The sequence below is a fragment of the Dyella marensis genome (assembly GCF_049532885.1).
Classification (GTDB): domain Bacteria; phylum Pseudomonadota; class Gammaproteobacteria; order Xanthomonadales; family Rhodanobacteraceae; genus Dyella_D; species Dyella_D marensis.
Genome location: NZ_CP064029.1, coordinates 2,791,221 through 2,848,033, shown reverse-complemented (window position 1 = coordinate 2,848,033; position 56,813 = coordinate 2,791,221). Strand labels below are relative to the sequence as shown.

At 67.3% G+C, this 56,813-nt stretch carries 52 protein-coding genes and 1 riboswitch (1 of these 53 only partly in view); of the genes, 31 read left to right on the top strand and 21 right to left on the bottom strand.

The features are described 5' to 3' along the window. The 12 genes from ISN75_RS12200 to ISN75_RS12145 form a co-directional block, all read left to right on the top strand. On the top strand, positions 1-164 hold the final stretch of the coding sequence (locus ISN75_RS12200) for a hypothetical protein (RefSeq protein WP_167256315.1). Its footprint begins 505 nt before the window's first position; the window shows 164 of its 669 coding nt (coding positions 506-669); the start codon falls outside the window, past its left edge; the stop codon is at positions 162-164. A gap of 26 nt (positions 165-190) precedes the next feature. Further along, positions 191-745, top strand: coding sequence for a GTP-binding protein (locus ISN75_RS12195; RefSeq protein WP_167256313.1), 555 nt, complete (start codon positions 191-193; stop codon positions 743-745). Continuing rightward, positions 742-1,137 (top strand): hypothetical protein, encoded by a 396-nt coding sequence (locus ISN75_RS12190; RefSeq protein WP_167256310.1) that lies wholly within the window; start codon positions 742-744, stop codon positions 1,135-1,137. Before ISN75_RS12195 ends, ISN75_RS12190 begins: the two co-directional genes overlap by 4 nt. Positions 1,138-1,580: 443 nt before the next feature. Then, entirely contained in the window at positions 1,581-4,472 is a 2,892-nt protein-coding gene (locus ISN75_RS12185; protein WP_343819885.1) for an autotransporter outer membrane beta-barrel domain-containing protein, read from the top strand. Between the two features lie 4 nt (positions 4,473-4,476). Then, positions 4,477-4,929: a hypothetical protein gene (locus ISN75_RS12180; RefSeq protein WP_423385063.1), complete on the top strand. Its 453-nt coding sequence runs from the start codon at positions 4,477-4,479 to the stop codon at positions 4,927-4,929. A 185-nt stretch (positions 4,930-5,114) separates the two neighbouring features. Continuing rightward, positions 5,115-5,582, top strand: coding sequence for a type IV pilin protein (locus tag ISN75_RS12175; protein WP_167256304.1), 468 nt, complete (start codon positions 5,115-5,117; stop codon positions 5,580-5,582). Beyond that, positions 5,579-6,160: a GspH/FimT family pseudopilin gene (locus tag ISN75_RS12170; protein ID WP_167256373.1), complete on the top strand. Its 582-nt coding sequence runs from the start codon at positions 5,579-5,581 to the stop codon at positions 6,158-6,160. The genes ISN75_RS12175 and ISN75_RS12170 overlap by 4 nt, the downstream gene beginning before the upstream one ends. 4 nt (positions 6,161-6,164) lie before the next feature. Then, positions 6,165-6,605, top strand: coding sequence for a type IV pilus modification PilV family protein (locus ISN75_RS12165; RefSeq protein WP_423385062.1), 441 nt, complete (start codon positions 6,165-6,167; stop codon positions 6,603-6,605). A gap of 28 nt (positions 6,606-6,633) precedes the next feature. Further along, positions 6,634-7,776, top strand: coding sequence for a PilW family protein (locus ISN75_RS12160; RefSeq protein WP_343819880.1), 1,143 nt, complete (start codon positions 6,634-6,636; stop codon positions 7,774-7,776). 8 nt (positions 7,777-7,784) lie between these two features. Next, complete coding sequence (locus tag ISN75_RS12155; protein ID WP_343819878.1) at positions 7,785-8,375, top strand: hypothetical protein; 591 nt, start codon at positions 7,785-7,787, stop codon at positions 8,373-8,375. Positions 8,376-8,459: 84 nt separating this feature from the next. After that, a complete protein-coding gene (locus ISN75_RS12150; protein ID WP_343819876.1) occupies positions 8,460-12,368 on the top strand; it encodes a pilus assembly protein in 3,909 nt (1,302 codons plus the stop codon). A gap of 394 nt (positions 12,369-12,762) precedes the next feature. Next, positions 12,763-13,494, top strand: coding sequence for a peptidylprolyl isomerase (locus ISN75_RS12145; RefSeq protein WP_343819874.1), 732 nt, complete (start codon positions 12,763-12,765; stop codon positions 13,492-13,494). 39 nt (positions 13,495-13,533) lie between these two features. On the opposite strand, the gene ISN75_RS12140 is transcribed toward ISN75_RS12145, so the two are convergent. From ISN75_RS12140 to ISN75_RS12125, 4 genes are all read right to left on the bottom strand, one after another. Continuing rightward, on the bottom strand, positions 13,534-14,697 hold the full coding sequence (locus ISN75_RS12140) for an ROK family transcriptional regulator (protein WP_343819872.1): 1,164 nt from the start codon (positions 14,695-14,697) through the stop codon (positions 13,534-13,536). A gap of 32 nt (positions 14,698-14,729) precedes the next feature. Continuing rightward, on the bottom strand, positions 14,730-15,944 hold the full coding sequence (locus ISN75_RS12135; RefSeq protein WP_343819870.1) for an MFS transporter: 1,215 nt from the start codon (positions 15,942-15,944) through the stop codon (positions 14,730-14,732). 62 nt (positions 15,945-16,006) lie between these two features. Further along, positions 16,007-17,254, bottom strand: coding sequence for a phosphodiester glycosidase family protein (locus tag ISN75_RS12130; RefSeq protein WP_343819868.1), 1,248 nt, complete (start codon positions 17,252-17,254; stop codon positions 16,007-16,009). Continuing rightward, positions 17,244-19,964 (bottom strand): TonB-dependent receptor, encoded by a 2,721-nt coding sequence (locus tag ISN75_RS12125; protein WP_343819866.1) that lies wholly within the window; start codon positions 19,962-19,964, stop codon positions 17,244-17,246. The genes ISN75_RS12130 and ISN75_RS12125 overlap by 11 nt, the downstream gene beginning before the upstream one ends. Before the next feature lie 302 nt (positions 19,965-20,266). On the opposite strand from ISN75_RS12125, the gene ISN75_RS12120 reads away from it, so the two are divergent. Both ISN75_RS12120 and ISN75_RS12115 read left to right on the top strand, forming a co-directional pair. Next, a complete protein-coding gene (locus ISN75_RS12120) occupies positions 20,267-21,475 on the top strand; it encodes a glycerophosphodiester phosphodiesterase family protein (RefSeq protein ID WP_343819864.1) in 1,209 nt (402 codons plus the stop codon). 85 nt (positions 21,476-21,560) lie between these two features. Next, positions 21,561-22,433, top strand: coding sequence for a foldase protein PrsA (locus ISN75_RS12115; protein ID WP_343819862.1), 873 nt, complete (start codon positions 21,561-21,563; stop codon positions 22,431-22,433). Positions 22,434-22,489: 56 nt separating this feature from the next. Here the strand turns inward: ISN75_RS12115 and ISN75_RS12110 are convergent, their stop codons facing one another. Further along, positions 22,490-22,798 (bottom strand): YciI family protein, encoded by a 309-nt coding sequence (locus ISN75_RS12110; protein WP_343819860.1) that lies wholly within the window; start codon positions 22,796-22,798, stop codon positions 22,490-22,492. A gap of 10 nt (positions 22,799-22,808) precedes the next feature. Then, positions 22,809-23,435, bottom strand: coding sequence for an FMN-dependent NADH-azoreductase (locus ISN75_RS12105; protein ID WP_423385061.1), 627 nt, complete (start codon positions 23,433-23,435; stop codon positions 22,809-22,811). A 123-nt stretch (positions 23,436-23,558) separates the two neighbouring features. On the opposite strand from ISN75_RS12105, the gene ISN75_RS12100 reads away from it, so the two are divergent. Beyond that, the gene (locus ISN75_RS12100) at positions 23,559-24,509 is read left to right on the top strand and encodes a LysR substrate-binding domain-containing protein (protein WP_423385060.1); all 951 of its coding nucleotides are present in this window, start codon (positions 23,559-23,561) and stop codon (positions 24,507-24,509) included. A gap of 75 nt (positions 24,510-24,584) precedes the next feature. Here ISN75_RS12100 and ISN75_RS12095 read toward each other — a convergent pair whose 3' ends face one another. The 4 genes from ISN75_RS12095 to ISN75_RS12080 all read right to left on the bottom strand — a co-directional run bounded on the left by ISN75_RS12095 (position 24,585) and on the right by ISN75_RS12080 (position 29,421). Further along, complete coding sequence (locus ISN75_RS12095) at positions 24,585-25,445, bottom strand: DMT family transporter (protein ID WP_343820314.1); 861 nt, start codon at positions 25,443-25,445, stop codon at positions 24,585-24,587. A gap of 301 nt (positions 25,446-25,746) precedes the next feature. Further along, positions 25,747-28,038 (bottom strand): 5-methyltetrahydropteroyltriglutamate--homocysteine S-methyltransferase, encoded by a 2,292-nt coding sequence (gene metE, locus ISN75_RS12090; RefSeq protein WP_343820312.1) that lies wholly within the window; start codon positions 28,036-28,038, stop codon positions 25,747-25,749. Positions 28,039-28,238: 200 nt separating this feature from the next. Then, positions 28,239-28,472: riboswitch (cobalamin riboswitch) on the bottom strand. Positions 28,473-28,553: 81 nt separating this feature from the next. Further along, complete coding sequence (locus ISN75_RS12085; RefSeq protein ID WP_343820310.1) at positions 28,554-29,057, bottom strand: hypothetical protein; 504 nt, start codon at positions 29,055-29,057, stop codon at positions 28,554-28,556. Further along, entirely contained in the window at positions 29,032-29,421 is a 390-nt protein-coding gene (locus tag ISN75_RS12080; RefSeq protein WP_343820308.1) for a hypothetical protein, read from the bottom strand. The genes ISN75_RS12085 and ISN75_RS12080 overlap by 26 nt, the downstream gene beginning before the upstream one ends. 107 nt (positions 29,422-29,528) lie before the next feature. Here ISN75_RS12080 and ISN75_RS12075 point away from each other — a divergent pair, with 107 nt between their 5' ends. The 3 genes from ISN75_RS12075 (at position 29,529) to ISN75_RS12065 (ending at position 31,714) form a co-directional block, all read left to right on the top strand. After that, positions 29,529-30,104, top strand: coding sequence for a hypothetical protein (locus ISN75_RS12075; protein ID WP_343820306.1), 576 nt, complete (start codon positions 29,529-29,531; stop codon positions 30,102-30,104). Between the two features lie 18 nt (positions 30,105-30,122). Next, the gene (locus tag ISN75_RS12070) at positions 30,123-30,407 is read left to right on the top strand and encodes a hypothetical protein (protein WP_343820305.1); all 285 of its coding nucleotides are present in this window, start codon (positions 30,123-30,125) and stop codon (positions 30,405-30,407) included. Between the two features lie 344 nt (positions 30,408-30,751). After that, a complete protein-coding gene (locus ISN75_RS12065) occupies positions 30,752-31,714 on the top strand; it encodes an ornithine cyclodeaminase family protein (protein ID WP_423385059.1) in 963 nt (320 codons plus the stop codon). A gap of 15 nt (positions 31,715-31,729) precedes the next feature. Here ISN75_RS12065 and ISN75_RS12060 read toward each other — a convergent pair whose 3' ends face one another. The 5 genes from ISN75_RS12060 to ISN75_RS12040 form a co-directional block, all read right to left on the bottom strand. Beyond that, entirely contained in the window at positions 31,730-33,661 is a 1,932-nt protein-coding gene (locus ISN75_RS12060) for an RICIN domain-containing protein (RefSeq protein WP_343820301.1), read from the bottom strand. Between the two features lie 128 nt (positions 33,662-33,789). Beyond that, the gene (locus ISN75_RS12055; protein WP_343820299.1) at positions 33,790-35,796 is read right to left on the bottom strand and encodes an RICIN domain-containing protein; all 2,007 of its coding nucleotides are present in this window, start codon (positions 35,794-35,796) and stop codon (positions 33,790-33,792) included. Between the two features lie 168 nt (positions 35,797-35,964). Next, on the bottom strand, positions 35,965-36,474 hold the full coding sequence (locus ISN75_RS12050) for a cytochrome P460 family protein (protein ID WP_343820297.1): 510 nt from the start codon (positions 36,472-36,474) through the stop codon (positions 35,965-35,967). Positions 36,475-36,500: 26 nt separating this feature from the next. Then, positions 36,501-37,556, bottom strand: coding sequence for an alpha/beta hydrolase (locus ISN75_RS12045; RefSeq protein ID WP_343820294.1), 1,056 nt, complete (start codon positions 37,554-37,556; stop codon positions 36,501-36,503). A gap of 42 nt (positions 37,557-37,598) precedes the next feature. Then, positions 37,599-37,892 (bottom strand): hypothetical protein, encoded by a 294-nt coding sequence (locus tag ISN75_RS12040; protein ID WP_343820292.1) that lies wholly within the window; start codon positions 37,890-37,892, stop codon positions 37,599-37,601. A gap of 315 nt (positions 37,893-38,207) precedes the next feature. Here ISN75_RS12040 and ISN75_RS12035 point away from each other — a divergent pair, with 315 nt between their 5' ends. The 4 genes from ISN75_RS12035 to ISN75_RS12020 all read left to right on the top strand — a co-directional run bounded on the left by ISN75_RS12035 (position 38,208) and on the right by ISN75_RS12020 (position 40,343). Continuing rightward, positions 38,208-38,519, top strand: coding sequence for a type II toxin-antitoxin system RelE/ParE family toxin (locus tag ISN75_RS12035; protein ID WP_343820291.1), 312 nt, complete (start codon positions 38,208-38,210; stop codon positions 38,517-38,519). Next, the gene (locus ISN75_RS12030; RefSeq protein WP_343820289.1) at positions 38,516-38,932 is read left to right on the top strand and encodes an addiction module antidote protein; all 417 of its coding nucleotides are present in this window, start codon (positions 38,516-38,518) and stop codon (positions 38,930-38,932) included. Before ISN75_RS12035 ends, ISN75_RS12030 begins: the two co-directional genes overlap by 4 nt. 68 nt (positions 38,933-39,000) lie before the next feature. Then, a complete protein-coding gene (locus tag ISN75_RS12025; protein ID WP_167256257.1) occupies positions 39,001-39,492 on the top strand; it encodes a carboxymuconolactone decarboxylase family protein in 492 nt (163 codons plus the stop codon). Continuing rightward, positions 39,489-40,343 carry a sigma-70 family RNA polymerase sigma factor gene (locus tag ISN75_RS12020; RefSeq protein ID WP_423385058.1) on the top strand — a complete coding sequence of 285 codons (855 nt, stop codon included), beginning with the start codon at positions 39,489-39,491 and terminating at the stop codon, positions 40,341-40,343. Before ISN75_RS12025 ends, ISN75_RS12020 begins: the two co-directional genes overlap by 4 nt. A gap of 473 nt (positions 40,344-40,816) precedes the next feature. On the opposite strand, the gene ISN75_RS12015 is transcribed toward ISN75_RS12020, so the two are convergent. Together ISN75_RS12015 and ISN75_RS12010 are read right to left on the bottom strand one after the other, a co-directional pair. Beyond that, the gene (locus ISN75_RS12015; RefSeq protein ID WP_343820287.1) at positions 40,817-41,692 is read right to left on the bottom strand and encodes a CPBP family intramembrane glutamic endopeptidase; all 876 of its coding nucleotides are present in this window, start codon (positions 41,690-41,692) and stop codon (positions 40,817-40,819) included. A 90-nt stretch (positions 41,693-41,782) separates the two neighbouring features. Next, positions 41,783-42,757: a GlxA family transcriptional regulator gene (locus ISN75_RS12010; RefSeq protein ID WP_167256253.1), complete on the bottom strand. Its 975-nt coding sequence runs from the start codon at positions 42,755-42,757 to the stop codon at positions 41,783-41,785. A gap of 117 nt (positions 42,758-42,874) precedes the next feature. Between ISN75_RS12010 and ISN75_RS12005 the strand changes: the two genes are divergently transcribed. The 3 genes from ISN75_RS12005 to ISN75_RS11995 are packed head-to-tail and all read left to right on the top strand — an operon-like array spanning position 42,875 to position 46,945. Further along, complete coding sequence (locus ISN75_RS12005; RefSeq protein ID WP_167256251.1) at positions 42,875-43,936, top strand: HlyD family secretion protein; 1,062 nt, start codon at positions 42,875-42,877, stop codon at positions 43,934-43,936. Further along, entirely contained in the window at positions 43,933-45,471 is a 1,539-nt protein-coding gene (locus tag ISN75_RS12000) for a DHA2 family efflux MFS transporter permease subunit (protein WP_343820285.1), read from the top strand. The genes ISN75_RS12005 and ISN75_RS12000 overlap by 4 nt, the downstream gene beginning before the upstream one ends. After that, on the top strand, positions 45,461-46,945 hold the full coding sequence (locus tag ISN75_RS11995; RefSeq protein WP_343820283.1) for an efflux transporter outer membrane subunit: 1,485 nt from the start codon (positions 45,461-45,463) through the stop codon (positions 46,943-46,945). Before ISN75_RS12000 ends, ISN75_RS11995 begins: the two co-directional genes overlap by 11 nt. On the opposite strand, the gene ISN75_RS11990 is transcribed toward ISN75_RS11995, so the two are convergent. Beyond that, positions 46,905-47,531: a LysE family translocator gene (locus ISN75_RS11990; protein ID WP_343820282.1), complete on the bottom strand. Its 627-nt coding sequence runs from the start codon at positions 47,529-47,531 to the stop codon at positions 46,905-46,907. The two genes, ISN75_RS11995 and ISN75_RS11990, sit on opposite strands and share 41 nt — an antisense overlap. A 202-nt stretch (positions 47,532-47,733) precedes the next feature. Between ISN75_RS11990 and ISN75_RS11985 the strand changes: the two genes are divergently transcribed. After that, positions 47,734-48,750, top strand: coding sequence for a patatin-like phospholipase family protein (locus ISN75_RS11985; protein ID WP_343820280.1), 1,017 nt, complete (start codon positions 47,734-47,736; stop codon positions 48,748-48,750). Positions 48,751-48,755: 5 nt separating this feature from the next. Beyond that, complete coding sequence (locus ISN75_RS11980) at positions 48,756-49,424, top strand: Type 1 glutamine amidotransferase-like domain-containing protein (protein ID WP_167256243.1); 669 nt, start codon at positions 48,756-48,758, stop codon at positions 49,422-49,424. Between the two features lie 38 nt (positions 49,425-49,462). Here the strand turns inward: ISN75_RS11980 and ISN75_RS11975 are convergent, their stop codons facing one another. Next, positions 49,463-49,915: a nuclear transport factor 2 family protein gene (locus tag ISN75_RS11975; protein WP_343820279.1), complete on the bottom strand. Its 453-nt coding sequence runs from the start codon at positions 49,913-49,915 to the stop codon at positions 49,463-49,465. An 83-nt stretch (positions 49,916-49,998) separates the two neighbouring features. Between ISN75_RS11975 and ISN75_RS11970 the strand changes: the two genes are divergently transcribed. The 4 genes from ISN75_RS11970 (at position 49,999) to ISN75_RS11955 (ending at position 55,475) form a co-directional block, all read left to right on the top strand. Next, positions 49,999-50,607, top strand: a complete 609-nt coding sequence (locus ISN75_RS11970) for a hypothetical protein (protein ID WP_343820277.1) — start codon at positions 49,999-50,001, stop codon at positions 50,605-50,607. 474 nt (positions 50,608-51,081) lie between these two features. Next, entirely contained in the window at positions 51,082-53,484 is a 2,403-nt protein-coding gene (locus tag ISN75_RS11965) for a hypothetical protein (RefSeq protein ID WP_343820276.1), read from the top strand. A 289-nt stretch (positions 53,485-53,773) separates the two neighbouring features. Next, positions 53,774-54,373 (top strand): hypothetical protein, encoded by a 600-nt coding sequence (locus ISN75_RS11960; protein WP_343820274.1) that lies wholly within the window; start codon positions 53,774-53,776, stop codon positions 54,371-54,373. Positions 54,374-54,794: 421 nt separating this feature from the next. Beyond that, entirely contained in the window at positions 54,795-55,475 is a 681-nt protein-coding gene (locus tag ISN75_RS11955) for a hypothetical protein (RefSeq protein ID WP_167256233.1), read from the top strand. A 9-nt stretch (positions 55,476-55,484) separates the two neighbouring features. Here ISN75_RS11955 and ISN75_RS11950 read toward each other — a convergent pair whose 3' ends face one another. Next, entirely contained in the window at positions 55,485-55,820 is a 336-nt protein-coding gene (locus tag ISN75_RS11950; RefSeq protein WP_343820273.1) for a putative quinol monooxygenase, read from the bottom strand. Beyond that, a complete protein-coding gene (locus tag ISN75_RS11945; protein ID WP_343820271.1) occupies positions 55,817-56,473 on the bottom strand; it encodes a GTP cyclohydrolase II in 657 nt (218 codons plus the stop codon). The genes ISN75_RS11950 and ISN75_RS11945 overlap by 4 nt, the downstream gene beginning before the upstream one ends. Positions 56,474-56,813: the final 340 nt, after the last annotated feature.

Below are 56,813 nucleotides of genomic sequence, written 5' to 3'. Positions count from 1 at the left end.
CGCGCTATGTGGAGCTGTGCATCGAGCGCCTGCGCGCGGCCGGCCTGGTCGAGCGCACGCCGCGCGTGCGCGAGACGGCGCAGGCCGTGCAAGAACAGGGAGAACGCCGGCGCTGGTCGGGGCTGGCCAGCCGCATCCTGCAACGATTCGGATTGGGGAACTAATGGGCGAAGTGCACAAGATCGTTTTCATGGGGGCTCCAGGCTCGGGCAAGACCACCTGCATCCGCGCGCTGAGCGAAATCGATCCGGTCTCCACCGACGTGCCCTGCACGGACGAGCTGCGCGACCTGAAGGAAACCACCACGGTGGCGCTGGACTACGGCGAGCTGCAGCTGGACGACGGCGAATCGCGCGTGCTGCTGTACGGGCTGCCGGGGCAGGAGCGTTTCAGCTACATGTTCGACGTGGTGCGCACCGGCCTGCTCGGCGCCATCGTGCTGGTCGACGCCACCAGCCAGGACGCCGTGCAGGAACTCTCGCGCACGCTGGCCTGCCATCGCGCCGACCTGCGCCGGATGCCTTTCATCGTGGCGCTGAACAAAAGCGAGGAGGCCGCCGACGCGATCGCCGAACGCTGCCGCGACGCCGTGCGCGCGCACGACCTGATGGCGCCGGTGATGGCGGTGGATGCGCGGCGGCGCGAGGACATCGCGCATCTGATCGAGCTGCTGCTGGTGATCCTGGAATTCGGCTTCGGTTTCGACCAGCCTGGCGATCCGGCGCGTGCGGAGGGCAACGCATGAGCATCGACATGCCCAGCCAGCGCCAGTGCCTGGCCGCGCTGGACAGGGCCATGGAGCATTGCCAGGGCATCGTCGCCGGCATGTTCGCGCTGCGCGACGGGCGCTGCTATGCGGAGCGTTCGCGCGCACGCGTGCCGGTGGGCAAGTTCGCTGCGATGAGCAGTTCGCTGATGGCCCTGTCCAACAGCGTGATGGCGGAGCTGGCGGCCGATTCGCCGGGCTATCTGCTGATCGAGGGGCGCACGCACAAGCTGGTGGCGTGCAAGGTGCCGCGCGGGAAGGTGGGCTTGATCGTGGCGGTGCTGGCGCAGAGCGAGGTGAGCCTGGGACTGGTGCTGGGGTATGCCAGGACCTGTGCGCGTGAAGTGTGCGAGGCGGAGCCGACCACGTAGGACGTAGGTTGGGGTGAGCGCCAGCGAACCCCAACGTTGCGGCAACCCGCGGGGTTCGTAGGGGTTCGCTTGCGCTCACCCCAACCTACGGCGGCGGGTTCGCGGATGGCCTCGCCTGACCACGCGCTGGCGTCCTGCGGCTGCTTCACCCGGACCTGCGCCTGCCTACACTGGACTCGCAGGGTTGCATCTCCCGCTTTCGATTGTGCGAACCGCTCCACATAAGGATCGGCACGGGAACCCTGGGGACGGAAGCGTGTTGTCCGCTGCCACGACGTGGCGCGATCCGCTTCTCCGATCGCCATCCACGCATCCGCGTTTCGAACGGCGGCGCCTTCGGCCGCTGCGTCGCTTGCGCGCATGCCGCCGGTGGCGATGCCTGACGCAAGGGGGAAATCCACACCATGTGCAGCTTTCACCAACGAGACGACCGGCGCGCACCCGTGCGCGCCTGGCCGGCGCGCCGCATGCTGAGCGTTGCGCTGCTCTCCGGCCTGGGCTGGTTGCCGCAGGCGCATGCCGCCTGCCAGGCCACAGGCACGTCCACCGTGTGCGACACGGCGGCGCCCAGCCCGTGGACCAGCACCGTGGGCGCCGGTCCTTCCGCGCCGGCCGGTTCCAGCGTGACGGTGAATGCCAATGCGCAGATCGTGGTGGGCGATGCCTCGGCGATCGCCTTGTCCGACCGCGCCAATATCGTGATCAAGTCCGGCGCGCTGGTGCAGAACAGTGCGGTGCGCGCGGTGGGCCTGTACCAGTCCGGCGCCAATACCATCGATTTTCGCAGCGACAGCACGCTGACGGTGGAGCAGGGCGCGACGGTGCTGGCGGCGGGCAGCGAGAACAACGGCGAAGCGGTGAATCCGCAGGGTACCGGCAACCGCATCGTCAACAGCGGCACTATCCGCTCGATGCATGCGGCGGCGCTCTGGTTCCAGGCCAAGTCCGGCGGCAACGTCGTCATCAACAACGAGACCGGCGTGATCCAGGCGCCGGGCAACGTGATCGGCGCCACCGGCAGCAGCACGCTGGATTTCACCAACAAGGGCCAGGTGATCGGCAACCTGGTGTTCGCGCGCGGCGACGATACGCTGCGCCTGTATGGCGGATCTTCCGTGCGCGGCAGCATCGATGGCGGTGGCGGCAGCAACCTGCTGACGCTCAATGGCAGCGGCACCGACACGCTGCCGACCATCGCCAACTTCCAGACCGTGCGCAAGCTGGACGACGGCATGTGGATCCTCGGGCGGCCACTGACCGGCGCGGGCGTCACTTCGGTCGATGTGCAGCAGGGCACGCTGGTACTCAACGCCGACAATTCGGCGTACGCCGGCGCCATGCAGTTGCGCGCGGGCGGCACGCTGGCGGTTGGCGATGCCAGCGCGTCCGGCGCAGCGCTGAAAGGCGACTTGACCGTGCCGGTGGGCGCGGCGCTGGGCGGCTATGGCAGCGTGCTGGGCAATGTCGACAACCAGGGCACGCTCGGCGTGGCCGATGCGCTGGCGCCGTTCGCCGGTGGGGCGCTCGGCAACTTTGCCGTGCGCGGACAGCTGAGCAACGCCGGACTGGTGAATATCGGCGCGGCCCAGGGCGTGGGCCGCACGTTGACTGTCGGCAGCTACGTCGGCCGCAACGGCACCATCGCCATGAACGCCGTGCTCGGCGGCGATGGTTCGGCGGCGGACAAGCTGGTGGTGGACGGCGGCAGCGCGACCGGTTCGACGCTGCTGAAGATCGCCAACCTCGGCGGGCAGGGCGCGGCTACCGTGTCCGACGGCATCCTGGTGGTGCAGGCGATCAACGGCGCGACGACCGATGCCGGCGCGTTCTCGCTGAGCGGCGGATCGCTCAAGGCCGGCGCCTACGAATACTTGCTGGTGAAGGGCGGTGTCACGTCGGGCACGGCGGACGACTGGTATCTGCGCAATACGCAAGCTGCACCTGCACCTGCACCTGCGCCGGCACCCGCACCTGCACCTGCACCTGCACCTTCACCTGCACCCGCACCCGCACCGGCACCTGCGCCTGCACCTGCACCTGCACCTGCGCCTGCGCCGGCACCCGCACCTGCACCTGCGCCTGCACCGGCACCCGCACCTGCACCCGCACCCGCACCCGCACCCGCACCCGCACCGACACCTGCGCCTGCGCCTGCACCGGCACCGGCACCTGCGCCCGCGCCTGCACCTGCACCTGCACCTGCACCTGCGCCGGCACCCGCACCCGCACCCGCACCCGCACCCGCACCGGCACCTGCGCCGGCACCGGCACCGGCACCCGCACCCGCACCCGCACCCGCACCCGCACCCGCACCGGCACCTGCACCTGCACCTGCACCTGCACCTGCACCTGCACCTGCAACACCTTCCCAACCCGTCGTTCTCTATCGCCCCGAAGCCGCGCTGTACGCGGCGGCACCCTCCGTCGCACGCCAGCTCGGCGCCATGCAGCTGGAGAATTTCCATGCGCGCCAGGGCGACCAGGCGCAGCTCGGCGAGCGTGGCGAACTGCCCGCGAGCTGGGGCCGCGTGTGGGGCGGCCATAGCACGATGTCGCAAGGCGGCACGCTCGATCCGCATTACGCCGGCACGCTCAGCGGCGCGCAGGCAGGCCAGGACATCTATGCGGACGAAAGCGCCGAAGGACAGCGCAACCACTACGGCGTGTTCGCCGGCTTCGCGCGTTCCAGCGGCGACGTACGCGGCTTCGCTGCCGGCACGCAGGATCTCGCCGTGGGCCGCCTGCGGCTGGATGCCTACAGCATGGGCGGCTACTGGACGCATCTGGCGCCGCGCGGCTGGTATGCCGACGCGGTGCTGATGGGTACGGCCTACACCTTCGATCCCACTTCGCGCGACGGCGTGCAGGCCACCGCGCACGGCCATGCGGTGACGGCATCGCTGGAAAGCGGCTGGTCGCTCGCGCTCGGCCACGGCCTGCGCATCGAGCCGCAGGCGCAGCTGGTATGGCAGCACCTGGCGCTGGGCCGGCTCGACGACGGCATTTCCAGCGTGTCGTTCCGCGGCGGCCAGGCGGTGACCGGCCGCGCGGGCGTGCGCCTCGCCGGCAACTGGCCGCTGGGCGCGGCGACATGGCAACCGTATGTGCGCGTGCATGTGCTGCGCACCACCGGCGCGGACGACGCGACCTCGTTCGGCGGCATCGCGCCGATCGCCACTTCCACGCGCCAGACCCTGGGGCAGGCCGATGCCGGCATGGCCGTGACGTTTCCTTCAGGGGGCGGTGTGTATGCCTCCGTGAGCTATACCGGGAACCTGGCGGGCGAGCGGCAGCGTGTGGTGGCCGGCCGTATCGGCCTGCGTTGGTCGTGGTGAGGCGATGATGATGGATCCGGAAGAACTTACCGCCGCGCACCTGCCGCCGGCATGGCGGCGCAAGCAGGGCGCACCGGCGCGCGACGAAGCCGGGCACATGGCGATCTATGCGCTGGCCTATCGCCGCCGCGCGCGCGGCGCGGCCATGCAGTCCGCCATCGCGGCGACGCTGCTGTGCCTGCTGGCTTCGCTGCTGATGGCTTGGCCGTGGCTCGCGGTGGCCGGATTCGCCGCCTGCCCGCTGGTGTACACGGCGGGCTGCTGGACGCTGGATGGACGGCTGAGCGCGCGCCTGGGCATATCCCGCGCCGCCCTGTCGGCTTGCATCGAGCACTTCGTGGCCAGTCCCGGCGGCGCCGCGCAGGCGGCGCTGCTGGAGCGCGGCGAAGCACAGATAAGGATCGACCGCGATCGCCACTGGCCGATCGCCAGCCACGAGCAGCCACCACCGCGCTAGCGCCGGGAAGGTCATCCGGGGCCAAATTTTCCGCTCGATTAGCCCGCTCTGCCCTGTGAGCCGCGGGATGCGTCCGCTAGCTTGTGGCGGCGGTGCGTGGACGCGTGTTCAACGGGCCTGGCCGTTGTTTCCGGCCCGGCGCCGGGAGCCGGTGGCGCATCGCCGACGCTGACAGGGGAACCGACATGCAATGCAACTACAGCCGCGAGGGCTCGACGCGCGGCTTCACCCTCATTGAGCTCATGATCACCGTGGCGATCGTCGCGATCATCGCGGCCGTGGCCTTGCCTTCGTATAACGACTACCTGCGGCGCAGCAAGCTCACCGAGGCCTACAACACGCTGGCCACCTATCGCGCCAGCATGGAGCAGTACTACCAGGACAACCGCAGCTATGGCGCCGGCGGCAGCTGCGGCGTGGCGCTGCCCACGGGGCTCAAGTATTTCACCGTGAGCTGCGGCCCGGCCGCGGCCAGCACGTCGGCGCTGCAGGCATACGTTGCCAGCGCCAAGGGCATCGCCGGTTCGCAGGTCAACGGCTTCACCTTCACCATCAACGAAAAGAACGACCGCGCCACCACCGCCGTCCCGTCCGGCTGGGGCACCGCGCCGGCGAACTGCTGGATCCTGCGCAAGGGGGGCGGTTGCCAATGAGGCGCGTCGGCGGCTTCACGCTGGTGGAACTGATGATCACGGTGACCATCCTGGCCGTGGTGCTGGTCGCCGGCCTCCCTACGTTCCGCGAATGGCTGCGCAACACGCATATCCGCACCGCGGCCGAATCCATCCAGAACGGCTTGCGCTACGCGCGCGGCGAGGCCGGCAGCCGCGGTGTCAACGTGCGCTTCGAGTTCACCTCGTCGGGCGCCGGCTGGACCGTCTGCGCACTGTCCGGAGCAACCTCGTGCACCGCGGCCGCGGCGGCCAGCGCGGACAACACGCTGCAGAATTTCGTGGCCGCGGGCGGATCCGCCGACGTCGCGCCCATGGTCGGCACCTCGATCGGCGCGGCCGGTACGCCGCTATCCACGCCCGCGAGCGCTGGCAGCGGCATCACCTTCAATGCCCTCGGCCGGCCGCTCGGCTACGGCACCGTGGCGGTCAGCCGGATCGACCTCAACACGGCGGGCAAGGACGGCCGGCGACTCGTGATTCAGATCTCGTCCGCCGGCATGCCGCGGATGTGCGATCCGAATCTCTCCCTGGCCACCAGTCCCCAAGGATGCAGGTGATCCCATGCATGCATCGCTCCGCCCCCGTCTTCGTCTTCGTGCGCAGCGCGGCATCGTACTGATCGATGCCATGGTCGCCGTGGTCATTTTTTCCATCGGCGTGCTCGGCATGGTGGCGCTGCAGGCCGCGGCCATCAAGCTGTCGGGCGACGCCAAATATCGCTCCGACGCCGCCATGGCGACCGAACAGGTCATCGCGCAGATGTGGGCCTCCGATCCTGCCGCGCTGGCCGCCAATTTCAGGAGCCCGGAAGGCGCGGCCTATAAAACCTGGAAGGACACGGTCACCCGGCTCACCGCGCAGAGCGGCTTGCCCGGCGCCGGCGGCAAGCCGCCGACGATCGAGGTGAACGCGGACAACATCGTGACCGTCACCGTCTATTGGCAGGCGCCCGGCGATCCGGCCTATCACCGCTACGTGTCCACCACTCATGTCGCACGTTGAGCAGTCGTCCATCGAGCCAAGGCGCCCCATGCGGAACCTCGAACGCCGCGGCGGCAGCGCCGCCGCCTATTGCACGGGCCTGTCGCTGGTCGAGCTGATGGTGGGCATGCTCATCAGCCTGATCTGCGTGCTGGGGATGATGTCGGCCTTCTCGGTCTACGAGGGGCGCAAGCGCACCATCACCAGCGGCAGCGACGCGCAGCAGAACGGGCTGTATTCGATGTTCGAACTGGAGCGCCAGATCCGGACGGCCGGTTCGGGCATGACCCAGGGCTTCAACTATGGCCTGTGGGGTTGCTCGATCACCGCCTATGGCGGCAACGCCAGGAAACTGCCGAGCGCCACCGCCATGCCGGCGGCATTCGCGGCCTGGCCGTCGGCCACGCCGGTGAAGATGCGCGCGGTGCCCCTGCTCATCGCCAGCGGCGGCAGCGACTCCGCCGGCCATGCCAGGCCCGACACGCTGGCCATCGTCGGCGGCAATCCGGCGATCACGGTATTCAGGGCCAGCGTGACCAGTGCGCCCGGCACCGCGGCCGTCACGCTGGACAACAGCTTCGGCTTCGCGGCGAACGACTATGTGCTGGCGACGACCAGCGCCGGCGAATGCTCGCTGGCCCGGATCGCCAGCGCTTCGTCGTCCGCCAGCCAGCTGACGCTGTCCCCGGCGGACACGCCGCCGACCGGGCTGGCGGCCAACGGCAATGCGTTCGACCTCGGCCAGCGGCCGGCGATCAGCCTGTATGGCGTGGATGCCGCCACCAGCACGCTGGTTGCCTACGATGCGCTCGGACGCGACGGCGCCGCGCCGGTCACCATCGCGGACGGCATCGTGCAGCTCAAGGCCTTGTACGGCGTGGACAGCGACGGCGACGACGTGGTGGATACCTGGGTCCAGCCCAGCGGCGACTGGGCCATCGACAAGCTCAGCGCCAACCAGGGCGCCGCCGCCGCGGCCTTCTCCAAGATCAAGGCGGTGCGCATCGCCGTGGTGGCGCAGAGCCTGCTGCCGGAACGCGCCACCGATTACACCGGCGCGTCGACGCTGACCTTGTTCGGCGATCTTCCCGCGGACCTGCGCTATACGGTCGGGGTGCAGCCGCTATACCGCTACAAGGTCTACGACACCGTGATCCCGATCCGCAACGCCATCATCGCCCGCCATTTCTGAGCCCGTCCATGACCGCCCACATCACCCGTACGGGGCCGGGCAACCGGCCAGGCCGCCAGCGCGGCGTCATCTCCACGGTCATCGCCGTCATCGTGCTGCTGATCACGCTGATGGCCGCGGTCGCGCTGATGCGTTCGGTGGATACCGGCAACAGCATCGCGGGCCGCCTCGGCTTCAAGCAGCAGGTCACGCAGGAGGCCGAACTGGCCTACCAGGATGCGGTGGCCGGCGCGGCCGCCTATCTCGGGCAGGCCGGCGAGGCCGACAAGGCGGATATCGGTTACTACGCTACGCCGCAGGCCAGCGATGCCCGCGGCATACCCACGGCGCTGATCGCCAGCACCGCCGGCAAGCGGCTGCAGGCGCCGGACACCAAGGACGACATCCGCTACACGGTCGAACGGCTTTGCCCTCAGACCGGTCCTGCCTTGACCGTCGCGCCCAATGCCTGCCTCGTGCCCGCGGCGACGATCAACGGCGGTTCGACGTCCGGCAACCAGGGCGGATTCGGCTCGGGCGCGCAGGCGGCCTACCGCCTGACCGTCCGGGTCGAAGGACCCAAGCATGCGGTCAGCTATGTGCAGACCATCATGCGCTGACCGCCGGCGGCGCTTCGCCACGCTCGAACCACGGTGTCCGCGCGCGGGCACACGCATCGCCCATCACGAACCATGGGGAAAGCCATGATTAGTCTTCTTCGCCCGCTCGCTGTTTCGCGCACCGGCGGCCTGCTGCTGGCGCTGGCGCTGACTTCGATGGCCGGAGCGGCCGCGGCCGATACGCCGCTGGCGAACCTCCCCATCGGCACCGCTTCCACCGTGCCCGCCAACATGATCCTGGCATTGTCGGTCGAATACCCCACCGGCACCGTGGCGGCGTACAAAAGCACCACCTACGACTACACGTTTCCCTACCTGGGATATTTCGACAGCGGCAAGTGCTACGACTACGACGAGAACAAGCAATGGTTCACGCCGACGCGGTTCACCGTTTCGGCGTCCGGAAGCTGCATCAGCGGAGGCAAGAAGGCGCATTGGAGCGGCAACATGCTCAACTGGGCGACGATGACCGCGCTCGATGAGTTCCGCCAGAGCCTGACCGGCGGCAATCGCAGCGTCGACAGCCACTCCGCCACCGTGCTGCTGCGCTCCAACCTCAACAGCCAGAGCTACGTCGGCAATTTCCCGGACCGCTCGCTGAGCGGCGCGCTCGCCGCCGCGACGGTCGGCGACGACAAGTTCAACAACGCCACTGTCTATCTGCGCTCGGCCGGGCAGGGCTCGTCCTTCCTGATTTCCGACAACGCCAACTTCAGCACCGACAACCAGGGCAAGGTGGCCACCTACGTCGCCGCGGTGCGCGTGTGCGTCGAGGGCAGGCTGGAGAGCAACTGCAACTCCGCGCACAAAGCCACGGACTATCCCAACGCGGGCAGGTACAACAAGCCGGAAGGCCTGATCCAGCAGAACTTCTCCAAGATCCGCGTCGGTGCGGCCGGCTACGCCTTCGTGCAGGGCGACGGGCCCGCCAATGGCGCGGTGCGCGCGCTGATCCACGACAACGGCCCCACCGCGTACAACGGCAACGGCGCCAGGAGCGCCAACCCGAGCGCCGAATGGGATGGCGACACCGGCATCTTCGCCGCCAATCCGGATGCGGCCAACGGCAAGGGCAGGGCGCCCGGCGGCGGCGACGCCAGCACGACCGGCGCGATCAACTATCTCAATAAATTCGGCTACGACAACGGCTACGAGCTGTACGACACGCTCGGCGATCTGTACTGGGCATCGCTGGCCTACCTGATGCACGTGAAGCTGGACGACAGCTACACCAAGGGCATTTCCGCGACGAACAGCATGGACGTGGGTTTCCCCGTCTATGGCGGCCTGCTTCCCGATCCGATCGCCTATACCTGCCAGGCCAATGCCATCGTCACCATCGGCGACTCGCATACCTGGTACGACACGCGAGTGCCCAGCTCGGGCGGGCCGACGCCGAGTTCGGCCGTGCGCGGCGCACTGGCGCCGGTCAACGGAGCCGATGCGGCTGCCTATGTCGACAAGCTGGGCAATCTGCCGCTGATCGAAACCGCGCCCAAGGTCACCATGGCGAGCCTGTTCGGTCCGAACGTCCGGCTCAGCACCAAGCTGGCGCCGAACGGCACGAGCGACTCCACCTACAACATGGCGGGCCTGGCGTATTTCGCCCACATCAGCGATATCCGCGCCGATCTGAGCGCCAAGCAGACGGTGGATACCTATACCGTGGACGTGCTGGAGCCGGGCCCGTATGACGGCACGGCCGGCGCGGAGATCTACAATCCTTCCCGATTCAACTGGTGGCCTTTTGCGGGGCCCAACATGTACTGGCTCGCCGCCAAGTACGGCGGCTTCGACGACGTCAACGGCGACGGCATTCCCGCCAACATGCTGACCTGGCATACCAACAGCACCACGGCGGCCGGCAACGATCTTCGTCCGGACAATTATTTTCCCGGCAATCGCCCGGATCTGATCCAGGCCGGACTGGCGCAGATTTTCAAACGGGTTTCCGATACCTCGCAGAGCGCGGCGGGTCCGGGCGTCACTTCCACGCGCGTACTCACCAATGTGGCGGCCGGCGCGACCAAGGGCCCGTACTACTCGCCGGTGAGCGGCTTCCCCGTCTACACGGTCAGCTACGCGCCCAGCAACTGGACGGGCGAAGTTTCAGGCTTCGTCGCCACGGCGAAGCTGCCCGGCGACGTCACGGCGGTCACCGGCAGCCCGAGCTGGAGCGCACAGGCGAAGCTCGACGCGCTGGCGCACGCGGTCGATGCGGCCGGCGCCAAGCATGGTTGGGACACGGGGCGGCGCATCATCACCTCCAACGGCCGCGCCGGCGTCGCTTTTCGCTACGGCTCGCTCGGCTCCAGCCAGCAGAGCCAGCTCAGCAGCGACCAGGTCAACTACCTGCGCGGCGACCAGAGCAACGAAGGCGCGGCCTTCCGCGTGCGCCAGCACATCCTCGGCGACATCGTCCATTCCGAAGCGGTGCTGGTGCAGGACGCCTTGTCGCCGAAGTACAGCGAGGCGTCCAACCCCGGCTATGCGGCCTTTGCCCAGTCCGCGGCGAGCCGCGCTCCGGTGGTTTACGTCGGCGCCAACGACGGCATGCTGCATGCCTTTGCCGCGGATTTCTCCAGCGCCACCACGACCAACCCGGTTACCGGCGGCGGCAGCGAGCTGTTCGCCTATGTACCGGCGCTGCTCTACAAGGGGCCCAGCGGCAACGCGCAGGTCGATGGACTGGCGGCGCTGAGCAATCTCAACGGCGTCAGCAGCAATAACTTCGCGCATCATTTCTATGTCGACCAGACGCCGCAGGCGGCCGACGCGGACTTCGCCTTCACCGCCACCTCTTCCGGCAGCCCGCCGGCGTCCGCCACCGCCGGCACGGCGAACTGGCACACCATGCTGGTCGGGGGACTCGGCAAGGGCGGCAAGGGTTATTACGCCCTGGACGTGACCACCGTGCCGTCCGCCATCGATGCGGTCAGCAGCAGCGCCGCCACCGAAACGGCGCTGGCCAGCGGCAAGGTGCTGTGGGAATTCACCGACAGCGACATGGGCTTTTCCTATGGCAAGCCGGTCGTGGCGAAAACCCGCAAGTACGGCTGGGTGGTTCTGCTGACGTCGGGCTACAACAACGCTTCGGGCCACGGCCATCTGTACGTCGTCAACGCCAGGACCGGCGCGCTGCTGGAAACGCTCGACACTCCGGATGCCGGCACGCCGGGCAATCCGAGCGGCCTGGCCCAGGCGACCGCTTTCACCCGGGACGTCACCGACAACACGGTCGAGCAGGTCTATGCGGGCGACTTGCTGGGCAACGTGTGGCGTTTCGATCTTTCCGGCACGGATGCTTATCCCAAGCCCACCTTGCTGGCGACCTTGACGGATGGCAGCAAGGCGCAGCCGGTCACCACGGCTCCGCGCGTGGAACTGGACATCAACGCCTCGGGCCTGGGCACGCGCCGCTGGGTCTTCGTCGGCACGGGCAAGGCGCTGGACGCGAGCGATCTGTCGGACTCGCAGCAGCAGACCATGTACGCCCTGCGCGATGGCGACACCGTCGCACCCTCGGCGGCCACCTCGCCGATCACGCGCGCGGACCTGCAGCGGATCGCCGACATGACCAAGGGCGCGACCATCGCAGACTCGGCCAAGGGCTGGTACTACGACCTGACCGGTTCGGCCGGCGCCAACGGCGGCTCGGAGCGCATCGTGGCCGATCCGGATGCAGCGGCAGGCACCTTCACCGTGGCATGGGCCACCATGACGCCGTCGTCGGATCCGTGCTCCCTGCAAGGCAATATCTACGCCGCGAATTTCGGCACCGGACAATCCGCGCTGCTGGACGCAGCGGGCAACGTGGTGAAGTCGCTGACTACCGAATCGGCACCCACCAAGCTGCAGGAAGTGAAGCTGCCCAACGGCAACCTGGCGCTGCTGTACGGCCAGGCGGGATTGCCGCCGCAGGTGGCACGCATGCGCCAGGGCACCTCAGGCAACGGTATCCAGCGGGTCAACTGGCGCGAGGTGCTGGAATAAGGCGCAAGCGGCGGCGGCCCGCACTGCCGCAGCGCGCGGCCGCCGCGCCATGCGCGGTGGCCGTGCGCCATGCCGAGCGCCGCCCTCGCTACTGTCATTTCGGGCCAATTTGCGCGGCCAACCGCGCTCGCCATTTTCAGGAAAGTATTTTGTAACTTTGCGTTATAAATATAGCGGCATCGGACGCGCCCGAAGCAGCGGGCCGGCTGGACGCAATAACGCAATTACTCTCTGAAGGGTGGATATGAAAAGGCGCTCGGAACGCTCGATGACCTGCAAAAGAAGTATCTCCGCAACGGGACCTGCCTGATGCAATAGCGGCTTCCCGTTTCTTTCGACGCCGGTGCGCTGCCGCGGAAGCTCCGGAGCGGCGCAAAGCCAGTTCCGGCAGCTCATGGACAGCACCCCGCCGCAGATAAAAACGGCGGCTGTCGACGACCCGGCGGCCTTCGCCAAAAAGTTTTCCGAAATGCATCTGCTGGCGAGCCTGGCCGCATCGCGGCATCTGGAAAACGATCCGGATATCCGAAGCAAGATCGAGTGGCTTCGCCAGGGGGTGCTTGCCAATGCCGCCCGCGATGAGCTCTATCGCACCGCACAGGTAAGCGACGATGAGGCGAAGCGCTATTACGATGCGCATGCCGGCGACTTCGTCGACTACACCTTGCAGCACGTGGTGATCCGCTACCACGCGTCCGACATCCCGCTGCGGCAGGGGCAGCAGGACATCGGCGAGGCCGAGGCTCGCGCGCAATCCGAAGAGCTGCGCAAGCAGCTGATGGCCGGCAAGGACTTCTCGGCCATCGTCGAGCAGCACACCGACGATCTCAGTTCCAAGGCCGACGATGGTGTGCTGCCGGAAACGGCTTCGCGCAATCTCCTGCCCGAGATCGCGCTGGGCATCGCCAAGCTGAAGGAGGATGAAATTTCCCAGCCGATCAGGACGACCTTCGGTTATCACCTCGTGCGCGTCATGAAGCGCTCGCAGAATACGTTCGAGGATGCAAAGCCTCATATCGTGATTCTGCTGAAGAACGAAGAAGTCACGCGGCAGATCGAGGCCTTGAAGCAAGCCCATCCGACGACCTTCGATGCCGCTCTTCTTGGCCATGCTCCAGGCGGGTGAGCCTGGCCCGCGGGAAGCCCGGGGCGGGATGGAGCGGCTTCAATGAAAGAAGCATTCCTTGAACGGCAGGCTCGCCGCGCCCAAGGCCACCGCATCGAACGGCGCCTCCGCCAGCACGATTGACGGTTGCGGGCGCGCGCGCCCGCGCCGCGACACGTTGTCGATGGCGATGCGCGGCATCAGCCGCTGTGCGAGATCCGTCGGAATGCGCCCGCCCAGCACCACGGCCTGCGGATCGACGATGGCGACCACCGCCGAGGCGATCACCGAAAGCCCCGGCGCCACGCGTTCGATCCAGCGCTCGATCGCGGGCCAGCGCGGGTCGTAGTGCTCGACCAGCGCCTGGATGTCGGCCAGCGCGACGCCATCCTTCACCAGCATCGCGCGCAGCGTTTCCAGCGCGGCGCGCTCCAGCCCCAGCGCCGGCAGCATGCCGGCGAATTCACCCGCATTGCCATGCGCGCCGCGCGCGCAGCGGCCGTCCATGATCAGGCCGCCGCCGAAGCCGTGGCCGAAATAAAAGTAGGCGAAGTCGCGATAGCGATGCCCCACGCCATGCAGGCTTTCGCCGATGGCGGCGACACTGCCGTCGTTGTCCAGCCATACCGGATGGCCCATCGCGTCGGCGAGCAGGGCATCTACCTCGAGCAGCGCCAAACCTTCCAAAGGATCGGGCGGATTGACCTTGGAGCCGTCGCCGACGAAGAAGCCGGTCAGGCCCAGGCCCACGCCGAACACGCTGTCCTCGTCCACCTCGCTCTTGCGCAGCAGCCGCTCGGCCAGCGTGCGGATCCGCCGCAGCAGCGCGGCGCGACCGGTGGCGCGCATCGGCTCCTGGTGCTGGCCGAGCACGTTGCCGGCGAAATCCATCAGCGCCAGCGCGATCGAATCGGTGGTGATCGATACGCCGATCGCATGCGCATAGCCAGGCACCAGGGTCACCGCCGCGGCCGGTTTGCCGCGCCCTTGCGAGCGCGTTTCGCCCAGCTCCAGCATGCCGCGATCGACCAGCTCGTCGACCAGCCGCATCACGGACTGCGCGGTAAGACCGGTGGCGCGTACCAGGTCGGCGCGCGTGGTGGTGCCGAGGCGGCGCACCAGGTCGAGCAGGTCGCGCTCGTTGGCGGAGACAGCGACGCTGCTGTCGGCATCGCGCAGGAAGTCCGGATGCAGCTGGCGGGCGAACGGCGTGGGTGCGGCCATGAGCGTGTAGCGAATCCTTCGGGTCAACGGACTTATGGTAGCGGGCCTTGGCCTGGACGCCATGCGATCCACGCCGTGGCCAGTCCGCACAAGGCCATGCTGGCGGCCATCGGCAGGTCCGAGTGCTCCATCGAGGCGGCCAGCAGCCAGCCGGCCAGGGCGGCCGGCACCGCCAGCAGCACGCCGGACAGCGCGGAAGCGGTGCCGGCGCGTTCGGGAAAGTGTTCGCTCACCGCGGCCTGTCCGCAGGACTGGTGGATGGCGTGGCCGAACACGTAGAAGCACTGCGGCGCAATGATCGCCCAGGCGGCGTGCACGCCCAGCAGCACCAGCAAGGTCATGGCCGCGCCGCCGCCGAGCGTAAGCGCGGCCGCGCGCGCCAGCGTGGCGCGCAGGCCCAGCCGGTGCAGCCAGCGGCGGCAGACGAAGGTGCCGGCCATATGCACCAGCGAGCCGCCGGCCAGCACCAGGGCGTAGCGCTGCGGCGACATGCCGAGCCGCACGATCAAGGCATACGAGGAGCCGGCCAGGAACAGGTAGTGGCCGACATAGCTGCTCGCGGTAAGTCCGGTGTAGTGGCGGAACGATGGGTGGCGCAGCATGGCGCGCCACGCGCCCGGCGGCCAAGCCGTGGGCAGGCCGACCGAAGGCAGCGTTTCGCCGATCTTCGCGCCGACCAGCAGCAGGGCCGCCGCGCCGAAAGCGGCGATCGCCGCGAGCGTCGCCTGCACGCCCGCCTGCGCGTACAGCCAGGCGCCCACCGGCGGACCCAGCAGCGAGATCACGCCCAGCCACGAGAACGCCACGGACAAATGGTGCACGCGGTCGTTCAGCGCATGCAGGTCGCGCAGCATCGCGCGGCAGGCCACGCCGGCGGCGGCCACGCCCAGGCCCTGGGCGGCGCGGCAGGCGAGGAACAGGCCGTACTCGCGCGTGCTCATCAGGCCGATGCTGGCAAGGAGGAACATGGCCAGCCCCGCCAGCAGCACCGGACGGCGGCCCCAGCGGTCGGTGGGCATGCCCCACAGCCATTGCCCGATACCGAAGCTTGCCACCGCTGCCGCCAGAGTGTGCTGCGCCTGCGCCGCATCGATACCCAGCGTCGCCTGCAGTGCCGGCAGCGCAGGCAGGTACAGATACATGGCAGTGGGATGCAGCCCCAGCAACAGCACGATCGCCGTCATCAGCACGGCGGGCGAGGCGGCGCGGCCGGAGCGGGTGGCGATGGACAGGACGGCAGGCGACATGCGGATACGGCAACCGGCGGCGGGATCTGAACTGCGCATCGTGCGCGCCGCCGGTTGCCGCTTCATGGCACCGCGTCGATGCGCAGGCCCAGATGGTTGCCCACGGGGCGTTCGCGCCCGGGGACGCCGGTATGGATCGGGCTGTTGACCACGGCCGGCTCGCCGCCGCGGCGCAGCACCATGGTGGAGGAGCCGCCGCCGTCCATGTTCATCGCCGCGTCCGCGCCGAGCTCGCGCAGCAGCGCGGTGAGCTCGGGCAGGGTCATGCCCTCGCTGTAGCCGGCCTGGCGGCCGTCCACCACCACCCACCACATGCGCCGGCGCGCCTTGTCCAGGCCGATGGCGGTGCGCGGTTCGGTCTGCAGGTAATAGTCGCGGCGCTTCGGTTCCAGCGCCTGCGTCTTGCCGCCGAGCATCAGCACCGGGCCGGCGCCGACCGCTTCGGTGGTGCCGGCCGGACAGGTGTGCAGCGTGATCGCCACGTGCCGGCCCTGGATGCACAGCGAGCCGTTCGAGCGCGGGTCGCCGCTGGCATAGCCGGAATCGAGGTGGCCGCGGGCGATGGATACGCCGTCCACCGTCACCGGCTGGCCGGCGGCGGGCACGTAGGGTTTGTCCAGCAGGTGGCCGCCGTCGAAGGGCAGGAAGTAGGTGGCGTTGATCGCGGCGGTGAGCTGTTCGCGGCGGGCGAACGACGAGGTCTTTTCGGCCACGAACTCGCTTGCGCCGTCGGGCACGCCCGGCGTGGTGACGAACGACAACCCCGGCGTGGTCAGGTCGATTTCCAGCACGTGCACCATCATCGGGCGCGGTGCATTGCGCGCCATATGCCAATAGCTCAGGCCCGGTGCGAAGGTGTCGGGCGCAGCGTCGCCGATGGGGCGGTCGAGCATGGGCTGCACCTGTACTCGGGCGGCGGCGTCGGCCTGCAGCACGGCGGCCTGCACCTCGTCCAGCAGCGCGGGCGAGGTCTGCAGCACCAGGGCGGGCGCCGGCTTGAGCGCAAGTGCATCGGCGAGCGCTACGCAATCGGCGCCGGGCTGGCATGCGGTTTGCGCGTAGCTCGATGCCGCGTAAGGCGCGCCGCCCGGCCCGGAGCGCACCGGCAGCGCGACCGCCTGCAGGCCCTTGTGCGCGCACAGGCGCAGCGCGGCCAACACATCGTGCGGTTGCGCGTTCCAGCAGGTGGCGTCGGCGATGACGGGAATGATGGGCACGGCGGCCTTGGCCGGCGGTGCGGCTTCCTGCGCATGGGCGACGGTTGCGGCAAGACAGGCGGCCAGGACGGCGCGGCGGAAATCAGAACGCATAGGTAGCTCCGAGGAAATAGGCACGGCCGTTGTCCAGCTCTTCCTTGATCAGCGCCTGGCCCGGGCCGATCACGCGCGTGGGCCGCGCATTGGCCAGGTTCTTGCCCTGCACCAGGAAGCTGAGATGGCGGTCGACGGCGTAGCGCAGCTGCGCGTCATAGGTCTGCAGGGGCGCGTAGTACACGTCGTTGGCGGGGTTGTCGGTGGCGAAGCTGATCGGCATCTTGCCGGTGCGGTTGGCGCTGAGCTGCGCGCTGAAGGCGCCGTCGCTGTACATCAGCGAGGCATTGAAGAGGCTGCGCGCGGCGCCGGTCAGCATCGGCAGGGTGCGGCGGCTGCCGTCGTTCATGGCGATGGCCGGGCCGTCCATATCCAGCAAGGTGGCATTGAAGGTGGCGCCGAAGCGGTCGAACGGCGCCGGCAGAAAATCGAAATGCAGGTCGGCCAGGCCCAGCTCCAGGCCGCGTACCTTGGCGGTGCTGGCGTTCTGCGCCTGGGTGGTGGTGACCTGCCAGGTGCCGCTCAGCCCGCCGGGGTTGGTCTGCGTGGTGGTGCTGCTCAAATTGACAATCTCGTGCTTGATGTCCTTCTGGAACAGCGCCAGCGACACCATCGCATCGCGCGTGGCATACCACTCCAGCGACAGATCGAGATTGGTCGACTGGCGCGGCCGCAGCTGCGGGTTGCCCAGCGTCTGCGAGATGGTGCCGGCGGCGGGGCTGACGGAGGGCGTGCTGTTCTGCGCCAGCGCGGCATAGGTGGCGCGGCCCAGCGTCTGGCTGGCGCCAGCGCGCAGCAGCAGGTCCGGAGCCAGGTGATACGTGGCGATGGCCGAAGGCAGCAGCTTGCCGTAGCTGCGCTCGACGCTTTGCCTGGCGAACTGCGTAAGGCTGTTGAGCGGCGAGGGCAGGGTGTTCTGCACGGTCTGCTTCGTATCCTCATGGCGCAGGCCGCCGAGCGCCGTCCAGGTATCGTCGCGATAGCCGCCCATCACGTAGGCGCTGTCGATCGCTTCCTTGATGTTGAAGTCGCCGATCGCGCTGTTGCGCGCATTGGTGGTCGCGAGCGCATAAGCATCCGGATGCGTGGCGACATAGGCATCGACCTTGTCCGGATCGATCAGCAGCATGCTCTGGCCGGCGCCGTCGTAAGGATGGAAGCGCGTGTCTTCGGTGCCAATGGCCGCGAGCGACACATTGCGCGTCGGCACATAGCCGGTTTCGTCCAGGCCATAGCGCTGCTGCAGGTTGCGGTGCTCCACGCCGGCTTTGTAGCCCCAGCCGCTGGCGTCTTCCTGCAGGTTGTGGGTGAAGTCGGCCTTGAGCGTGAGCAGGCCGGAGCGGCTGCGTTCCATGCGCGACAGGTAGCTGGTCTGCGCGTAGTTGGCCGGGTCTAGGAAGTAAGCCGGATTGGCGGGGGAGAACAGTGCGACGTCGCCCGGCACTGCGCGATAGGCAAATCCAAGCTTCGACGAGGCCGCGCTGGTAAAGACGTCTTCCTTGGTCGACTGCCGATAGCTGCCGGCGGCGTAGTTCGCCACCAGGTCGAGCTGGCTGCGCTCGGCCGGCTCGTAGCTGCCGCCCAGTTCCAGGTACTGGATGCGCCGCACCTGGTCGTAATGGTCGTAGTCCGCCTGCGCCGAGCCCTTGGCAAAACTGCCCGTGGTGGGCGAATCGAGCGTGGCCGGGCCGACGCGGTTGAGGAACTGCGTGCGGCGCTGCTCGTCGTTCTCGTGCTGGAAATAGCCGGCGGTGAGATGCGCCTGCAGGTTCTGGTGGTTGTCGTATTCGAACTTGCCGAACAGCGCCTGGCGCGTGCGCACGTTGTCGTAGGTGAGCCAGCGGTGGCGGTCCGGCACGGCGGCGAGGCCGTCGAGATCGTCCGAGGGCTTCAGCGTGGAACCGGTGCCGGCCGCGTTCTGGCGCAGCGAGGACAGGGTCTGCGTGCCGCCGGTGTAGCGGTAGTAGCCATCGCTGTCCATCGCGGTGTCGAGCGAAGAGGAGTCGCGGCGGAAGTAACTGCCCGACAGCACGAAGCCGAATTGCCGATCCGCGCCGAAGGTATTGCTGAGCGTCCCCTCGACCTGGCCGGAGGGCCTGGAATCGGCAACCACGCGCCGGTTGTCCCAGTGGGCCAGGTCAGCGCGACCGGCGGCGAACAGGCCTGGCGAGTCGAACGCGCTGCGCGTGCGCAGATTGGTGATGCCGCCTACGGCGTTGCCGGTCATGTCGGGCGTCACCGTCTTGTAGATGCTCACCTGCCGCGCCAGCGAAGACGGCAGCACGTCCAGCGAAACATTGCGCGAGGTGGTCTCGGTGGAGGGCAGGGCGACGCCGTCCACGCTCACCGCGTTGTAGTCCGGGTTGAGGCCGCGCAGGTTGAGGAACTGCGCCTCGCCGCGGCCGTTGTTGATGGTCATGGCCACACCCGGGATACGCTGCACCGCTTCGCCCAGGCCGAAGTCCGGAATCGAGCCGATCTCGTCGGCGGATACGCCGTCGGAGATGCCCGGCGCGGCGCGCTTCTCGGCCATGGCCTGTTCGGTGGACAGCACCTTGCCGGTGACCTGCACACCATCCAGCGCGACCGCGTCGGCCGGCGTGGGCGCGCTCTGCGCTCCGACCTGGCCCACGGCCAGCGCCAGCGCGGTAAGTGCGAAAAGCTGCCCGTGGCGCGCGCTGGCGCGGCGGGATCTTGCGTCGAAGCCCATGGATGCGATTCCCCGGCATGGACCGTCCATGCGTTGCCGGGCAATTTAATCACTTTATGTGAATAAATTTTGACGGGACTTGCGACAGCGCGCCATCGAACCCCTTTTTGATTGGTCACTTTAGGCCAATTTTCGCTGCGAGCGGCGAGGGTCATATGCTGGAAACATTTTATCACCATTAGTTATAAATACTGATGAGGCCCCCTTGGGCGCTCGATGAGACGCAGGGTTCGTCAGCCGCAACAACATCGCGATCAACTTTTCGAAGGACGGATATGAAACAACGAGTAACACGAACGGCAATGCGTGGTCTTACCTGTCTTCTGATGGCCGCTGTCGCCATCGGGCTGTACTCGGGGAAAGCCGCCGCGGCGTCCGGGCCGTGCGTCTATAACAACGACAGGATCATTTCGACCTGGCGAAATCTGGCGAACTATCCAAGCATGGTGATCGTGATTGCGCACCGCGGCTGGTGGGGAAGCCACCCGGGCACATCGAACTCCTGTGGCGCCAATGTCAGCGCCAGCTGGACCGGGATGCCGGAAAATTCCTGGTATGGCGTGCTCGCGGGATTAAGCACCGGCTTCGAGGCGGCGGAGGTGGACATCAAGATGACCAAGGACGGGATCCCGATCTTGATGCACGATTTTACGCTTGGACGTACCACCAACATCTATCAGGTCGAAGGCGGCAAGAAGTTCGATCCTTACGGCGGCACGGGCGTGAATCCGCGCGTCGATCAGACCAACTGGTTCGGTACGATCGAACGAACGAAGCTGCTTACGCCGGATCGAAAGAACGTCTCCGATGAGGCCGTTCCGGCTTTTGCGCAGCTTCTGGATTACTACAAAGAGGGCGGCTCCAACGGCATCCTGGTGCTCGATGTGAAGGATCGTGCCTCCATGAAAGCCGTGTGGCAGCTGATGAACAATCATGTCGACCATCGGGGATCCCTCGCCCGCAACTGGGTGGCGGTCAAGTTCAACATGACCACCTATCCCAATCCGGCGGACCTGGAGGCGGATCTGTACACGTGGGCAGACCCGCATGGAAAGCCCGGGAAATATGAGCCTTTCCTCGGCCTGCCTGTGATCACCAACAACATGCTGGACAAGATGAAGAATCTGCTGGACGTGGAGCAGTCGTACATGCACAAGGACTACACCTTGGGCGTCGAGGTCAACTTGAATCAGCCCGACGGCAGACTGCAGAAGGCCTACACCGCGGTGGGCGATGACCGGCATGCGGTTGGCATATTCAATCCCATCGCCGACCCGGGAGCATCTGCGGGCACGGGCGAGAACATGGCGTTTTTCAAGAACACCGGGCAGTGCTGCTACCGGCTCAATACGGTTCGCTATGGAGACAGCCGGGTGGATCGATGGGATTGGAGCTTCCTGTACGGTCTTGGGTACAAGCGCTTCGATTTCATCACCACCGATGAACCCGGAAAAATGCTTGATGACCTGCAGAAGAAGAACCTTCGTAATGGGAACTACTTGATGCAGTAGCGGCTTCCTGCTCCTGCTGCCGCCGTTGCGCCGCCCAGGGAGGTCCCGAGCGGCGCACTTTTTGAAAGAAATTCAGGATTCCTGCATGTCCAGCCGTCGCGCCTTGCTTTCACTAGTTGCCACTGCATCGCTGGTGGTCGTTTCCGCAGAGGTTCTTTCGCGCACGGGGCAGGATGCCGTCGTGCTCTCCATAGGTAAGGAACAATGGACTTCAAGTCAGTTCCAGCAGGTCATGGACGGCACTCCGCCTCAGATCAAAGCAGCGGCTGTCGACGACCCGGCGGCTTTTGCGAAGAAGTTTTCCGAGATGCATCTGCTGGCGGGTCTGGCTGCGTCGCGGCATCTGGAAAACGATCCGGATGTCCGAAGCAAGATTGAATGGCTTCGTCAGGGCGTGCTTGCAAATGCCGCCCGGGATGAGCTCTACCGCACCGCCCAGGTAGGCGACGATGAGGCGAAGCGTTATTACGACGCGCATGCCGGTGACTTCGTCGACTACACCTTGCAGCACCTGGTGATTCGCTACCACGGGTCCGAGATCCCGCTGCGGCAGGGGCAGAAAGACCTAAGCGAAGCCGAGGCGCGCGCGCAATCCGAGGAGCTCAGGCGCCAGCTGCGGGCGGGCCAGGATTTTTCAAAGCTCATCGAGCAGCGAACCGACGATCTGAGTTCCAAGGCCGACGATGGGGTCTTGCCCGAAACAGCTTCGCGTCATCTGCTGCCCGAGATCGCCCTGGGTATAGCCGCGCTGAAGGAAGATGAAGTTTCCCAGCCGATCAGGACGGGCTTCGGCTATCACCTCGTGCGCGTCGTCAAGCGGACGCAGAATACGTTCGAGGATGCCAAGCCCCATATCGTCATTCTCCTGAAAGATGCTGACGTAGACCGGCAGATCGAGGCCTTGAAGCAGGATCATCCCACCCGGTTCGATGCCAGCCTTCTGAGTCGGCGCGATTGACTCCTATCGCTATTGACGAGGTGGTAACCCGCACGCCCCGCTGCATGTCATCGGCCTCATGGAGCTTTTGCTGCCGGCGCCCAGGCCGCAGGAAAGGCCTGGGCGCGCAGGGCGGCATCGAAAGCCTGCACGCCGTATTGCGCCAGGCCGTGCACGCGAAACGAATCGCGCTCCAGCATATCGTCCAGCTCGCTGCGGCTTTCGCAGTGCGCCAGGATCGCTCCGCCATCGCCGGTTTCCAGCGGACCGGCCGCGATGATGCGCCCGGCCCGCGCGTGTTCGATCAGCCAATCCCGGTGCGTGCCGAGATGCGCCTGGATGTCTTGCTGAGCACGCAGATAAGTAAGTGTGACGACATAAAGCATGGTGGACTCCTCAGGCGGCCGCGGCGGGATCGAACGTCCGGCCGATCGCTTCATGCGCGGCCTGCAGCGCGGCGGCGCGGATCTCGCCGCCCCTGGTAAGGCGCTCGGCACGCACGATGCGCACGTCGCCGATGCCCATGAAACCGAACATGGCCTGCAGGTATGCCTCCTGGAAATCCATGGCGGCCGCGGGGCCTTCGGAATACATGCCGCCGCGCGTGGAGGCGACCAGGACCGTCTTGCCGCCGGCGAGTCCCACGGGCCCATGCTCCGTGTACTTGAACGTGCGGCCCGGCTGTGTCACGCGATCGATCCACGCTTTCAGCTGGGTAGCCACCGAAAAGTTGTACATCGGCGCGCCGATGACGATCAGCTCGCTGGCGACGAATTCGCTCACCAGCGTTTCCGAGCGCGCGTGCTCGGCGAGCGTGGCGGCATCGAAGCGATCGATGCCGGAGGGACGGAATCCCGCCGCCGTGGCGCCATCCAGATGCGGGATGCGCTCCTCCACCAGGTCCCTGTAGACCACGCGGGCCAAGGGATGCCGGCGCTGGATCGCCGCGACCAGCGCGGCGCTGAGAGTGCGCGAAGCGGATGCGTCGCCCAGGATGCTCGAATCGAGATGAAGTACTTGCATGGCGTTCTCCGGCTCAGGTGTGGCGTAAAGCTAATGGCCGGCGCCGTGCTCCATTAGTAGGGCAAATCGGTAAGCTTCGTTCCACGGGTGGAACGCCCTGGCGCAACCGTCATGGAGCACGTGGTGGAAGATCTGAATGACCTGGTCCTGTTTGCCGCCGTCGTCACGCATGGCGGCTTCTCCGGTGCGGCAAGAGCGCTGGGCATGCCCAAGTCGAGCCTGAGCCGCCGCGTGGCGGAGCTGGAACGCCGCCTGGGAGTCAGGCTGCTGCAGCGCTCGACCCGTGCCGTCCGGGTGACCGAGGTGGGCGCGGCGTTCCATGCCCAATGCGAAGCGGTGACGCAAGCCGCGCGCGCCGCCATGGAAGTGGCCGAGCGGGCGGGCGAGAAGCCGTCGGGTCGCTTGCGCGTCAGCTGTCCCGTCGGCGTGGCGCATCTTTTTCTTGCGCCGGTCCTCGGCGAATTTCTTCGCGCCCATCCGGACGTGCGCCTGGAACTGGACCTGACCAATCGGCGGGTCGATGTGATCGGCGAAGGCTACGACGTCGCGCTGCGCATCCGTACGGCGATGGACGATTCCAGCCTGGTCGTGCGCACGTTCGGCCTGAGCGAACAGGTCCTCGCGGCCAGTCCGTCCTTCGTGCGCGAGCGAGGCCCCTTTGCTTCCGCCGCCGCGCTGCAGGGCGTGGCCGGAGTGGGGCCGGGAGGCGCGGGAGCGGAGCGTCCGCGCTGGCGCATGGCGGCGCCGGACGGCGCCACGATCGATATCGAGTATGCGCCGGCGCTGGTGACCGACGACGTCCATCTGCTGCAGCAGGCGGCCATGGCCGGCATCGGCGTGGCGCAGCTGCCGTTCAATCTTTGCGGCGAAGCGATCGCGGATGGACGGCTGATTCAGCTGCTGCCCGGCCATCGCATCGCCGCGCACCAGTTGCATGCCGTGTTCCCGTCGCGGCGCGGCATGGTGCCCGCCGTCCGGTCGTTTATCGAATTCCTCGCAGCCGAGCTTCCGCGCATGACGGCGCGCGCGAACGAACACTTCCGGCAGATGGCCGGCGACGCGGATCGCGGCTGATCGGCGAGAGCGGCTTCAGGGGACTGCGCGCTGCCGGCACTCTATGTGAATTAATTTCGACGGTGGCGGGACGGCTCAGGCGAAACGCTTGGCGCCCGCGACGCAGAGCACCACCAGCACGGTGACCAGCACCATCGTCCACGCCACGGGTTCGTGCAGCAGCAGGCCGGCCAGGGCCAGGCCGAAGAACGGCTGCAGCAGCTGCAGCTGGCCGACGCCTGCGATGCCGCCCAGCGCGAGGCCGCGGTACCAGAACACGAAGCCGACCAGCATGCTGAAGACCGATACGTAGGCCAGGCCGATCCACGCTGGCGCAGCGATACCCGCCCAGCTGTCCGGCCGGGTCGCCGCCGCGATGGCGGCCATCACCGGCATCGCCAGGGCCAGGGCCCAGGAAATCACCTGCCAGCCGCCGAGCCGGCGCGACAGCGCGGCGCCTTCCGCATAGCCCAGGCCGCACAGCAGGATCGCGCCCACCATCAGCAAGGCGCCTTCGACCGAGATGGCGCCGTCCTGCAGCAGGGCGAACGAGGCGACGGCGAGACTGCCCAGTCCGGAGAACAGCCAGAACGCGGGCTGCGGCCGCTCGGCGCCGCGCAGTACGCCGAAGACGGCGGTGGACAGCGGCAGCAGGCCGATGAACATGATCGATTGCGCGGAGGTGATGTGCTGCAAGGCCAGTGCGGTGAGCAGCGGGAAGCCGAGCACGACGCCGATGGCGACGATGGAGAGCGAGACGAGGTCGCCGCGGGAAGGGCGCTTCTCGCGCAGCGCGCGGAGCAGGAGCAGGCCGAGCGCGGCGGCGATGACGGCGCGTGCGGAGGTGAGGAACCAGGGCGAGAAGCCCATCACGGCGATGCGTGTGGCCGGCAGCGAGCCGCTGAAGATCACGACGCCGAGGAGGCCGCTGCCCCAGCCTTTGGAAGTGGTTTGCATCGGGGTTCCTTCGATCCTTGTGTGCAAGTGCGGGACGATAAACCGAGGGCGCGATCTGGCGGCGGCCATGCTGTGTGCGGATCGGGGCGAAGCGAGGGCAATTGAAAGGGAGCGTCGCGATACGGAACTCTTCTCCCCTCCGGGGAGAAGATGCCGGTAGGCAGATGAGGGGCGGGTGCTTGCGGTAGCGCTTCTACGAAGAATAGAAAAGCTTTTGGCTTTCTCGACCCTCAGCGCACCGCTCCGCCCGGCCCCTCACCCCAGCCCTCTCCCCGGAGGGGAGAGGGAGCAAAGCGGAACGTCACACCGCCGCGGTAACCCGCTCGCGCATCACCCGCGCCGCCTCGACCAAAGCCACCAGCGCCCTGCGCGTCTCATCCCACCCGCGCGTCTTCAAGCCGCAATCCGGATTCACCCACAACTGCTCCGGACTCAGCACTTCACTGGCCTTCTCCAGTAGCCCGACCATCTCCGCCACGTCCGGTACGCGCGGCGAATGGATGTCGTACACGCCGGGCCCGATCTCGTTCGGATAACGGAAGCGCACGAAGGCATCGAGCAGTTCCATGCGCGAGCGCGAGGTCTCGATCGAGATCACGTCGGCATCCATCGCGGCCACCGCCTCGATGATGTCGTTGAACTCCGAGTAGCACATGTGCGTGTGGATCTGCGTGTCGTCGGCGACGCCAGCGGCGGCCAGGCGGAAGCTCTCCACCGCCCAGGCCAGGTAGCCGGTCCAGTCCGCGCGGCGCAGCGGCAGGCCTTCGCGCAGGGCCGGTTCGTCGATCTGGATGATGCGGATGCCGGCCGTCTCCAGGTCCAGCACTTCGTCGCGCAGGGCCAGCGCCAGCTGGCGGCAGGTGGTGGCGCGCGGCTGGTCGTCGCGCACGAAGGACCACTGCAGCACGGTGACGGGGCCGGTGAGCATGCCCTTCATCGGCCGCCTGGTGAGCGACTGCGCATAGGTGGACCAGCGCACGGTCATCGGCTCGGGCCGCTGCACGTCGCCGTAGATGATCGGCGGCTTGACGCAGCGCGAGCCATAGCTTTGCACCCAGCCATGCCTGGTGAAGACGAAGCCGTCGAGCTGCTCGCCGAAGTATTCGACCATGTCGTTGCGCTCGAACTCGCCGTGCACCAGCACGTCGATGCCGATCTCCTCCTGGAAGCGCACGCAGGCGGCGGTCTGCGCGGCGATCAGCGCGTCGTAGTCCGCGGTGGAAAGCTGGCCGGACTTGTGGCGGGCGCGCGCCTCGCGCACTTCGTGAGTCTGCGGGAAGGAGCCGATCGTGGTGGTGGGGAACAGCGGCAGGTCGAAGCGCTGCTGCTGTTTCGCGCGGCGGAAGGCGTAGGTGGAGCGGCGGTGCGCGTCCGCGGCATCCAGGTTGGCCAGGCGCTGCGCCACCTGCAGGCGGTGCACCCTGGGCGAGGCCCGGCGCGCGGCGATCAGCTCGCGCGCCCGTTCCAGCGCGGGGTAGGCGGTGACCACGCCCTTGCACATGTCGGCCACGGTGCGCAGTTCTTCGAGCTTCTGCCGTGCGAAGGCCAGCCAGGCGTGCACGTCGGACGGCAGCGACTTCTCCAGCGCGGCGTCCACCGGCACATGCAGCAGCGAACAGGACGGCGCCAGCCATACGCGCTGCTTGCCCACGCGTTCGATCGCCACGCGCGTCACGGCCATGGCGCGGTCCAGGTCCGCGCGCCACACGTTGCGGCCGTCGACCACGCCCAGCGACAGCACGCGTTCGGCGGGCAGCGTCTCCAGCACGGCATCGAGCTGGGCCGGCGCACGCACCAGGTCGACGTGCAGGCCGTCGACCGGCAGTTCCTGCGCGAGGCGCAGGTTGTCGCCGAGGGCGCCGAAATAAGTAGCCAGCAGCAGCTTCGGCCGCGCGGCGGCGGCGAGCGCGGCATAGGCCTGGCGATAGGCCGCGGCATCGTCTTCGTCGAGATCGAGTACTAGGCAGGGCTCATCGATCTGCACCCATTCGGCGCCGGCTTCGCGCAGCCTGCCCAGCAGTTCGGCGTAGACGGGCAGCAGGCGTTCGAGCAGGGCGAGGCGGTCGCTGCCGTCGGCGGTCTTGGACAGCAGCAGGAAGCTCACCGGACCGAGCAGCACCGGACGCGCCGCATGGCCCAGCGCCTTCGCTTCGAGGAACTGCGCCACCGGCTTGTCGTCGCGCAGGCGGAAGGTTTGCGCGGCATGCAGTTCGGGGACGATGTAGTGGTAGTTGGTGTCGAACCACTTGGTCATTTCCAGCGCGTGCAGGTCGAGGCCCGCGCGCTGCGTGCCACGCGCCATGGCGAAGTAGCCGGCCAGCGGGTCGGCGTCGGCCAGGGCGCGGTAGCGTTCGGGGATGGCGTCGAGCAGGAAGGCCGTGTCGAGCACGTGGTCGTACAGCGAGAAGTCGTTGCACGGCACGACGTGCGCGCCGGCCTCGCGCTGCAGTTGCCAGTGGCGTTCGCGTAGCTGGCGGGCGGTGTCCAGCAGCTGCGGGCGCAGTGCTTCGTCGCGCCAGTAGGCTTCCAGGGCTTGCTTGAGCTCGCGCCGCGCACCCATGCGCGGGAAGCCGAGATTGGTAACGGTGCTCATGCTGCATTTCCTCGATTCGTGGTGAATGAGGAACGAAGGAAGCGCATGGCCGCGAAGCTTCCGCGGACATGCGCGCGACCTTCGCCCCCGCGGGCGAACCGGGCTGGCGCAGGGTCGCGCAGGAGCGGACGGCCATGGCGTGAGCATGGCGCGCAGCCCCAGCCGCTTCCCCGCGGAAGCTCCAGGTCAGACAGAAAGCTCATCGCCTTCCGGCCGGGGCAGGTCTTCGGGCTCGTGGACGAGAGGCGCAGGCGCCTCGCCTAGTGCTCGCCGCTTCCCGGCCAGTCCACTGGCCAGTGCTGTTGACGAGGGTCGTTTCCACACACCGCTGCGGGGCAGCGCCGGAATTGGCCGTAAGGCCGCACCGGCTTCCCTTTTAATTGCATCCTTTCATCGCGATGAAAGGATGAAAACCACCAGCGGCGGGGAAATTAGGGGCAGGGACGGGGTTCCGTCAAGCGGAAGATCGTGAGGGGAGGTGGAGCAGCCCTCGCGGGGCTGCTCCGGGTGAAGGCTCAGCCCTCCTTGTACTGGCGCAGCGCGACCGGCTCCCAGCGTTCGGTCGAGGGAATGTCCCTGAAGGTCCGCACCCAGGCTTCGGGCACCTGCGGCTGCGGTATGCCCAGGGTGGGAATGGTGGCGCCGGCGACCGGCGCGCCTGGGTAGGTGGACCAGGGATTGAGCAGCACCTGGTTGGGGTTATTGGGAATGACCTGCTGCCGCTTCGGGTCGATGCGCGCCTTCACCGCATTGCCGTCAACGAACAGGCGCCATCCGCTGTCGCCGCCGTTGAGCTTGGAGTTGATGCGGTCGGCGGCCCAGTACCACTTCTGCGTGCTGCGGTCGTTGCACGCCACCACTTCCACCAGGCGGGCGTTGCGCTCGTTGACGGCAAGGCAGCGTCCGTCCAGGCGGCTGACATAGCGGTCGAAGCTGTCCAGGTACCACTGTCCGGCGCGGCGGGTGATGTCCCTGCTGCAGGACCGATCCCACTTACAACCACACCGAATCGGAGACAACCAGTTTCGGCTTCAACCTCGGTGCGGATGCGGAGAAGGCCCTGGCGGGCAATCCGGCGGCGGCGATCAAGCCGAGCTTCGGTTCAAGCTCGCCGCCACCTCGTCGTTGGTGCAGAGGAATGGCCTTGGCCGATCCTCCGGCCCGGTCGTCAGGGTGAAAACCAGTGCCGTGACCATCGACCTCGATTCGCCTTACCTGCACCGCGAACCGGTCGTCATCCTGCAATCCAAGGAAAACGCCGGCCGCTGCCTGATCAACGACGGCCGCGGCGCCGCGACCCTCGGCACCTGCTGGTGGTTTCCGGAAGAGTGCGCGCCACGGTGGGCTGGGCGTTCCTGCCGTAATCGAGCATGGCGTCGACAAGGTAGTACTGCGTGTATCCGATACAAGCGACGGGGCGGCATTGGGGAGCCGCGTCTGCGCCGCCCTTGATCAGCCCCGACGTCTTCATGATCACGTTGAATTGATCCTTGCTGGCCGTGGAGTCGCGGATCACGGTGATTTCGCGCGTCAGCGACTGCTCGCCGCTGCCGAACGTTGTGGGTGAATTCGACGATAGGCAGATGATCGGGGCTGCTGCCGTTGCCGGTGGCTTGCCTGGCTTGCCGCGATTCCAGCGCGGGAAGCTTGCCGCCGCGTTCGATGGCGGCGAGGTGGTCCGCCACGGCCTGCTGGAAATGCCGCACGCGCGCCGCCGTGTCGGCATAGGCGAGGCTCCGGTCGACGTCGGTGGAGAACACGCGTACGCCGCCCGGTTTCCTGGCATAGATGGCCAGGTCCGCTTCGGAAGCCGCGCCGAACAGCCTGGCGACCTTGCCGCGCGCATCGGCGGAGGTTCCCGCGGGGGTGAAAACAGCGACCGGCAGGCCGGCATCGAACAGCGCGCTGGTTTCATCCAGTGCCTTGTTGTACTCCAGCGCCCTGGCGTCGATCAGAACGACGTCGAGCGGGCGGTGGCTGGCTGGCGTGGCCTGGACGCGGTGATCGAACGCCTGGCCAGCGAGGCGCGCGTCGTGGCCTTCGAAACAGGTGTGAGCAGGGCGTAGATCTCGGAGAGATCGACGATGGCGGGACGGCTGGCCAGCGGAGCGGGGTCGGCGGAGATGGCCTGGAATCCGTGGGTGGATGGGGATGCAACTGCGGCATGGATGGATGCGGTGCCGAGCGTGCATGCGGCGATCATCAAGGGCAGGCGAAGTTTGAGCATGGCTTGGTTTCCTTGGGATGGCGCAGAGACCGAGGGTCATGGTCTTTGCGTTTTCAGCCTGCTCGTCATGCTTGCTTTCGTTCCATGCCTGTTTGTCCCGATGGGGATGGCTTACCGTCCAGTGCAGCTGCGATCTGTCTGAAAAGTGTGCGGAAGCCATTTTTCCAACAAGTTTCTGGAGGCTGCCGCTGGAATGCCTGCGTCGATTTGCGATGGATTTCTCACTAAGAGGCTATCCGGTGAGCTCGTAGAAATCCTACGGAATGATCCTCCAAACGAGCTCCAGCATGGCTGGCGAAAAATCGCGATCGACCGAATGAAAACATGGGATTTCCGCGTGCCTGCCGATGAACGCACGGAGCTGGCCCATGCACCCGATAGCCAGAATTTAGGAGATGTCCAATAGGAATGATCAAGCTGCCTATCGGCTTGCGTTGTCCGTATGTTCGGGCCATCGGCTAGATGGAGATAGGAGTACTACCCGTGATGGCAACGCGACATATCAATCGGAGCGCGGTGCGCAAGGCCATGATCCATGACATCGCGATCGAAATTCTTGAGGAAATCTACGCGGGGATTTCTGACGGAAGCATCGAGAATCATCCGAAATTCTCCCTGCGCCTTGGGCAGGATCCTCACAAGCTGCAATTCATCAACAGTATGCCGGCCTACCTTCCGCTGAAGGGCTATGTCGGCATCAAGTGGGCCAGCGTCAGCCCGGACAACTCGACCCGGGGCATGCCCGCCGCGATGGGCATGATCGTGCTCAACGATCCGGATAACGGCTATCCGCTGGCGGTGATGGATGGCGGCTACATCAACAGCTGGCGCACCGGTATCACGACGGGTATGTGCGCCTACTACGCTGCCGATCGCAACAGCCGCGTGCTGACGGTGATCGGTCCGGGCGAGAACAACTTCCATGCACTGGAATACCTGCTGCCGAGGATGCCGCGCCTGACCACGGTGCACGTCATCGGCAGGAACCGCGAACGCACGCGGCGCTTCGCCCGCCAGTTCGCGGAGCGCTACCGGCCGATCGCCTTTCCGGTGGCCGACAGTCCGGCGGTGCTGTCCTCGTCCGACATCATTCTGGTGTCGACCAGTTCGCGCCAGGGCCTGCTCGACGGCGTGCGCCTGAAAGAGGGCGCCTGCGTGGTCGGCGCCAACGGTTTCCTGGACCTGGGTACGCGTTTCCTCGGCCAGATCGACCTGATCCTCTACGACCAGCGCCGTGCGGCCCTGAAGCGGCTGGGCGAGCCCAGCTCGGTGGATCTGTCCTTGTTCGACAGCGTCGAGCTGGGCGAGGCGATCGCGCAGGGCGGCATCCGGCGCCGCAAGCAGCGCGTGCTCGCGGTGCCGGTGGGGCTGGCGGTGATCGACCTGGCCATCGCCGCGCATGTCTACGAGCACGCGGCGAACGAGCACGTGTTCGACTACCAGTCCTGATGTCGCGGCGGCGCTTCACGTTCCCCAGTTCTGGCGCAAGGGTTCCGGTTCCCAGCGGTCGCCTGAGGAGACGCTGTTGTACGTGGTTGCCCAGGTGCCTGGAACCTTGGTCGCGATGCCGCCCTGGAGCACCGGTATGGTGTCGTCGCTGGTAGGGGCATCCGGGTAGGAAGACCAGGGATTGAGCAGCACGTAGTTGACGTTGTTTGGAATGACCTGCTGTTTTTCGACATCGATACGCGCTTTCACCGACTCGCCGACGGCGGCCTTGTCGACGAACAACCGCCATCCATTGTCGCCGCCGTTGTACTTGGAGTTGATGCGGTCGGCCGACCAGTACCATTCCTGGGTCGCATCGCTCTTGCAGTCGGCCAGCTTGATGTGTTCGTCGCCGTCCGGCTGGACGGTCAGGCATTTGCCATCGCTGCGGTTGACGTATCTGCCGGCGGCATCCATGTACCACTGCTGGACCTTGCGCTCCGGTACCGTCGTGCATGCACCGAGTACCAGCTTGTCGTCGAGCCGGTTGACCAGGCAGTAGCCGGCGTCGGCCTGGGAACGCAGCAGGACGACCGGCTCGCGATGCAGGTAGGGCGAGTCCAGATTGACCGTGAGGCTGTCGGTGATCACGCGATCGGCCTTGCGTATGGACGATCCCTTCTGGGTGACGCCGGACCGCGCGACGAGAGTGATGGTCGATCGCTGGACCTCCGACGCCTTGAGCGTCCACACGCTGTAAGTCTGCGGCGCCAGCTGTTTCATGGCCGGCGTCGCGCCGTTCTTCCTGAAAGACGCCAGGGCCTGTTCGGAGAGATCGAATTTCCAAGAATGGGCGGTTTTTCCCGACGAGGAACTGGCCCCCACGGTGGTGGAATAGTCCTGGACGCTGAAGGCGATCGACGTCGACTTGGAGTGGTTCTTGCTGTAGTTGAAGCCGAAGCTGGTCTTGACCGTCGCGCTTGGCGTCAGCGAGAAGGTGGCTTCCGCCGACGCCTCCATGTTGAAGCCGTAGTTCGTGGCCCTGGATTCGTCGCGGTTGAAGTTGATGTCGGTGACGCCGGTGGTTTCCGGATAGGCGCGTAGCGTGGTCGGTTTCGCATCCTTGAGATGATGGAGCTCGGCATCGACGTGGTAAGTCGCCGTGTAGCCGCCCGACGCAACCAGGTCGTTCCCTCCGTTGATGAGTCCGGAGGTCTTCATGATGACGTTGAATTCGTCCTTGCTCGCCGTCGAATCGCGCACGACGGTGATCTCGCGCGTAAGGTACTGGTTGTCTTTGCCATAGGTGGTGTCGGTGAATTCGTAGATCGGCAGATGCGCCGAGCTTCCGTTGCTGGTGGTCGAGGTCCTGCTCGATCGTGCGGGTGCGCGGTCAAGTGCGGGAAGGCTGTCGAGATGGTTCGCCGCCGCTTGCTGGAAGCGTTGGATGTGCCTGGCCTTGTCGGGGTAGTGCAGGCTTTTGCCGATGTCTGTGGAGAAGGTCCGCACGCCGTCGCCCACCTGTCTTGCATAGATGGCCAGGTCGGCGCCGGAGGCCGCTCCGAACAGCCGGGCGGCCTGGCTCCGCTCCGCCGCGGGCAGTCCAGGCTGCGCAAAGACGGCGACGGGAATGCCCGCGTCGAACAGCGCCCGCGTTTCCTCCATGACCTTGTCGTCCGCGAGCCGGCGTGCGTCGATGAAAGCCACCTGGTGCGAGCCGGCGACGGATGCGGCGCGCCGCGAACTCTTGCCGGTCTGCTTGCTTAGTCGCGCGCGGGCATCCGCCTCGGTGGTGGCGGTGAGCAGGGTATAGATCTCGGTCAGATTCACCATGGCGGGACGATCCGCCAGCGGCTGCTTGCTGTAGGCAGCCGTTGACGAATCGAGCCTGGGTTCTTGCCAGGCGAGGACAGATCCCGCGCCTGTGGTACAGGCGATGAGAATCAAAGGCAGGCGATATCTGGACATGAGCTGGTTCCTGAGGTTGGAGTGGAACGACACCCGCCGGTACGCGGCGCATCTCATGCCTGCGGCCTGCGCACGCGTCCGCTGCGCCGCGGTTCCCGCCTGGCCTGAGCCGGTGTCCGGATAAAGCGCTAAGGCTCTTTGTATTGCCGCAGCGCCAGCGGCTCCCAGCGCTCGGTCGATGGAACGTCCCGATAGGTGCGGACCCAAGCATCCGGCACCTGCGGCTGGATGCCGCTGAGCGTTGCGATGGTCGCGCCGGCGACGGGTGCGCCGGGATAGGTGGACCAGGGATCGAGCAGCGCGTGGTGGGGGTTGTTGGGGAGAACCTGCTGCCGTTGCGGATCGATGCGCGCTTTCACCGTGTCCCCGTCGACGAACAGCCGCCATCCGCTGTCGCCTCCGTTGTACTTGGAGTTGATGCGGTCTGCCGCCCAGTACCATTTCTGATGCGCACCGTTGCCGCAGTCGGCCAGTCCCACCTGGAGCTCGCCCTGTTCGTGCACCGTCAGGCAGCGCTGGTCGAGGCGGCTCACATAGCGGTCGAAGGCATCGAGGTACCACTGTCCGGCCTTGTCGCCGGGAGCGCGGCTGCATGCGCCGGGCAGCGCCGCGCCGTTGCCGTCGTTGACCAGGCAGCGGCCGGCATTTTCCTTGGACTGCAGGATCACCACGGGTTCGCGGTGCAGGTAGGGCGAGTCCAGGTCGATGCGCAGGGCCGGCGCCGATACCCTGAACGCATGCACGGAAGAGAACGCGTGCAGGTTGCGCTGGTACACCGAGGTCTTCGCGAAAATCCGGATATCGCCTTTCGCGCGCGCCGCATTCAACGTCCACAGGCTGTAGGACTGCGGTGCGAACTGCCGCATCGTGGGCGTGGTGGTGCCGTCGCCGACCAGGGCCTGGATCGCCTTCTCTTCGATCCTGTACGACCAGGTGTTCTGCAGCACGTTGTTCTCCGGCAGCCGCGTGGATTCTTGCACGGTGGCATAGTCCTTTACCTCGAAGCTCATCGCGGTCGACTTCGCGTGTTCCTTGCCGTGCCTGTAGCCGAAGCTGGTCTTGATGGTTGCGCTGGGCGTGGCCGACAGCGCGGCTTCGGCGGCGACGTCCAGGTTGAATCCGTAGCTGGTGGTCCTGGACAGATTCTGGTTATGGCTGATGCTGGTCAGGCCGGTGGTTTCCGGGAAGGCCTGCAGCATGGTCGGCTGCTTGTTGCCGCCATAGTCGAGCAGGACGTGCACCATGTAGGCGGAGGTGAATGCGCATTTCCGCACCGCCGCGTGGCATTGCTGCGAGACCTGGTCGCTGCCGCCCTGGATCAGGCCCGAGGTTTTCACGGTGACCTGGAACTGGTCCCTGCTTGCCGTCGAATCGCGAATGACCGCGACCTCGCGGGTCAGGTACTGGCCACTGTCGCCGAAATGGGTGTCGGCCAGTTCGATGAGCGGAAGGTGGTCGGGATGTGCCGGCCCGCCGGCCTGGCGGACCTGCCGTTGCAGTACGGTGCTCGTACGCTGATCGGCCATGGCGGCCAGGTATTCGGCGATGGTCTGCTCGAAGCGCAGGATTCTGGCGGCTTTGGGAGGGCGTCCCGGGTGTGCATCAAGGTGGGTGGAGAACACCCGTACGCCGCGATCGGGCTTCTTCGTATAGATGGCCAGATCGGCTTCGGAGGCGATGCCGAACAAGCCGGAGGCGTGGCTTCGTTCCTCGGCAGCCGTCGCCGGTGGCGTGAAAACAGCGACGGGCATGCCGGCGTCGAACAGCGCGCGCGTCTCGTCGCGCACCTTGGTATCGCCGAGCCGCCGCGCATCGACCAGGGCGACGTCGAGCGGACTCTCGATGGCCGGCACGGCGCGCGAGCTGTCGACCGCGCGCCTCGCCAGCCGCGCACGGGCTGCATTCGCCGGCTCGGTCGTGAGCAAGGAATAGATTTCGGTAAGGTCCACGATCGCCGGTCCGGAGCTGAGCGGCAGGGGATCGAATGCCGCCGTGCGCGGCTTCGGCGTCAATGAAGGCGGTTGCCGGGCCGCCGCCTGCGGATGGGGATCGGAACGGAGCGTCTGTCCGGCATGCGTCGATCCCGCTCCGCAGGTGCAGGCGGCGAGCATCAGGCTGAGGCGGTATCCGTGCATGGGCAGGCTTCCCAAGATGGTGGGTGGAGGACGGCGCTGGCTTGCGTCCATTGGCCTTCAGCCTGCGTCCTGGCCGCTTACCCGGCAATTCCCATGTAGCCAGAAAGTCTTGCCCCGTTGCCCGGCCTTTGCCGCATGGCGCGGTATGCTTTTCCCGCCGCGCCGTGCTTAAGGCGCATAGCGGGTGAATACATCGTCGTGCGCTTTGGCCCGCGCCTCGTGGCAGGCGAAGCAGGTCCGATGCTGCGCTTCGTCCACCGGCTTGCCGTCCACGAAGCGTCCGTAGCCCCAGCCGCCGGTCGCCGCATATTTCTTCGAGTCCTTCACCATCACCTGCACGGTGGTCGGCGCGCCCGGCACGGTGGCGGTGGCGAATTCGGCGGAAGCCTGCTGCTTCCACGCCAGCTTGACCAGCACGGTGCCGTCCGGGAAAGGCTGTGCGCCACGGCGGTAGGCGTCGACGGCGGTCTTGTTGCCGAGCACCGCGCGGATCTCGTCGAGCGGCGCCGCCTCCAGTGCGGGAGCGATCAGCTCCCATTGGCGATAGCCCTCGGGCAAGGTGACGCCGTAGATGGGCGAGGCCGCGGGCAAGGCCTTGCGCGTATCCGGATGCGCGGCGACGAAAGTGCCGGCGGCCAGCAGTGCGCCCATGCAGGCGAGGGCGTGCAAGGTGTTCATCGTGGCGATTCCCTCGTGGTGGCCGGTCAGAAGCGCGCGACGTCGAGCACGGCCTGCGCGAAAGCCTGCGGTGCTTCCTGCGGCAGGTTGTGGCCGATGCCGCCCTTGGTGGTGCGGTGCTCGTACCTGGCGGCAAAGCGCCTGGCGTAGGCGGCCGGCTCCGGATGCGGCGCGCCGTTGGCGTCGCCTTCCAGCGTGATGGCCGGCACCGTGATCGGCGGCAGCTCGGCGAGCTTCTTCTCCCATGCGTCGTATTGCGCCTCGCCTTCGACCAGACCCAGGCGCCAGCGGTAGTTGTGCAGCGTGATGGCGACGTGGTCGGGGTTGTCCAGCGCGGCGGCGGAGCGCGCGAAGGTGGCGTCGTCGAAAGCCCACTGCGGCGAGGCGGTTTCCCAGATCAGCCGGGCGAAGTCGTGCGTGTACTTCGCATAGCCCGCCGCGCCGCGCTCGGTGGCGAAGTAGAACTGGTACCACCACTGCTGCTCGGCCTTGGGCGGCAGCGGATCGTGGTTGAGCGCCTGGCTGCCGATCAGATAGCCGCTGACCGAGACCAGCGCCTTGCAGCGCTCCGGCCACAGCGCGGCCATGATGTCGGCGGTGCGCGCGCCCCAGTCGTAGCCGGCGACGATGGCCTGCCTGATGTTCAGCGCATCGAGCAGGGCCAGCCCGTCGGCGGCCAGCGCGGCCTGCTGGCCGTTGCGCGGGGTGTCGGCGGAAATGAAGCGCGTGTCGCCGTAGCCGCGCAGGTAGGGAACGATCACGCGATAGCCGGCCGCGGCGAGGATCGGTGCGACGTCGACATAGCTGTAGATGTCGTAAGGCCAGCCGTGCAGCAGCAACACCGGCGTGCCGTCGGCCGGGCCGTCCTCGGCGTAGGCCACGTCGAGCACGCCGGCGCGGATGCGCTTCATGCGGGCGAAGGAGGTACGGCCGGCGGCGGCATGCTTCTTCGCCGGCTCGCCTGTGGCGCCGACGGACGAGGACAACCCGGCGAACGCGGAGCCTGCGAAGGGTGCGGCGGCCAGGCCCAGCGCGGCGGCACCGAGAAACTTGCGGCGTTGCTGATCGATCGAAGCGGACATGGACATCTCCTTGGATGGATGGGGCCGTAAGCGATGGGGTGATCAGCGCGCCGCCGGCTGTTGCGCGAGGGCGGCGCCGTCCGGCGTCCGGTGCGCGGCCGCGAGGCTGGCGGTGCCGCCGGAGCGCGGGCCTTCCGGGCCCAGCTGAGAGGGATAGTCGACGTTCCGGTCCACACCGCTGGCCGTGCCGTCCGGCGCGGTGCGCTGGCCGTCCTGCGCTGCGGCGGCAGGCGTTGGCGGATTCGACGCGGCAGCGGCATCGGCTGCGCCGGCCAGTCCGATGGCCAGTGCGATGGCAGCGAAGCGGAAGGGGAGGGAGATGATGGAAGAACGCATGACGGGACTCCTGCAGGATGGACGCGATGGCTGTGGCTCAGCCGACGTGTGCAGTAAACGTCCCGGGCGTATCTGCGATGTGTCCTGGCGTGCGCGCGATGGCGTCGAAACGTGTCCCGGCCTGCCTTGGATACATTCCGATACAAAGCGGGTTCACGCTACGGAGCGCACGCAGATTCAGACCATTCCTGCCGTGGCTTTGCCTATCCTTGCCGCAGGCTTGGCATGAATCGCTGCACGCCGCGGCGCTGGCTTCGGCCACGTCCCGTTCCATCCACAGTCTTGCGTTTTCGTATCCTATCGGATACATTGCTCATGAATGAAATCAAGCAGACGGAAGTGTTCGCTCAATGGATCGCCGGGCTCAAGGATCTGTCCGGCCGCGCCAGGATCCTCGGCCGCATCACCAGGGCAAGGCTCGGGCATTTGGGCGACGTGAAGTACTTCGGCGGCATTGGCGAGCTGCGCATCGATGCGGGTCCGGGCTACCGGGTCTACTTCGCCAGGGCCGGCAAGACGGTCTATCTGCTGCTCAACGGCGGCGACAAGGCCTCCCAGCCGGCGGACATCGAGCGATCCAAGGCCTTGTGGGCAGCCATCAAAGGAAAGCGGGAGACAGTGCAATGAACACCAAGGTCAAAGAATTCGATGCCGCCGACTATCTCGACAGCGAAGAGGTGATCGCGGCCTATCTCCAGGACGCCCTCGAAGACGGCGACCCCAACGTGTTCCTGCTGGCGGTCGCCGACGTGGTCAAGGCGCGCAGCATGACCCGCGTGTCCCAGGACAGCGGCCTCGGCCGCGAAAGTCTCTACAAGACCATCAAGCCCGGCGCGCGTCCGGGTTTCGCCACCGTGACCAGGCTGCTCGGCGCGCTGGGCGTAAAGCTCCAGGCCGTGCCCGCGACAAGGGTTGCGGCAGCCAGGAAGGCCACGCCGGCGCAGAAGGTGGCGGCGAAGCAGGGCGCCGCACGCACGCGCAAGGCCAAGCCGGCCAAACCGGTAGCCGCCAAGGCAGCGAAGAAGCGGACCACCCGCTAGCGGCCGCATGTCACGCCGGCGGTTCCTGTCTCGTCCTTGCATCGGGACCAACACAGGAGAACCCGCCCATGTCCAGCAAGACTCCCAGGCTCAACCTCGTCACCGCGGCGCCGGTGCTGCTGAAGGAATACCAGAAGGCCATGATCGCGCTGGCCGCGTCCGCCGGGCTGGAACCCGGCCTGTCCGAGCTCGTGCAGATCCGCGTCTCGCAGATCAACGGCTGCGCGCACTGCCTCAACCTGCATCTGGCCGAAGCGCGCGAGCAGGGCGAGAGCGAGCAGCGCCTGTTCCTGCTCTCCACCTGGCGCGATGCGCCTTGCTATACCGGGCGCGAACGCGCGGCGCTGGGCTGGGCCGAGGCGCTGGCGCGGCTGTCCGAAGGCGCCGACCACGAGGCTGCCTACCAGGCCTTGAAGGAACACTTCACCGACGAGGAACAGGTGAAGCTCAGCGTGACGATCAACATCATCGGCGGCTGGAACCGCCTCGCGGTCGGCTTCGGCGTGTTCGCCGAGGCGGCCGAGGTCAAGGCATCCGCACGCGCGGCGGCTGCCGCGTGACGGACGAGGCGCCACCGGCCTCCGGCAGCTTCGAGCCTCTGCGCCCGAAGCTGCTGCGCGTGGCCTATCACATGCTTGGCTCGGTGCCGGACGCGGAAGACGTGGTGCAGGAGGCCTTCATCCGCTGGATGAAGGCCGACCGCGAGGAGGTGCGCGAACCGGAGGCCTACCTCTGCCGCACCGTCACGCGCCTGAGCCTGGACCTGCTCAAGTCCGCGCACCGCCAGCGCGAGACCTATATCGGGCCGTGGCTGCCCGATCCCGTCGTTGAAGAAGACGCTGTGGAAGACGTCACCATGCCGCTGATGCTGGCGCTGGAGCGCCTGTCGCCGCTGGAGCGCGCGGCCTTCCTGCTGCACGACGTGTTCGGCCTGGAGTTCACGGAGATCTCTAATGCGATCCAGCGCGACGCCGCTGCATGCCGCCAGCTGGCCACGCGGGCGCGCGTGCATGTGCGCGAGGCGAGGCCTCGCTTCAAGGTGGAGCGCCAGCGCGCGCTGGAACTGGCGGAGGCGTTCTTCCAGGCCACGCGCAGTGGCGATGTGCGGGCGCTCGGCGCCTTGCTGACCGAGGATGTGCGCGCCTATGCGGATGGGGGCGGGAAGCGTCCCGCGTTCGTGGAGCCGGCGCTTGGGTGCACGGCGGTGCTGGCGATCTATGAGCGCGTCGCCGCGTTTCTGCATGAGCGGCCTTCGCGGTTGGTGCGGTTGGGGTTTGTCAATGGGTTGCCGGGGTTTGTGACGCTGGAGGCGGATGGGGAGTTGCAGACGACGGCTTTGTTGGTGGAGGGGGGGCGCGTGGCGGCGATCTATGTGATGCGCAATCCGGATAAGTTGGGGCATCTTCATTGACGTTGAGGCTTGTTATTGCGGCGTAGGCCGGGATTCGGTGGCGACTAGGTGCAGTTGTCGTGACTTGGCCGCTTATGCAGCGGGCATTTCGGACGCCTGCCGGCGCCCGAGTCACTTTCTCTTTGCTGGCCCAAAGAGAAAGTAACCAAAGAGAGAATGGCCTAAGAGCCAAGGCTCGCGACGCGACTAGAAGGAGCGGTGGGCGGCTGCGGTAACTTGATTAACCTGGGTCTACACGAAACCACAGTGCGTTTACGTAGCGGCTGCTTCAACGTGCCGTGGCCGAGAGGATGTTCAAGGACTGGCGCCAGCTTTTGTTCTTCGTTCCTGCCTGCCTCACCACTTCACCCCTCTCCCCTCCGGGGAGAGGGCAGGGTTAGGGGCCGGGAGGGGCGTAAGGTTTGTCGTGCCTCACACGCAAAGGCTCAAAAGTTCGGTGAAGCCTTAAAGATCAGGGTGAGGTGATATGCACCTCAGGGCGTGAGTAGGTCAGGGAAGGATGGGGATGCAGGGCGCGGCGAGCGTGTGAACAGCGACGCCGCGACGATGCCCGCGGCGATCACCAGCGCCACGCCGAATTCCCCGGCGTACCAGGCGCCGTTGCCGCTGGCGTCGGTCATCGGATCGAGCAGCCATTGGATGAAGGCGTTGTGCACCGCGTGCAGCGCGATGGCCGGCCACACCGAACCGGAACGCAGGCGCAGCCAGGCGGCGATGCCGCCGGTGATCAGCACCATCAGGGTGAAGCAGGCCACGGCGTAGGCTTGCGGCGCGGCGCTGTGGTAGTCGGCGAAGAAGATCACTGGCATATGCCAGGCCGCCCAGATCAGGCCGCTGAGCAGCACGGTCGCGCCCATGCCGTATTTCTCGCGCAGCGCGGGCACCAGGTAGCCGCGCCAGCCGATTTCCTCGCCCGCGGCGGACGCCGCGCTCTGGATCGCGCCGAAGGTAAGCGTGAGGAAGATCTGCAGCAGGGCGGGGGCGAGCAGGCCGGCGTTCTGCCAGTGCAGTCGCGTGGCGCAGTCGCGCGCGAACTCGCCGAAAGCCGCCGGTGCGAGGCCGCTGAGCCATAGCGGGACATAGGCGAGCAGGCTGTAGAGGATCGGCAGCACATAGCCGGCCGCGACATAGCGCGTGCGACCCCAGCCCAGGCCGAGCATCGCCACCGAGCGATGGCGCAGCCACGCGGACAGCAGGCCAGCGATGCCGGGCGCCCACATCAGCGAATGGACGACGAAGCCGCGGCCCATGTCCATCGAGCCGCTGCGGGCGAGCAGGACGTAGTAGGGCGTGCTGAGCAGGACGACGAGAGCGAGGTACAGGGCGACGGGGTAGCGCTTGAGGTCCACGGGCGGCGTCCATTCGGAAGTACGGCTAGGATGCGCCAGCCCCGTCCGCTGTTTAAACCGCCGTTGGTCACCTTGCGCCGGCGGCCGCGCTCAGGCTGCCTGCGTTGCCTCGCCGTCCATGCTTTCGCCTTCCTGTCCGGCCACATGCCGCCGCATCGCCTGCGGCGATTGCCCGAATGCGCGCAGGAAGGCGCGGCGCATGCGTTCGCGATCGGCGAAGCCCACTTCGCGCGCGATCACTTCGATCGGATGGCGCGTCTGCTCCATCATCAGCCGCGCCGCTTCCACGCGCAGGTGCTCCACCGCCTTGGCCGGCGACTGGCCGGTCTCCGCGGTGAAGGCGCGGCTGAACTGGCGCGGGCTCAAGCTGGCGGCGGCGGCCAGTTCTTCCACGGAAAGCGTCGAGCCCAGATGGCTCTTGGCATAGGTGAGCGCGTTCTGGATGCGGTCGGATTTCGGCTCCAGCTCCAGCAGCGCGGAGAACTGCGACTGGCCGCCGGCGCGGCGGTGATAGACCACAAGTTTCTGCGCGACCTTGCGCGCGACTTCCACGCCGAGGTCTTTCTCCACCATCGCCAGCGCAAGGTCGATGCCCGCCGTCATGCCGGCGGAGGTCCAGATATCGCCGTCGATGATGAAGATGCGGTCCTCTTCCACGTTGACCTTGGGATGGCGCAGCTTGAGCTGCCGCGCGAAGGCCCAGTGCGTGGTAGCGCGGCGGCCGTCGAGCAGGCCGGCCTGCGCCAGCAGGAAGGCGCCGGTGCAGATGGCGGCGACGCGGCGGGTGGTCTGCGGCGCGGCGCGGATCGCTTCGATCAGCGGCGCGGACGGCGCGGGCAGGCCCACGCCGCCGCCGATCAGCAAGGTGTCGAAGGCGTGCGCGCCGATGGCCTCGGTCTGCACGTCCATGCCGAGCGTGTTGCGCACCGGGCCGCCGCGTTCGGACAGCAGATGGATCTCGTAATTGGTCCGCTGCACGGTGAGGTTGGCGAACTCGAAGACCGAGGCCGCGGCCAGGGTCATGATCTGGAAGCCGGGGAAAAGCACGAAACCGATGCGCTGCATGGCGGACCTCCCGCACGGCATAAAAGGTGGCATCAGCGACATTTAAGCCGAAACCGCTTCGGCTTACAACTAGCGCCACTCGCCGGCTACCCGCCGGCGTTGTGGAGATTCCTTCCGATGTCCGCTATTCCCGAGCAGGTGGCCGCCCGGCCCCGCCTGAACATCCTCAAGCCCCTGGCCGGCGCCGTGGTCGCGGCCGGCCTGGCCTTCTACGGCATCCACTGGTGGACCGCCGGCCGCTTTGTCGAAGACACCGACGACGCCTATGTCGGCGGCGACACCACCGCGATCGGCGCCAAGGTGCCGGGCTATGTGCAGGCGGTGGCGGTGACCGACAACCAGGCCGTGCACAAGGGCGAGCTGCTGGTGAAGATCGACGACCGCGACTACCGCGCCGCGGTGGCCAGGGCGGAAGCCGCGGTCGCCGCGCAGCAGGCCGCGCTGGGCAACCTCGATGCGCAGAAGCATCTGCAGGAGAGCGTGATCGCGCAGGCACAGGCCGCGCTGTCCGCCGCGAATGCCGAAGCGAAGCGCTCGAAGCTGGACGACGCGCGCTACCGCGAACTGGCCGGCCGCGCCGCCGTTTCGGTGGAAAGCGCGCAGCGCGCCGAAGCCACCTTCGCCACCGCCGCCGCCGCCACGCAGCGCGCCGTCGCCGCGGTGCAGGCGGCGCAGCGGCAGCTGGAGGTGATCGACTCGCAGAAGCGCCAGGTCGAAGCCGCGCTGCTGCAGGCCAGGGCCGAAGCCGAACTGGCGCGGCTCAATCTCGGCTACACCGAATTGCGCGCGCCGGTGGACGGCGTGGTCGGCAACCGCCGCGCCCGCGTCGGCACCTATGCTGCCGCGGGCAGCCAACTGCTGGCGGTGGTGCCGGCACACGGCCTGTGGGTGGACGCCAACTTCAAGGAGGACCAGCTCAAGCGCATGCGCGTGGGCCAGGCGGTGGAAGTGCGCGCAGACGTGATGCCCGGCCGTGTGTTCCAGGGCCATGTCGCCAGCCTGGCGCCGGCCACGGGTGCGCAGTTCAGCGTGCTGCCGCCGGAAAACGCCACCGGCAACTTCACCAAGATCGTGCAGCGCGTGCCGGTGCGCGTCGAACTCAACGGCACGGACGGCGACCTGGGCGTGCTGCGCCCCGGCCTGTCGGTCACGGCACGCATCGATACCAAGGCGCCATGAGCCCGGTCGCCCACCTCAGCCCGGGGCAGAAGGTATTCGCCTTCGCCAGCATGTGCCTGGGGATGTTCATCGCGCTGCTGGATATCCAGATCGTGTCGGCCTCGCTGCGCGATATCGGCGGCGGACTGTCGGCGGGCGCGGACGACGTGGCGTGGATCCAGACCGCCTACCTGATCGCCGAGATCGTGGTGATTCCGCTCTCGGGCTGGCTGTCGCGCGTGTTCTCCACGCGCTGGCTGTTCGCCGCCTCGGCGGCCGGCTTCACCCTCACCAGCCTGCTGTGCGGCGCGGCCTGGGATATCCAGAGCATGATCGTGTTCCGCGCCGCGCAGGGTTTTCTCGGCGGCTCGATGATCCCCACCGTGTTCACCACCGCGTTCGTGTTCTTCGAAGGCAAGCGGCGCGTGATCGCCGCCGCCACCATCGGCGCCATCGCCTCGCTGGCGCCGACGCTGGGGCCGACCCTGGGCGGCTGGATCACCGACCACTATTCCTGGCACTGGCTGTTCTTCATCAACCTGGTGCCCGGTGTGTTCGTCGCCATCGCCGTGCCTTTGCTGGTGAAGATCGACGAGCCGGACCTGTCCCTGCTGAAGTCGGGCGACTGGGCCGGCATCACGCTGATCGCCGTCTTCCTCGGCTGCCTCGAATACACGCTGGAAGAAGGCCCGCGCTGGAACTGGCTGGAAGACGGCACCATCCGCACCACCGCGTGGGTGAGCCTGGTCGCCGGCGTGCTGTTCGTATGGCGCGGCTTGACCGCGGAGCATCCGGTGGTGGATCTGCGCGCGCTGAAGGACCGCAACTTCGCGCTGGGCTGTTTCTTTTCCTTCGTCACCGGCATCGGCCTGTTCGCCACCATCTACCTGACGCCGCTGTTCCTGGGACGGGTGGAAGGCTACAGCGCGTTCCAGATCGGCAAGGCGGTGTTCTCCACCGGTGTGTTCCAGATCCTCAGCATTCCGGTGTACGCGTTTCTTGCCAACCGCGTGGACCTGCGCTGGCTGCTGATGTTCGGCCTGGCCCTGTTCACCGCTTCGATGATCGAGTTCATGCCGATCACGCACGACTGGAGCAGCACCGAACTGCTGCTGCCGCAGGCGCTGCGCGGCATCGGCCAGCAGATGGCGGTGCCGCCGACGGTGACCTTGACCCTGGGCGGCCTGGCGCCGGCGCGGCTGAAGCACGCGTCGGGCCTGTTCAACCTGATGCGCAACCTGGGCGGCGCGATGGGCATCGCCGCCTGCGCCACCATTCTCAACGACCGCACCAACCTGCATTTCTTCCGCCTGGCCGAGCACCTGACGCCGGCCAACGAAGCGATGAACAGCACCTGGAGCGACCTGGCCGGCGCTACCGAAGCGTCCAGCGTCGCCCTGAAACAACTGTGGCAACTGACCTTCCGCGAGGCGCAGACGCTGACTTACGCCGACGCCTTCTTCTGCATCATGCTGTGCTTTGCCGTGGCGACGGTGATGGTCCCGTTGATGCGCAAGGTGCAGCCTCCCACCGGACCCTCCGCCGATGCGCACTAAGCTGCTTTCCTCCCTGCTCGTTCTTGGCCTGGCCGGTTGCACCGTCGGCCCCGACTATGTGAAACCCGCGCTGCCCGCCGCCGGCGCGTTCCATGAAACCGGCGATCTGATGGCGCCGGCCAAGGCCGCGCCGCCGGCGCTGGACACCTGGTGGACCGGCTTCGGCGATGCGCAACTGGTGCGCATCGTGGAGCGCGTGCTGGCGCAGAACCTCGACCTGGCCGCCTCCGCGGCACGCGTGGAACAGGCGCGCGCCGCCGCACGCCAGGCCCAGGCCGAGCGCCTGCCGCAAGGCTCGCTCGACGGCAGCGCCGCGCGCGTGCGGCAGTCGGAACTGAGCCCGCTGGGCAGGGTGGCCAGTGCCTTGCCGGGTTACGAACGCAATCACACGCTGGAAGAAGCCGGCGCGGGCGCGAGCTGGGAGCTGGATCTGGCCGGCGGCCTGCGCCGCGAATCGGAAGCGGCGGATGCGGAATACCAGGCGGCCGAAGCCAGCCATGCCGGCGTGCGCGTGTCGCTGGCGGCCGAAGCGGCGGATGCCTATTTCCGCGTGCGCGGCGCGCAGGCGCGCATCGCCATCGCCGAAGATCAGATCCGCAACGAGCAGGGCCTGCTCGATCTGGTGCGCCTGCGCCAGCAGCATGGCCTGGGCACCGCGCGCGAAACCGCGCAGGCCGAGGCGCTGCTGCTGCAGGCGCAGGCTACGGTGCCGCCGCTGAAGATCGAGCTGGAGACGCAGCTGAACCGGCTGGACGTGCTGATGGGTGCGGCGCCGGGCACGTATGCGGAAGAGATCCGGCCCGGGCATGCGCCGTTCGCCATTCCGTCGATCGATACCGCCGAAGGTCCCGCTTCGCTGCTGCGCCGCCGGCCGGACGTGATCGCGGCGGAGCGCCACCTGGCGGCGAGCAATGCGCGGATCGGCGCGGCCGTGGCGCAGTACTACCCGTCGTTCTCGCTGTCGGCGCTGCTGGGTGTGAGTTCGATCGCGCCGGGAAAACTGTTTACCGGTTCGGCCGTGCAATCCAGCGGCGCGCTGGGCCTGCACTGGCGCTTGTTCGACTTCGGCCGCGTGGATGCGGAAGTGAGCGGGGCCAAGGGCGCCAATGCGGAGGCGATGGCCGTGTACCGCGGCTCCATGCTGCGCGCGACCGAGGATGTCGAAGACGCCATCGTCAACCTGGTGCAGCTGGAAGCGCGCCATGGCGTGCTCGACAGCGAGGTCGACGCGCACGTGCGCGCACGCGATGCGGCCAAGGATGCCTACACCGGCGGCGCGGTCAGCCTGATCGAAGTGCTGGACGAGGACCGCCAGCTGCTGGAAGCCCGCGACAGCCTCGCGCGCATCCATGCGGACGAGGCGCGCGCGGCGGTGTCGGTGTTCCGTGCCCTGGGTGGCGGCTGGAACGGCGCCGCCGCGGGCGAGCCGGCCCTCAACGTTGCTGCGTCGCCACGCGCAGGCCGAGCGAAATGAAGACGGCGCCGACGATCTTGCCCTGCCAGCGCGCCAGCCACGAAAGGCGGCCGAGCAGCCGGCCCAGCGGCTTGATCGACAGCGCCAGCAAGCTCGTATAGAGCGAGCTGAGCACCACGAAGATCAGGCCGAGCACGGCGAACTGCAGGAAGGTGGAGCCGCGCTCGGGATGCACGAACTGCGGCATGAAGGCGAGGAAGAACAGCGCGGTCTTCGGATTGAGCAGTTCGGCCGCAATCGCCTGCAGGAAAGCCTTGGCCGGCGCGATCGGCGCCACGGCGGGCAGGGAAGGGCTGCCGGGCCTGGCCAGGAAGGCGCGGATGCCGAGGTAGATCAGATACGCGGCGCCGACGTATTTCACCGCATTGAATGCCAGCGCCGAGGTCATCAGCACCGCCGACAGACCTACGGAGGCGAACAGCGTGTGGCCGAAGTCGCCTGCCGCAATGCCAAGGCCGGTAAGCACGCCGGTCTTGCGGCCGCCCTGGAGGGTGCGGCTCACCACCAGCAGCACGGCGGGGCCGGGGATCAGGAACAGGCCGAGCACGACGGCGATGAAGGTGCCGAGGGTGGGCAGGTCGAACATGGCGGGCTCCGGCGGGTGGGCGAGCTGCATGAATCCCTGGCATGGCTTTCAAGTCAAGCGGCACCCTCTCACCACCGTCATTCCGGCCTACGCCGGAATGACGGCCGGCGTAGACATACCCATCACAAACCCAAGCGCAGATTGCGAAGGTTTCGTGAGCGCAAGGTCGCGAACACGGACGTCAACCACAGGGGGCAACACCATGTCATTCAAGATTCTCTGCTGCGACGGCGGCGGCATCCGCGGCGTGATCACGGCGCTGCTGATCCAGGACCTGGACAAGAGCTTCGGCATCATCAAGAACGCCGACGGCTTCGCCGGCACCTCGACCGGCGGGCTGATCTCGCTGGGGCTGGTGAACAACGTGGATATCGGCCGCATCGTCGACCTCTACAAGCACGACGGCTCCACCATCTTCACGCCCAATGGCTGGCTGCTCGATGCGCAGGCCAGGCAGCGCGACAAGGCGCCTGCGCAGGCCACGGAAGACCTGCTGGGCAGCGGCCCGGGCATCTTCAGCTGCCAGTACGTCAACACCGGCTTGCAGTCGGTGGCCAAGAAGCTGGTGGGCACCGGCCCGCTGTCGTCGGCCAGCCGCTTCGTGGCCGTCAACTCGGCGCAGTTGTGGGACGCCAGCGCCAGCAGCTGGATGCCGTGCACCATCTCCAACGGCAAGAACAACGCATTCCGCAACATCAGCATGGTGGACGCCGCGCTCGCCACCTCGGCCGCGCCGACCTATTTCCCGCCGTATGCGGTGGGCGACTTCGGCTACTTCGCCGACGGTGGCACCTTTGCCAACAACCCGTCGATGGCGGCGATCGTCGAGGCGGTCTACCAGGGCTTCGCCAGCAGCACGTCGGATATCGTCATGCTGTCGCTGGGCACCGGCGCCAACCCGGTGGGCGTGCCGATGAACGCCGTCTCCGATCCGCTGGACTGGGGCGTCACCCATTGGCTGTGGCCCTTCAGCGACGGCACGGTGCCGGCCACCGCGCTGCTCAACCTCACCATGGACGCCACCGCCGAGCTGGCGGCCGTGCAGGCCGGCCAGATGCTGGGCGGCAACTATATGCGTGCCAATGTGCCGCTGGACCAGCCGTTCGCGCTGGACGACTATGCGAACGTAGGCGAGCTGGTCCGCGCGACACAGCACTACATCGAGCACTCCGCCGACTGGCAGACGGTGCGCGCCTGGGTGGGAAATAACTGGAAGTAATGGCGATGAAGCTTCTGCTCACCTCCGGCGGCGTCAGCAACCCGAGTATCCGCCAAGCGCTCGAGGACCTGCTGGGCAAGCCCATCGCCGAGTCCACTGCGCTGTGCATCCCCACCGCGATGTACGGCATGCTGCCGCGCACCGCGGTGATGACCTGGCGACAGATCGCCGGGCAGACGCCCACGCCGATGGTCGAGCTGGGATGGAAATCCGTCGGCATGCTCGAGTTGACCGCGCTGCCGAGCATCGACAAGGACAACTGGGTTCCGCTGGTGCGGGAAACCGATGCCTTGCTCGTGTGCGGCGGCGATGCGCTGTATCTGCACCACTGGATGCGCGAGTCCGGCCTGGCGGAGCTGTTGCCTTCGCTGGGCCGGACGGTCTACGTGGGGCTGAGCGCCGGCAGCATGGTGGTGGCGCCGCAGGTCGGCGAGGAGTTCATCGGCTGGAAGCCGCCCGCCGGCGGCGACAGCGCGCTGGGCCTGGTCGGCTTCTCGATCTTCCCGCACCTGGACAACCCCATGTGCCCGGACAACACCATGGCCGATGCCGTGAAATGGGCCGCGCGGTTGCCGGTGCCGGGGTATGCGCTCGATGACGACACCGCCATCAAGGTGGTGGATGGTGCCGTCGAGCTGGTCTCCGAAGGACAGTGGAAGCTCTTCGAGCGTTAGCCGGCGAGGCCGTGCGCGGCCGGTTTCGCTTCCGCCCGCTACTTCGGCGGCGGCAACCGCGACGCATGGCTGGCCACGATCACCCAGCCCGCGGGCTTGCGCACATAGGTGTCGGTGAACTGGAAATCCAGCGTATAAGGCTTGCCGTCGCTCTTGCCTTCCACGCGGGTGATGCCGGTGACCACCGCTGCATCGCCATACACGCGCACCTTCGAATCGCGGTTGCGGAACACGTCGTACTTCGTGCCGCCGCGCAGGTCGGCGACCTCGTCGGCACGCGTGGTGACCTTGCCGGTGGAGCTGGTGAGGGTGAAGGTCGGGTCCAGATGCTGCTCCAGCCAGTTCGCGTCCTCGCGCTCGAAGGCTGCACAGATGTCGCGTTCGGCCTGGAGGATCTGCTGGACGTCATCCTTCTGCGCGGATCGGGCCGGCACGCTCGCCAGCAGAAGCACGGGAAGCAACAGCGCGGGAAGGGCGGCAATGGCACGCATGGTCTGCTCCGGTTCGAGGCGGCGGCCCTGTATAGCATGTGCGGCGCTTCGCCATCGCTTGTCAACTGGCGCATGCTGCGGGGATGGAAGAGTTCATCCAGCCTCGCACATTGGGCCGCGGCCGCAGCTACGTCTATATGCTGCCGTGCCGCGACCAGGACCTGCTGAAGATCGGCTTCTCGCGCGAACCGCTGCTGCGCTTGCGCACGCTGCACCCGCGTTTCTTCGATTACTTCGACCTGGAGCGCGGCCTGCTGCTGGAAGTGGAGCGCGTGGCGCAGGCGCGGGCGGTCGAGCGCGACATCCTGCTGCGGCATGCGCCGGAGCGCTCGCCCGCGCCGCTCGCCGTGCCGGACCAGGCGGCGGGGTACACGGAATGGTTGCGCGGCGTCGAGCCGCAAGTGACGGCGCGCCTGCGCGACGTGGCCGAACGCGAGGCCTGCCCGCTGCATGGCTTGCACGACTGGGTCAGGCAGATGTTCGACGCGCAGTCGGACCGGCTTTACGGCCTGTCGCTGAAACTGCTCGAAGCCATCGAGTACGAAACGTTCAACGTGCCGGAGGAGCTGTCGACGGGACAATCCGCGCGCTCATTGGCCTACATCCTCGATGCCTGCGAAGCCGTGGGCGTCGACATGGCGGCGAGGTTTCCGGAAGCGGTATTGGCCTGGCGAAAATATGCGCCTGGATAACAGCCAGCGCCGCCGTTTCGAATTGCGATCCACCCCACACTTGACTCCGAAGCGCCTAGACGCCTTCGTCACAACCCCAAGCGCACATTCCTGCGGCCCACGTACGCAATGTCGTGGGTTTCCACGGACAGGGGGAGTCATGAAGCGCACCACGCATCTGCTGCTGTAGGCCTGCTGCGCCTTCGGCCCTGAAGCCGTGCGCGTTCGCGCATGGTTCTTCGTCGCATGTCCATCGCGGCACGTGCACGTGCGCCCGCGCGGGTGCGCCTGCGCCCGCCGCAGGAAGCTGCGCCCGGGGCCGGGCTTCGCCGTTCGTCATCACCCGAGCCACAACGCATCACCACACACAAGGAGAGTTGCATGAGTACATGTAAGGGTACGCATGAAGGTGTAGCTCGACACGGTCCTCGAACGCCGCGATGGTGGCGCAGGCTCGCCGTCGCGCCGGCCTGCCTGACCCTGCTGGGCCTGGCAATGGCCGAACCTGCCTCGGCGGCGATCCGCCACGGCCTGACCTGGCGCGTGCTGGAACAGCAAGGCGCCTACGTGCATGTCGGCCGCGACGACATCACCAATGCCTACCAGGGCGACACCACGGTCGACCAGATGCTGCCGATCCTGTGCCTGTACAAGGACGGCCGCGCGGCGCCGGGCGGCATCAGCTTCGACTACAGCAACGGCTGGGTGCAGGGTGCGCTGCAGCTCAGCGCGCCGATCACCGGCAGCGCGCTCACCTCGCAAGCGCAGGCCGACGGCATCTGCGCCAGCCAGCTCGGCGCCGGCTGGCGCATGGCGGAATTCCACGACGGCGGCGGCGGCTGGTCGTACTGGGGCACGGGGCAGCTGCCCACCGACACGCGCTTCTGGGTGGCCATCAACGACCAGCCGGCGAATCCGTGGAACTCGGCGGGCGATCCGCCGCCGGTGGATCCGCAGGATCCCAACTTCAACCAGCAGACCGTGCAGACCGGCGCGGGCTGGAAGCTGGTGCAGACGGCCGGCACGCTGGACGACACCGGCGCCGCCTTCAACGAGCAGTTCTACCAGGTGGACGGAGCGGCCGGCTTGAATGCCTCGCCCCTGCCGCAGCAGCTCAAAGATGCGATCGCCGCCGATATCGCCGCCACGCCCGCGGGCGAAGCGGTGAGCTATTCGGTGAGCAAGACGATTGCCGACGAAGTGGCGCTGTCGGCCATGCAGGGCAGTCCCACCCAGCGGCTGATCGATCTGTCGGCGCAGGCGGATTCCGCCTCGATGATGGCGTCGGGCAATGTCAGCCGCATGGGCATCCTCGGTTGCGGCGACAAGGACATCACCAAGAACAAGGCCTTCAACTGGGGCTCGCCGATCAACAGCAACTACAACCTGGGCGATGCCAACAGCGGCTTCACCGGCAACGTGACCTTGTCCGGCACCGCCAACGTCAACGCCACCGGCGAAATCCAGATCACGCTCAAGCGCACCGGCATCTGGTTCGTGTGCGTGCCGTACGGCGTGAAGTTCCGCTACGCGCGGGTGAACGGCACGGCCAAGATCGACCAGGGCGCGACGGTGAGCGGTTCCATCACCTATGCCAACCCCAAGGCCTGGGAGTGGCAGATCGCCAAGCCGTTCCTGTTCTCGATCAACTTCATGGCCGGCCCGATCCCGGTGCATATCGGCTTCAACCTGCCGATCACCGCGGGCTTCGACAAGAAGGGCATCACCGCGACGGTGACCGGCTCGGTGACCTACAGCGGACGCAGGATGGTGTCCGGCTACTTCGACTACAACTGCACCAGTTCGGGTTGCACGGGCAGCCAGTCGCTGGATACCACGGACCTGGGCACGCAGCCGGTGACGGCCAGCGTTTCCGGACGCTTCCAGCCTTCGCTGTATGCGCAGGTGGCGTTCCGCGGTTACCTGTACAGCGACAGCTTCGCCTACGCGCAGGTCGGCATCCGCCCGTACATCATGGGCGACCTGTGGGGTTTCTACGGCAACAACTGCGGCGATGCGGACGGCGACGGCACGTTCGAAACCGTCGACGCGCTGACCTTCGACCTCGATTGGCAGCTGAAGGTGACCGGCCAGGCCGATACCTTCATCACCAAGGAATGGCGCAAGGACATCTACACCTCGCCGCGCTGGCACGTGCAGTTCTGGGACCTGCTGGGCGGCGCCGGTTCGCGCGCGGTCACGCCGATGGCGGTCGGTCCGGCCACGGTGCCGGCTGGCGCGGCGCAGACCTATACGGCGAAGATGCGCTCGTGCTGGCCGTATGCCGACAACGTCAACTTCTCGGTGGACTGGGGCGACGGCAGCGCCGCGTCGGCGGTGAGCGGTCCGGCCGCCACCGGCGTCAATGCCTCGCACACCTGGGCTGCGACGGGCTCGCCGCTGCTGCGCGTGACGGCGCTGAGCGACGCGCACGGCCGCAACCTGGGCAAGGCTACGCAGCGCACGGTGACGGTGAACAACGCGCACGTGCACCTGGGCCTGACCTGGAAGCTGCTGGGCACCAACGGCTCGTACTCGCACGTGGGCATCGACTCCACCAGCAACCCGTACCAGGGCGACACCAATCCGGCCACCGCGCTGCCGGTGCTGTGCCTGCGCCAGGACGGCCGCGCCGCGCCGTCCGGGATGACCTTCGATCCGTACAACAACGGCTGGGCGAAGGGCGAGATCCGCCTTACCGCGCCGGTGCAGGGCCTGTCGCTCACCTCGCGCGCGGTGGCCGACAACCTGTGCGCTTCCACCTTCGGCAGCGGTTTCCGCATGGGCGAGTTCCATGACGGCGGCGGCGGCTGGACCTGGTGGGCGCAGGGCGTGATCAGCGGCGCCAGCCGGTTCTGGGTGGCGATCAACGACCAGCCGGCGAATCCGTGGAACTGATCCGGGAGCGGATGTACTAGTTCCATCGTTTGTCGGGGTGCCATGGCGCGAGCATCGGGATGCTTGCGGCATGGCACCTTTTTTTTGCGGGCGGTATGGAAATGACTGGAGCTTGTCCGCGAAGCGCCGATCAGGCCGTAGCTGCGCAGCGGCGGGCATTGCGCACCGGGCGAGGGGTCTATCTTTTTCTCCCATGGAGGCGCCGGTGCCGGCGTGATGGGTGCGCCGTGCCGAGGGCGGTGGGCATGGAGTTGCCGTGGCAGTCGGTCCAATCCGTGGGAGAGCGATCATGAGCATCCGCAAGCAGGTAGTCCGCCATGTTTTCAACCTTCGCGCCAGCAGGGTGCTTCGAGCGCACGCGCCGTCCCTGCGGGGGGCGATGCGACGCTGGCGCGGACTCGTCATTGCGCCGGCTTGCATGGGCGTGGGGCTGGCCATGGCGGCGACGCCTCCGCCGGCCACTCACAAAGGCATGACCTGGGCGTTGCTGGACGCCCAGGGCTCGTTTTCGCACGTCGGTTTCGACGACCACGAACATTCCAATCCGCTTTTCGGCGATACCGGACCGCATGTCTCGCTGCCCGTGCTTTGCCTGAGGCAGGATGGCCGTGCGGCGCCGTCGTCGATCGCTTTGGACAAATACAGCGGATGGGCGCAGGGCGAGATCCGCCTGACCGGGCCGGTGGCAGGCGCCACGCTGACGTCGCGGACCGTGGCGGACAACCTGTGTTCCGGCAAGTTCGGCGAAGGCTTCCGCATGGCCGAGTTCTATGACGGAGGCGGCGGTTGGACGTTCTGGGCGGAGGGCTCCATCAGCGACGCGAGCCGATTCTGGGTGGCGAACGACAGCCAGCCGGCGAACCCGTGGAACGTGGATCGGGTGGAGTGAGGTTCCGTTCTGGTCCGCGCGCTAGCGCCGCGCGGTCCGTCCCGTTAGTTCCGCCGCTTGGGGCGGTGGGAAAGCCTTGCCGCGGGTGTCATCGGCATCCGCGCATGGCAACTGGCATGTGCTGCGCGTCGTGACAGGCGAATCCGCATCACAGATGGCCCAGGTACTGCATCCCGGTTTGATAAGACTGGCCCTATTTGACTGGCGAATGTCCTCTTTCGGACCGTGTGTTCCCGTATGCTCCGCGCGAAAAATCGGCACCGGCCCGGATGACCCGTCGTTACCGCAGCGGCGAGGGTGCGAGGCGCGGAATCGAACCGCCGGCGGCGGGGCCACGCGCCATCCGCGCCGGGCAGACACGGCGTCGACGCGTTGAGCGCATGGACGATCCCCACGGAACGCGCAGGTTGAGGATACGGACTTGCAGCAGCTCCAACCCAGAAGACCACCGGCCAAGCGCCACCAGCTCAAGCGGCTGCAGCTGCGCCGCAACCAGCTCGAGCGCCTGCAGCACAAGAAGCGCCAGCACCGCATCCAGCTGCTGCAGCAGCAGCGCACTCAGCTGCTGGCCCGGCTGGCGCAATTGATCATCGACATCCTGCGCAGCGGCCTGCAATGGCAGCTGGAATGGGAGGGCGCGTCCAGGCCGGTGCCGAAGAGCACGATGCGGCGCGCCAGCATCGTCCGCGCGCCGGTCTCCGGCGTGGTGGCCAGCGTGCTGCCGCGCGAGTGCCTGCAGGATGTGCCTCTGGCCGGTGTGCCTGCCGTTTCCACCTCGCGGCTGTTGGCGGAACTGTGGGTGGACAAACCCTCGCTGGACTTCATGCGCAAGGGCGCCGTGGTGGTCATCCGCTACCGCGCCTTCCCGCACCAGCGCTTCGGGCGCTACAGCGGGCGCGTGCTGTCGCGTTCGCTGCTGGCGATCTCGGCCCACCGGGCCACGCGGCTATTGGGGCGTCCGACGGACGGTCCGCGCTTTCGCGTGAGGGTGTGGCTGGACCAGCAGAGCTCGATCGTCGACGGCCGCACCGAGCCGCTGATCCCGGGCATGACGCTGGATGCGGACATCCTGCTGGAGCGCCAGCAGCTGGCCGAGGGCTGAGGCTTCGAGTCAGCCCGGCCGTTCGAGCGGATACCACGGCTGGCACGACAGCGTGCTGCCGGTGATGTGGATGAAGTCGATGAAGTCCCGCGTATGCGGCGCCGCCGCGTGCGCATCGAGCGCGGCCTTGTCGGCGAACACTTCGTGCACCACGAACCTGCCCGCATCGGTGGGATGCGCGTGCAGCTGGAACGCCAGGCAGCCCGGTTCGGCCCGCGTATGCCGCGCCAGCACGTCGAAGGCCTGCAGGAAACGCTCGCGCCAGTCCGGCGCGACGGTGGGGTAGGCGAGAACGGTGATGGGACCCTGCATGGATGGCCCCGGCGTGCCGCCGAGCGCGCTCACGCTTCTTCCGTGGCGGCCGGCAGCAGCAGGGTGTGGCGGGTGTGGCGCACCTTGGCTTCCAGATAGCGCAGGTTGTGCCGGCCGGAAAACACGCCGGTGGGGCGCACGGCTGCCACTTCGATGCCCAGCGCTTCCAGTTGCGCGCGCTTGTCGGGGTTGTTGGTGATCAGGGTGATGCGGGTAAGGCCCAGTGCCTTGAGCATCTCGGCGGCGGCGGTGTAGTCGCGCTCGTCGTCGCTATGGCCCAGCGCGCGGTTGGCGGCGTAGGTGTCGTGGCCCTGTTCCTGCAGGCGGTAGGCGTCGAGCTTGGCGTACAGGCCGATGCCGCGGCCTTCCTGGCGCATGTAGAGCAGATAGCCGCCTTCCTCGTGCAGCCGCGTCAGCGACTCCTGCAGCTGCGGGCCGCAATCGCAGCGCGCCGAGCCGAGCACGTCGCCGGTGGTGCATTCCGAATGCAGGCGCACCAGCGGCGCGTCGGCCGTGCCGGCGCCCAGGCGCAGGGCGAAATGCTCCTTGCCGTCGGACAGGCCGTGGAAGCTGTACATCAGGCCGGCCGCCTCGCGCCCGTCGGCGAGATGGAGCGGCAACTGCGCGGTGGTGCGCACGCTGGGCGTCTTGTCGAGCGGAACGGCGTGCACGCAGGAAGAGGACATGGAGAGGATCTCGAGGCTTGGGAGAGGCCGCGTGTATAGATGGGGACGATCATGTGAGTGCTCAACGCGCCCTGATGGGTTGTATAGGGCGCGCCCCGCGAAACCGACAGGCCTGCATCGGGAACACAGCGTTCGCCCGGGTGGCCGCGATTCGATCTCTTGGGGCTTTGAGACAACGCACCATTCTAGCGTTTCGCCCGGCCGCCGGCGCCCGCGGCGAGGCCTGCAATGACTTGCCGCCGGCGCCGCCGAAGTGGACATGGGCGTCTATACTTTCAGGCTGAGCAAGAACGGCAAGGCGCAGGCGCGCTACACCTTTGTCTACAAGAGGATCGACGGC

Bases quoted from the DNA above. Each gene is read 5' to 3' on its own strand.
- ISN75_RS12195 (WP_167256313.1), top strand. From the start codon at position 191: ATGGGGGCTCCAGGCTCGGGCAAGACCACCTGCATCCGCGCGCTGAGC.
- ISN75_RS12190 (WP_167256310.1), top strand. From the start codon at position 742: ATGAGCATCGACATGCCCAGCCAGCGCCAGTGCCTGGCCGCGCTGGAC.
- ISN75_RS12180 (WP_423385063.1), top strand. From the start codon at position 4,477: ATGATGATGGATCCGGAAGAACTTACCGCCGCGCACCTGCCGCCGGCA.
- ISN75_RS12175 (WP_167256304.1), top strand. From the start codon at position 5,115: ATGCAATGCAACTACAGCCGCGAGGGCTCGACGCGCGGCTTCACCCTC.
- ISN75_RS12170 (WP_167256373.1), top strand. From the start codon at position 5,579: ATGAGGCGCGTCGGCGGCTTCACGCTGGTGGAACTGATGATCACGGTG.
- ISN75_RS12165 (WP_423385062.1), top strand. From the start codon at position 6,165: ATGCATGCATCGCTCCGCCCCCGTCTTCGTCTTCGTGCGCAGCGCGGC.
- ISN75_RS12160 (WP_343819880.1), top strand. From the start codon at position 6,634: ATGCGGAACCTCGAACGCCGCGGCGGCAGCGCCGCCGCCTATTGCACG.
- ISN75_RS12155 (WP_343819878.1), top strand. From the start codon at position 7,785: ATGACCGCCCACATCACCCGTACGGGGCCGGGCAACCGGCCAGGCCGC.
- ISN75_RS12150 (WP_343819876.1), top strand. From the start codon at position 8,460: ATGATTAGTCTTCTTCGCCCGCTCGCTGTTTCGCGCACCGGCGGCCTG.
- ISN75_RS12145 (WP_343819874.1), top strand. From the start codon at position 12,763: ATGGACAGCACCCCGCCGCAGATAAAAACGGCGGCTGTCGACGACCCG.
- ISN75_RS12140 (WP_343819872.1), bottom strand. From the start codon at position 14,697: ATGGCCGCACCCACGCCGTTCGCCCGCCAGCTGCATCCGGACTTCCTG.
- ISN75_RS12135 (WP_343819870.1), bottom strand. From the start codon at position 15,944: ATGTCGCCTGCCGTCCTGTCCATCGCCACCCGCTCCGGCCGCGCCGCC.
- ISN75_RS12130 (WP_343819868.1), bottom strand. From the start codon at position 17,254: ATGCGTTCTGATTTCCGCCGCGCCGTCCTGGCCGCCTGTCTTGCCGCA.
- ISN75_RS12125 (WP_343819866.1), bottom strand. From the start codon at position 19,964: ATGGGCTTCGACGCAAGATCCCGCCGCGCCAGCGCGCGCCACGGGCAG.
- ISN75_RS12120 (WP_343819864.1), top strand. From the start codon at position 20,267: ATGCGTGGTCTTACCTGTCTTCTGATGGCCGCTGTCGCCATCGGGCTG.
- ISN75_RS12115 (WP_343819862.1), top strand. From the start codon at position 21,561: ATGTCCAGCCGTCGCGCCTTGCTTTCACTAGTTGCCACTGCATCGCTG.
- ISN75_RS12110 (WP_343819860.1), bottom strand. From the start codon at position 22,798: ATGCTTTATGTCGTCACACTTACTTATCTGCGTGCTCAGCAAGACATC.
- ISN75_RS12105 (WP_423385061.1), bottom strand. From the start codon at position 23,435: ATGCAAGTACTTCATCTCGATTCGAGCATCCTGGGCGACGCATCCGCT.
- ISN75_RS12095 (WP_343820314.1), bottom strand. From the start codon at position 25,445: ATGCAAACCACTTCCAAAGGCTGGGGCAGCGGCCTCCTCGGCGTCGTG.
- metE (WP_343820312.1), bottom strand. From the start codon at position 28,038: ATGAGCACCGTTACCAATCTCGGCTTCCCGCGCATGGGTGCGCGGCGC.
- ISN75_RS12070 (WP_343820305.1), top strand. From the start codon at position 30,123: ATGGCGGGACGGCTGGCCAGCGGAGCGGGGTCGGCGGAGATGGCCTGG.
- ISN75_RS12065 (WP_423385059.1), top strand. From the start codon at position 30,752: ATGGCAACGCGACATATCAATCGGAGCGCGGTGCGCAAGGCCATGATC.
- ISN75_RS12060 (WP_343820301.1), bottom strand. From the start codon at position 33,661: ATGTCCAGATATCGCCTGCCTTTGATTCTCATCGCCTGTACCACAGGC.
- ISN75_RS12055 (WP_343820299.1), bottom strand. From the start codon at position 35,796: ATGCACGGATACCGCCTCAGCCTGATGCTCGCCGCCTGCACCTGCGGA.
- ISN75_RS12050 (WP_343820297.1), bottom strand. From the start codon at position 36,474: ATGAACACCTTGCACGCCCTCGCCTGCATGGGCGCACTGCTGGCCGCC.
- ISN75_RS12045 (WP_343820294.1), bottom strand. From the start codon at position 37,556: ATGTCCGCTTCGATCGATCAGCAACGCCGCAAGTTTCTCGGTGCCGCC.
- ISN75_RS12040 (WP_343820292.1), bottom strand. From the start codon at position 37,892: ATGCGTTCTTCCATCATCTCCCTCCCCTTCCGCTTCGCTGCCATCGCA.
- ISN75_RS12035 (WP_343820291.1), top strand. From the start codon at position 38,208: ATGAATGAAATCAAGCAGACGGAAGTGTTCGCTCAATGGATCGCCGGG.
- ISN75_RS12030 (WP_343820289.1), top strand. From the start codon at position 38,516: ATGAACACCAAGGTCAAAGAATTCGATGCCGCCGACTATCTCGACAGC.
- ISN75_RS12025 (WP_167256257.1), top strand. From the start codon at position 39,001: ATGTCCAGCAAGACTCCCAGGCTCAACCTCGTCACCGCGGCGCCGGTG.
- ISN75_RS12010 (WP_167256253.1), bottom strand. From the start codon at position 42,757: ATGCAGCGCATCGGTTTCGTGCTTTTCCCCGGCTTCCAGATCATGACC.
- ISN75_RS12005 (WP_167256251.1), top strand. From the start codon at position 42,875: ATGTCCGCTATTCCCGAGCAGGTGGCCGCCCGGCCCCGCCTGAACATC.
- ISN75_RS12000 (WP_343820285.1), top strand. From the start codon at position 43,933: ATGAGCCCGGTCGCCCACCTCAGCCCGGGGCAGAAGGTATTCGCCTTC.
- ISN75_RS11995 (WP_343820283.1), top strand. From the start codon at position 45,461: ATGCGCACTAAGCTGCTTTCCTCCCTGCTCGTTCTTGGCCTGGCCGGT.
- ISN75_RS11990 (WP_343820282.1), bottom strand. From the start codon at position 47,531: ATGTTCGACCTGCCCACCCTCGGCACCTTCATCGCCGTCGTGCTCGGC.
- ISN75_RS11985 (WP_343820280.1), top strand. From the start codon at position 47,734: ATGTCATTCAAGATTCTCTGCTGCGACGGCGGCGGCATCCGCGGCGTG.
- ISN75_RS11980 (WP_167256243.1), top strand. From the start codon at position 48,756: ATGAAGCTTCTGCTCACCTCCGGCGGCGTCAGCAACCCGAGTATCCGC.
- ISN75_RS11975 (WP_343820279.1), bottom strand. From the start codon at position 49,915: ATGCGTGCCATTGCCGCCCTTCCCGCGCTGTTGCTTCCCGTGCTTCTG.
- ISN75_RS11970 (WP_343820277.1), top strand. From the start codon at position 49,999: ATGGAAGAGTTCATCCAGCCTCGCACATTGGGCCGCGGCCGCAGCTAC.
- ISN75_RS11965 (WP_343820276.1), top strand. From the start codon at position 51,082: ATGGCCGAACCTGCCTCGGCGGCGATCCGCCACGGCCTGACCTGGCGC.
- ISN75_RS11960 (WP_343820274.1), top strand. From the start codon at position 53,774: ATGAGCATCCGCAAGCAGGTAGTCCGCCATGTTTTCAACCTTCGCGCC.
- ISN75_RS11945 (WP_343820271.1), bottom strand. From the start codon at position 56,473: ATGTCCTCTTCCTGCGTGCACGCCGTTCCGCTCGACAAGACGCCCAGC.